Raw genomic sequence first — 57,671 nt, forward strand, 5'->3', positions numbered from 1 at the left:
CCTGATGGTGTGGGCACGCCAGCTGTTCATGCTCGACATCGTCTTTGTCTGCATCGTGGTGATCGGCCTGATCGGCGTGCTGATGGACCGTAGCATCGGCTGGGCCGACCGCCGCCTGGTGCATTGGCCGCACCCGGCCACCGCGCAGCTGAGCCGCAGCGCACCGCTGCACGGCGCGCAACGCCTGCTGCCAGCGTTGCTGCCGGTGAGCCTGCTGCTGTTGTGGCAAGCGGCCTGCAGCCTGAACTGGGTGGGCGACAGCATCCTGGCTTCACCCCTGGCGGTGCTGCACACCACCTATGCCGGGGTCGCCGATGGCTCGTTGCTGATTGCCATGGGCCTGAGCCTGCAGCGCATGCTCGGCGGGCTGCTGCTGGGCGGCTCGCTGGGCTTTCTCGGTGGCCTGCTGCTGGGGCTTTCAGCCCGCGCCGAACGCCTGATCGGGCCCAGCCTGGCGGCCCTGCGGCAGATCGCGATCTTCGCCTGGGTGCCGCTGATCACCGCCTGGTTCGGCCTTGGCGAGCCGGCCAAATGGGTGTTCGTCGCCCTCGCCGCGTTCTTTGCGCTGTTCATCGCCACCCAGCGCAGCGTCGCCCATCTGTCCCCGCAACTGGCCGAAGCCGCCCAGGTGCTGCGCCTGAGCTTCGCCCAGCGCCTGCGCCGGCTGGTGCTGCCGGGCGCCGCGCCGGGCATTTTCGCCGGCCTGCGCCTGGCGCTGATCTATGCCTGGCTGGGCACTATCGGCGCGGAATACTTCATGCCGTCCAACGGCGGCATCGGCAGCCTGATGATCGGCGCGCAGCAGCTGATGCGCATGGACGTGATCATGAGCGGCATGTTGCTGGTCGGCCTCACGGGCGCCCTGCTCAACGTTATCGGACAACGCATCGAGGCGCGTGCGACGCGCTGGAGACACGCATGACAAACGCCAACACCCCCCTGGTCAGCTTTCAGCAGGTCGGCAAGTTCTTCGAAGTCGATGGCGGCGAGCTGGAGGCCATCCGCGACTTCAACCTGGACATCGCCGAAGGCGAATTCGTCGCCATCGTCGGTTCCAGCGGCTGCGGCAAGTCCACCCTGCTGCGCCTGCTGATCGGCCTGGACCGCGAGTTTCGCGGGCAGATCCGCATCGACGGCAAGGCCGTGGATGGCATCGGCGGCGAGCGCGGCATCGTCTTTCAGGAGCATCGCCTGTTCCCTTGGCTGACGGTGGAAGAAAACATCGCCCTGGGCCTGGTCAACGAGCCGCTGGACGCCGAGCAGCGCGCCCGCCGGGTCGCCGACTTCGTCGCCCTGGTCGGCCTCACCGCCTTCACCCGCGCCTACCCGCACCAGCTTTCCGGTGGGATGGCCCAGCGCGTGGCCATCGCCCGCGGCCTGGTCGCCAGCCCGCGCATCCTGCTGCTCGACGAGCCGTTCGGAGCACTCGATGCGTTGACCCGCCAGCAGATGCAGGAAGAGCTGCTGGCAATCCGCAAGCGCGCGCGCATCACCACCCTGCTGGTGACCCACGACGTCGAAGAGGCGATCTTCCTCGCCGACCGGGTGGTGGTCATGGAGCCGCGGCCCGGGCGCATCAAGCGGGTGGTCGAAGTCGCCCTGGCGCACCCGCGCGACCGCGTCAGCCTGGGCTTTCACCAGCTGCGCGAGGAACTGCTGCACGAGCTGACCAGCGAAGGCCATTACATCGCCCCGCCACCGGTGCAGATCCGCGATCTGCCGCCGGCCTTCATCGCGGTGTGAAAGGCCCCCTCAAAGAACAATACGCCAAGGACCGACCGCCATGCCTCAACGCCCCAACTTCCTGATCATCCTCGCCGACGACCTGGGCTTCTCCGACATCGGCGCCTTTGGCGGCGAGATAGCCACGCCCCACCTCGACGCCCTGGCGCTGGCCGGGCTGCGCCTGACCGATTTCCACACCGCGCCGACCTGTTCGCCGACCCGCTCGATGCTGCTCACCGGCACCGACCATCACATCGCCGGCATCGGCACCATGGCCGAGGCCCTGACCCCGGAGCTGATCGGCCAGCCGGGCTACGAGGGCTATCTCAACGAACGGGTGGCGGCCTTGCCCGAGCTGTTGCAGGAGGCCGGCTACCAGACCTTGATGAGCGGCAAATGGCACCTGGGCCTGACCGCCGAGCGTGCGCCACACGCGCGCGGCTTCGAGCGCTCGTTCTCCTTGCTGCCGGGCGCGGCCAACCACTATGGCTTCGAGCCGACCTATGACGAACACACGCCGGGCCTGCTCAAGTCGACCCCGGCGCTCTATATAGAAGACGACCAGTTCGTCGAACGACTGCCCGAGGGTTTCTATTCCTCGGATGCCTTCGGCGACAAGCTGCTGGAGTACCTCGAGGCCCGCGACCGGGAGCGGCCGTTCTTCGCCTACCTGCCGTTTTCCGCCCCGCACTGGCCGCTGCAGGCCCCGGCCGATCTGGTGGCCAAGTACCGCGGTCGCTACGACGCCGGCCCCAGCGCCCTGCGCCAGGAGCGCCTGGCGCGGCTGCGCGAGCTGGGCCTGATCGACGAAGCCACCGAGGCTCACCCGCTGCTGGAGCTGGAAACCCAATGGCATGCCTTGAGCGACGAGCAGCGGGCGACCTCGGCGCGGGCCATGGAAGTGTATGCGGCGATGGTCGAGCGCATGGACTGGAACATCGGCCGGGTGGTCGACTACCTGCGCCAGCAGGGTGAGCTGGACAACACTCTGGTGCTGTTTCTCTCCGACAACGGCGCCGAGGGCGCCCTGCTCGAAGCCTTTCCCAAGTTCGGGCCCGAGCTGCTGACCTACCTCAACCAGCACTACGACAACCGCCTGGACAACATCGGCCGCGCCAACTCCTACGTCTGGTACGGCCCCAGCTGGGCCCAGGCGGCGACCGCGCCGTCGCGGCTGTTCAAGGCGTTCACCACCGAGGGCGGCATCCGCGTGCCAGCGTTCATCCATTACCCGGCGCTGGCACGGCAGGGCGGGGTCGGCCATGGCTTCGGCACGGTGATGGACGTCACCCCGACCCTGCTCGACCTGGCCGGCGTGGCCCACCCCGGCACGCACTGGCGTGGCCGCGACATCGCGCCGCTGCGCGGCAAGTCCTGGCTGGGCTACCTGAGCGGCGAGACCGCGACGGTGCACGATGAGCACACCGTCACCGGCTGGGAGCTGTTCGGCCGCCGGGCGATTCGCCAGGGCGACTGGAAGGCTGTGTGGATCCCCGGGCCCGCCGGCCCAGCCACCTGGCAGCTGTACGACCTGAGCCGCGACCCGGGCGAGATCCACGACCTGGCCAGCGCCGAACCGGCGCGCCTGGCCAGCCTGATCGAGGCCTGGCAACGCTACGTGGAAGAAACCGGGGTGATCCTCAGCGCCTCGCCGTTCAAGGTGCAGTAACGGCGGGCGGCCTTGCCCGCGCCTGCCGCGGACAAGGCCTGGCGGTCAGCGGCTGGCCTGGTTGCTGGCAGCTTCCTTGTCCTGCAGCGCGGCGTCGAGGAAGCGCGAGTCAGCCCATTTGCTGACGTCGAAGCCCTTGCGAATCAGCCGCGCCTGCAACGCCAGGTCGGTGCTGGTCTGCAGCTTGCCGATGAAGTCGGCGTCCAGCTGCGGGGCGAAAATCTTCGTGTAGGGCTGGCCGGCAGCATCGCTGGCCAACAGCGCCGCCGGGTAGCTGGACAGGCGCGCGACCAGATCGACATAGGCCTGCTTGTGCGCCTCGTCCCGCAGCCAGGTCACGGCTGGCTGCTGGGCCTTGATCAGCCGGGCGACGATGTCCGGGTGCTGGTCGACGAAGGCGCCGTTGCCCAGCAGCACCGACTGGATACCGCCGGCGCCGAGGGTCTGGGTATTGAGTGGCAACTCGGCCAGGCCCTTGCTTTGCAGGCCGATCAGGCCGGCGCCGGCCCAGGTCGCGTCGATCTGCTTGGCCGCCAGGGCGGCGTTGCCGGCGTTGAAGTCCAGGTTGACCACCTTGTAATCACTCTCCTTGAGGCCACGGCTGGCCACTGCGGCGTCGAACGACAGCTGTGTGGCAGTGCCACGGAACAGGCCAACGCGCTTGCCCTTGAGGCTCTCCAGCGAATCGATCCCCGAGCCCGGCACCACCGCCAGGTACTCTTTCACGTCCCGGGCAGTGGCGCTGAGCAGGCGGGTGTCCAGGCCATTGGCCTTGCCGACGATGGCCGGCAGGTCTCCCAGGTAGGCAAAGTCGACTTGGCCGTTGGCCAGCGCCTCGTTGATCGCAGGTCCAGCGCCCTTGAAGAAATTCCAGCGCACCTGGATGCCGTCGGCGGCGAATTCCTTTTCCAGGCTCTGGCGGTCGCGCAGCACGTCGACGATGCCGGCGCCGCTGGGGGTGGTGCCGGCGCTGATGTCGGGGACGGCGATGCGAATCTCGTGAACGTTGTCGGCCAGCGCGGCGGCGCTCGCACCGAGCAGGGCGAGGGTCAGGCTGGCAAGGCGAAACAAGCGCGGCAGAGGGTGTTTCATATCAGGCTTCCTGCAAAGGTGGGGGCAGACGATGCACACACCCTAGTGGGCCTTTTTCAAAACCATAAATACTTAAGATTCATTTAGTCATTCCCGAATCGCATAACGCGGCACTACTTCTCTGCCAACTGGGCAAATGCCCGGGCAATCTCTTCGCGGCTCTGCGGCCGCACCAGCCGCGCCACTTCCGTGCCGTCGCGAAAAAACACCAGCGTGGGCCAGAGTTTTACCCGGAACGAGCGCCCCAGGGGCCGCCCGCTGCCGTCCTCGACCTTGAGGTGACGCACGCCGGGGTAATCGGCGAAGGCGGCGGCCAGCAGCGGCTGCGCGGCGCGGCAATGGCCGCACCAGTCGGTGCCGAATTCGAGCAGGGTGGCGCCTGGCAGTGCATCGACCTCGGCACGGTCGGGGGCTTGGGGCTGGTAGGTCTGCAGCATGGTGGGGTTCTCCTTCTGGACAAACAACGCTTCGCCCAAGACTAGCGCGCGCCTGCTGCGAGGTCCTGGTCATTTTCTGTACAGCGGCATCCCCCCTTATCCATAAAATATATTTTTACCGTTACAAATGCCCGCTAACATGTCCGCCGCACAACAATAACGATTATCAGCAGGGGCGCTGGCAATGAGCGGTCTGGTTTACCGTCGAGATATCGACGGCTTGCGCGCGATGGCAATCCTGCCGGTGGTGCTGTTTCACTTCGGCTTCAGCGGCTTTTCCGGCGGTTTCGTCGGGGTCGATGTGTTTTTCGTCATCTCCGGCTTCCTCATAACGTCGATCATCTGGCGCGAGCGTCAGGCCGGCCGGTTCAGTTTCATCGACTTCTGGACCCGCCGCGCACGGCGCATCCTGCCGACCCTGGTGGCCATGACCTTGGCCGTGCTGGTGGCCGGCTGGTGGCTACTGACCCCCGAGGACTACAGCGAACTGGGGCGCTCGGTGCGCTACCAGGCCATCTTCGGTTCCAACTTCTATTTCATGCGCGGCCACGGCTACTTCGCGCCGGCTTCGGCGGTGCAGCCGTTGCTGCATACCTGGTCGCTGGCCGTCGAAGAGCAGTTCTACCTGGTGTTTCCGCTGCTGCTGGCGCTGCTCTCGGGGCGCCTGCGGCGCTGGCGCGAGACGCTGGTGGGTCTGGCGCTGCTGTCCTTCGCCCTGAGCCTGTGGGCCATGCACCACAAGCATGGCCAGGCGGCGTTCTACATGCTGCCCATGCGTGCCTGGGAGTTGTTGCTCGGCGCGCTGCTGGCACTGGCGCCAGCGCCACGACGCACCTGGCCGGGCTGGGTCCGCGAGGCGGCCAGTGCCGCCGGCTTGCTGGCCATCCTTGGCGCCGTGTTCGGCTACAGCGCGCAGACGCCCTTTCCCGGGCCGGCCGCCCTGCTGCCTACCCTCGGTGCGGTGGCGCTGATCTGGGCCAACGGCGGCCAGCCGACCTGGGTCGGCCGGCTGCTCGGCAGCCGCCTGCTGGTGGGCATCGGGCTGATCTCCTACGCCTGGTACCTGTGGCACTGGCCGCTGTTGGTGTTCGCCGAGTACCTCGCCCTCGACCCGCTGACCCTGGCGCAACGCAGCGCCCTGGTGCTGGTCAGCGCCCTGCTCGGCTACGCCTCGTGGCGGTGGCTCGAAGGGCCGTTTCGCCAACGCCGCTGGCTGGCCGGGCAACGCCCGCTGCTCGGCGGCGCGCTGGCCTCGCTGGTGCTGCTGGCGCTGGTCGGGCAACTGCTGCGCAGCAGCGACGGCGTACCGGGCCGGCTCTCCGAGCAGGCGCTGCGCTACGCCCGGGCGGGCACCTGGCAGGCCGGGCAGCCCCGCTGCCTGTTTGACCGCCACCTCCTCAGCGTCGACTCGCTGTGCCACTTCGGCCCGGCGCAACCGCCCCTGGCCATGGTCTGGGGCGACAGCCACGCGGCCGCACTGACCCCGGCGTGGCGCGAGCAGGCGCAGCGGGCCAATCTGCCGCTGGCCCTGGCCGGGCACTCGGCCTGCCCGCCGATCGAGGGGCTGCACCGCGAAGCGGTGTGCGAGGCGTTCAATGCCACGGCGCAGCAGTTGTTGGCGCAACCGCAGCTGCACGACGTGATTCTCGCTGCCCATTGGACGATGTATGTAGAGGGCGAAGAGGACGGCCGCACCGGCCTGATGATCCACGCTCCCGGCAGCCTGCAGCCGGATGTTGCCTATGCGCGCCAGCAACTGGCCGATGGCCTGCGCGCTACGGTCGAGCGCCTGCGCGCGGCCGGCAAGCGCGTGTGGCTGGTCAAGGAGGCACCGGAGCACCCGGTGGAGATTGCCCCGCGGCTGACCCGACTGGCGATGCTCGGGCTGCCGACCGCCAGGGTCGGGCGGCCTCAGCAGGAGCGCGACCAGCGCCAGGCCTTCGTCGACCGCCTGTTCGAGCAACTGAGTGCGCAGGATGCGCAGGTGCGGGTGCTCGACCCGACGCCGCTGTTCTGCGCCGACGGCCGCACCTGCCTGGCCGAAGACCGGGGCGAGGCGCTATACCGCGACACCAACCACCTGTCCGACCAGGGCGGCCTGCAGGCCGTGCCGCTGTTCGACCCGGTCATCGCCGAACTGGGCCCGTGAAACTTGACCTTGCCCTTGGGGCAAGGTCTAAGGTACCGGGACTTTTTCCTCATCAAGGTAGATGACCATGAGCAGATTTGCCCAGACCGCCGCGTTCCTGTCCATCCTCGGCAGCAGCCCCGTATGGGCGGACTCGAGCGACACCCAGCAGATGCAGAAAGACTACATGGCGCCCATGGCCGGCATGGGCGACGCCATGCATCAGGGGGTGATGAGCAAGGACCCCGATGTAGCGTTCGCCCAAGGCATGCTGCCACACCACCAGGGGGCGGTGGACATGGCCAAGGTGGAACTGAAATACGGCAAGGACCCCGAAATGCGCAAACTGGCCGAAACCATCATTGCCGCCCAGGAGGCCGAGATCAAACAACTCAAGGCCTGGCTGCAGGCGCACCCGCAGAAGTAAATCCCCCCTTGGCCGGCTCGCTCGATCGCTTGCGGTTGAAGCAGATCCTCCGCCCCACCGGCCTCTCGGGGGCTGTGCCCCCCTCCATGTTCGCTGGCCATTCCCGTAGAAAAATGCCCACACCGCGTGTCGGCATTTAGCATTTTGCCATCATTGCCGATACAGTTTTCCGGGCCAACGCGGTATCGTTATCACGATGCATGATCGATACCCTTCAGGGAGCTCCTCTCGATCCGGGAAACAACGCAACAAAGGTCTCAAGCGGTGGTCCATGGAAGGCGCGATTCGAACACGAAGGCCTGCCTGGGTTCCTGCCAAAGTGACGGTTTGCGACAGTCGGTAGAAGTTTATTGCGCACACTTTCCGGTCATCGGAAAAGCACCGATGACGGGCATATGTATTGCTTGAATGGATGTGGGAAGGTCGAATAGACTCGGCCGTGATCAGAGTTCAAAAGATCCGAGCAACAACCGGACATGCGGTTTGTCCCTGGGAAACAACCTTCTGGAGATGAGTTCTCCATGCGGTAGCCATGCCTGTTTCAGGCTGGCTGTGTCCACCCACCGGTCGCATTACTTTTCCGGCTCAGTCGTTGTCTCGCCCCAGCACCAAACAAGCAAACAGCCCGTGCACTTTTTCAGTGCGGGCGTGTCTGCTGCTCCACCGTTTGTCGCGTCACTCAACCTTAGCGTTAGTGCGTTATCCATGGATGGGCAGGTGGTTGTTCTCGTACATAGGGCCATCGTTACCACTTTCAGCTAGAGCGAGTGCAATCTTGAATACACCCCCTGCCAAAATGACGCACAGCTTTATCTACCTGCAGTACCTGCGGGGCGTCGCCGCCATGATGGTGGTGTATTTTCATTCCGTGGTGCAGTTGCGCAATTTCGGCATCGACAAACCCCTGCTGCCGATGATCGGCGAGTCCGGCGTCGACCTGTTTTTCGTCCTCAGCGGCTTCCTGATGTGGATCACCACTTCGGGCAAGGAAGTCAGCCCCGGCTCGTTCATGCTCAAGCGCCTGATGCGTATCGTGCCGCTGTACTGGATGCTCACCCTGACCGCCGGCGCCGCTGCCCTGCTGGCGCCTTCGCTGCTCAAACACACCCTGTTCGAGGTCACGCACTTCGTCTCCTCGCTGATGTTCTTTCCTGCCCCCAACCCCAGCTACCTCGATCCGAGCGAAGCCGGCCTGCTGCTGACGCCGATCCTGGTCCCCGGCTGGACCCTGAACTACGAAATGTTCTTCTACGTGGTCTTCGCCTGCGCGCTGCTGTTCCCGCAGCGCCTGCGCCTGCCGCTGGTGGCCGGCACCTTCGTCGTTTTGGCGATAGCCCGCGTGACCCTGTCGAGCGACGCCATGGCCCTGCAGTTCTATGGCAACCCGATCGTTTTCGAATTCGTCATGGGCATGGGTGTTGCCATGCTGGTCAAACGCCGCACGCTGATCGACGCGCGCTGGGCAGGCATCATGACTTTGGTTGCGCTGGCGGTGATGCTGCTGGCCAACCTCGCCGATCTGGTGGTCAGCCGCGCCATTGCCTTCGGCATTCCGGCGGCCTTCGTCGTCTACGGTCTGTGCTGCCTGGAAATTCGCGGCGCACTACGGAATTTTAAGTACCTGCGCATTGTCGGAGACGCATCGTACAGCCTGTACCTGACTCACGTGTTCACCCTGGTGGTGTGCCGCCTGATCTTTCAGCACGTCTACAAGGCTGATTCGCTGGCCACCGAGCTGGCCTTCGTCGCCCTCTGCCTGGCGTTGAGCGTCACGGGCGGGGTGATCACCTATTACGTATACGAGAAGCCCACCTCCGGCCTTCTGAATAAAATCAAGACAAGGGCCGCCGTGCCCGCGGATGTTCACTCTTGACCGCAGCGCCTGCGCGCCCTTGTTACGGTCACCTATGGATGAGAAAAATGAAAAGATCGGACGTATTGACAGCTACCATCTTCGGTTCCCTGTCATTCAATCTTTTGGCGGCACCGCCACAACCGGCCAGCATGGACGTGTTCGGGTTTGACTTCACCCCACAGCTCAAGCTCAGCGACACCTACGACGACAACTTCCGGACCCTGCCCAACAGCAGCAAGGAATCGTCGTGGATCACCTCGGTGGACCCCAAGTTCACCCTGGAAGCCAACACCCGCAACGCCGGCTATCAACTCGAATACGAAGGCAACCAGCAGACCTACTGGGATCAGCGCGACGCCGACCACACCGACCACCGGCTGGACTTCAACAGCGTGCTGCAGCTCAACGTGCGCAACCGCCTGAAGTACAACCTGGGCTACAAGAAGCTGGAACAGACGGTCGACTCCACCGTCCGTACGCAGAACGACAAGTACACCATCAAGGAAGCTGGCCTGGGCTACATCTACGGCCTGGACAACGGTCTCAACCAGATCGATGTCGGCGCCAACTACCAGGAACTGCGTTTCCAGAACGCCGATGGCATCAACGATGACCAGGAACGCAACACCACGGCCTTGCGTGCGACCTTTTACCACGCCCTGACCGAGAAGACCCGGGCGCTGGTTGAAGTGCGCCGCAGCAAGTTCGATTACCTGACCAGCGACAACCCGCGTAACAACACCGACACGGTCGCTCTGGTCGGCGCCAAATGGGACGCCACGGCCAACACCAGCGGTAGTTTCCGCATCGGTGAGGAGCACAAGAATTTCGACTACGGCTCGGAAAACGATGACAAATCGCTTACCTGGGAAGTTGGTGCATCGTGGAAACCCCTGAGCTATTCCACGGTCTCATTGAAGTCGCGCAAGGCTTTCGATGAAGGTGACGACAGTGCTTACGCCATTCACCTGACCAGCACGGTGCTGGACTGGGACCACGAGTGGTCATCGCGCATCAGGACCAACCTCAACCTGCGTCACGAGGATCGTGACTATCAGGGCGGCGAGTCGCGTGAAGACAAACTCAACGGCTTCGGTGGTGGTGTGACCTGGCAAGTACGTCGCTGGATTGCGGCCGACGTCAGCTACAAGCACTACAACAACGATTCGACCCTGAGCGACGAAACCTATACCCGTAACATCTATCTCCTGGGCCTTACCTTCAGCCTTTAAGGACGACTTGTCAGCGCTATTAGGACGCCTTTGCCATGACTGTGAAAAATGTAGTTTTCGCTTTGCTGTTTATGTTGTCGGGAAGCGTTTTCGCGGCCACCGTGGACGATGGCTACCGACTAGGGTCGGGTGACATCCTTAGCATCAACGTATATGGAGAAGAGGGTCTGACCTTCAAGGAAATTCCCGTCAATGACGCCGGCGTGCTGTCGTTTCCGATGATCGGTAACGTTCAGGCCAAAGGCCACACCACGGCGGAAGTCTCTGACGAGATGGTCAGAAAGCTCAAGAACGGCTACCTGAATGACCCCCAAGTGTCGGTCAGCGTGGTCACCTATCGGCCGTTCTTCATCAATGGTGAAGTGAAAAAACCCGGTGGTTACCCTTATCAGCCAGGCCTGCGCATCAGCGGCGCGATCTCCCTGGGTGAAGGCCTGACCGACCGCGGTTCCGACAGCCGTATTACGGTCATTCGAGCCAACGACGCGACGCACACGCCGCAGAAAGCCAAGCTCGATGACCAGGTTTCGCCAGGTGACACCATCAACGTCCAGCAGGGGTTCTTCTGATATGAGCAACTTGAGAGTCAAGAGCCAAAGCCAGCACCCTGTGCAATGGCGTGAAGCCCCGATGGTGACCACCCAGGCCGACCCGGACCACATCGAACCGGGCAAGGTCTGGAACTCGATCTGGACCCGTCGCTACCCGATCCTGGCACTGGTGGTGGCTTCGGTCATCGTCGCCGGCGTGGTCTCGACCAAGATTACCCCGCGCTATGCCGCTCAGTCGGTGCTGGAAATCCAGCCGGACGATCCGAAGCTGCTGCAAAAAGAGCGCGTGAGCGACAACACCACCATCACCGTCAGCGACTACGTCAGCACCCAGATGGCGCTGATCCAGAGCCGCGTGCTGGCTGAGCGTGTGGTGCGCGAACTGGGCCTGGACAAGAACCCGGAATTCGACCCGCGCCAGCAGATCTCGCTGGTGACCAAGGCACGCAACTGGCTGGGCCACCTGGTGCCGGCACTGGCGCCGGATGACACCCAGGCGCTGACCGACACCCAGGCATTCAATGCCGCCACCTACAAGTTCATGGACCAGACAAAGATCGCGGCCGTTGGCAAGAGCCAGCTGGTCGGCATCACCGTCGCCATGACCAACCCGGAACTGGCTGCAGCCGCTGCCAACGCCCTGGCCACCGACTACATCGCGCGCCAGCAGGAAACCCGCGTTGGCGGCTCCAAGGAAACCACCGCGTGGATGGACGGCCGTCTGGTCGAACTGCGCGCGGCGCTCAAGGAGTCCGAAGACAAGCTGCAGAAATACCGTGACGCCCAGGGCCTGGTCGATGTCGGCGGCGCCACGGGTGGCGTGTCGACCATCACCTCCAACGAACTGGCAGCCACCAGCGACCGCATGATCGACGCCACTCGCCAGCGCGCCGAGGCCGAGAGCCAGTGGCGGCAGATTCAGGGCATGAAGGGCGCAGGCCTGGAACGCCTGGCCAGCGAGCCGGCAGTCATGCAGGACCCGGTGGTGCAGCAGTTCCGCGCAGAAGTCGCCAAGGCCCAGGCCAAGGTCGACGAGATGAGCAAGCGTTACGGCGACAAGTACCCTGCCATGATCAGCGCCCGTTCCGACCTCAATGCCGCTCAGGCGAGCCTGCGCTCGCAAGTGCAGCAGGTGGTGGGCGGCATCGAGCGCAACTATCAACTGGCCGTGGCCAACGAAGGCTCGCTGCGTGCTTCGGTGAACAACAGCAAGAACCAGATCCAGGATATTTCCCGCAAGGAATTCCAGCTGCGCGATCTGCAACGTGACGTCGACAGCAACCGTCAGCTGTACGATTCGTTCCAGGCGCACATGCGCGAAACCGCCGCCACGGGCGACGTCCAGGCGCAGAACATCAAGGTGGTCGACCCGGCCATCGCGCCGCTGCTGCCAAGCTCGCCGAACAAGCCGCTGATCATCTTCATCGCCGGCCTGGTGGCACTGCTGGTGGGCGTGGGTTATGCCTTGATTCGTGACGCGATCAAGAACACCTTCCGTTCCAGCGACGACATCCGCAAGCAGATCAACCTGCCAATCTGGGGTGTGGTACCGATGCTGCGCAAACGTCGCAACCAGACGATCGGCCAGCAATACGAGCTCAACGAAGACGGTCCGTTCTGCGAAGCGATTCGTACCCTGCGTACCAACGTGATGCTCAACGACAACCAGTCCTCGAACAAGGTCGTGGTCATGACTTCGTCGATTCCTGGCGAAGGCAAGAGTGCGATCGCGGTGAACCTGGCGTTCGCCCTGGGCAAACTAGAGCGCGTCCTGCTGATCGAGGCCGACCTGCGTCGCCCTACCCTGGCACGCAACCTTGGCCTGACCGGCACCTCGCTGGGCCTGGCCGACCTGATCGCCGGCCACGCCAAGCCTGAAGAATGCATTCAGTCGTTTGGCCGCATCGACATGCTGACCGTCGGCACCCTGCCGGAAAACCCGCTCGAACTGCTGGCTTCGCCACGTTTCGGGCAGTTCCTGGAATGGGTCAAGGGCAGCTACGATCGCATCCTGATCGACACCCCGGCCAGCCAGGCCGTCAGTGACGCCGCTCTGATCTGCACCTTGGCCGACAGCGTCATCTACGTGATCAAGTCGCAGAGCACTTCGGTGGCCCTGGCCCAGAAAGGCATCAACCAGCTGGTACAAAGCGGCGCGCCGATGCGCGGCGTCGTGCTCAACCAGGTAGACCTGCTGCAGCAGCCCAACCAGAACCATCTGGGTGCCTACGAGCACTACGGCGCGCTGCAGATCCAGTGATCCGCCTCCGGCGCAGGCTTGCCTGGCAAGTCTGCGCCGGCCATGTGAATCCCCTGCAGTGACCCTGCCCCGCGACCTCTCACCGAGGCGCGGGGTTTGGCGTCTGGGTTTCACGCCTTTGGCCAAGCGGCCATTCCCTTTGTTGCGATTCAGCCCGATGGCTGTTTAGCTGTGCGCCACCGCTCAAACTCGCGCAATGTGCACGAATGATGCGGCCAGCCGCTGCCCAGCCGCTACAGTGGTACTGGGGCTGATCGTAAAACCTTATCTATTGCGCACGGCGTTCCGGAACTGCACGGCCATTATTTGATCGTAGTGTTCGCCAGCAATGTTCTACGCGAGGCAGGAACCGTTTTCTGGCGGTTTCCCGCGCCTGTTTTCCATTCATCGGTAGACCGCAGGTGGTGGTCATGACCACGCCCTCGATCGGGCCAACTCAGCCACAGGTACGTGAAAAATGAGAATCGCATACGACTACCAGACGTTCACCCAGCAGACTTATGGTGGTATCTCCCGATACTACGTCCGCCTGGCCGAACAGCTCACGGCCGATCAGCAACAAGTGCGGATCTTTGCCCCCTTCCACCGCAACCGGCATGTCGACGAGTTGCCCAAGGGGCTGTTGCAGGGCACCCAGCTGGACAAGTTTCCGCCGCGCACAGCGCGCCTGTTCTCGATGTACAACCGCATGATCTCCATGGGTTCGATCAATCGCTGGGCGCCGGATGTGGTTCACGAGACCTATTACGCGGCCAAGCCGTCGGGTCCGGAAAAGCTGCCGCGTCTGGTGACCATCCACGACATGATTCACGAGCGTTACCCCGAATCGTTCAACCGCATGGACCAGTCGTCCAAGCTCAAGCGCGCGAGCCTCGACCGCGCCGACCACGTTATCTGCATCTCGCAGAACACCAAACGTGACCTGATGGAACTGTTCGGTACCCCGGAAGAAAAGATTTCGGTGATCTACCACGGCTTCGATCAGATGAAACAGGACCCCAACAAGCCAGCCCGTAACGAAAGCGTGCGACCCTTCCTGCTGTATGTGGGTCACCGCGGGGGATACAAGAACTTCTCCGGGCTGGTCAAGGCTGTCGCCGCTTCGCCGCGCATGCGCAACGATTTCGACATCGTGGCGTTTGGCGGTGGCGATTTTTCCAGGGAAGAACTGCAGATGTTCAGCGATGCAGGGTTCAAGGAAGGACAGATCCGCCAGGTCGGCGGCAGCGATGCGACGCTCGGAAAGCTGTACGACGAGGCCAAGGCCTTTGTCTACCCGTCGATCTACGAGGGTTTCGGCCTGCCACCGCTGGAAGCGATGGCCCATCACTGCCCGGTCATGAGCAGTTCCAGCAGCTCGATGCCAGAAGTGATTGGCAATGCTGCGGCGTTTTTCGACCCGACCGACGTCGACAATATCCGTGAAGTACTGGAAACGGAACTGTACAGCGAAATACGGCTGCAAGACTTGGTGAACAAGGGCGTCGAACGCCTGAAACACTTCTCCTGGGACAAGTGCGCCAAGGAAACTCTGGTGGCCTATCACAAGGCTGCCGGCTGATTCGGCGCGATTGGCCCGATGATTCTGCTTTAACTCCGACTCTTCAAAGGTAATTGATATGGAACAGAAACGCGCGCTCATTACGGGCATCACCGGCCAGGACGGTTCTTATCTGGCGGAGCTGCTGTTGGAAAAGGGCTATGAAGTCCACGGTATCAAACGCCGCGCCTCGTCGTTCAACACCCAGCGTGTCGACCATATCTACCAGGACCCGCACGTCACTTCGCCCAATCTGTTCCTGCACTACGGCGACCTCAGCGACTCCTCGAACCTCACCCGTCTGGTCAAGGAAGTGCAGCCGCACGAGGTCTACAACCTGGGCGCGCAGTCGCACGTGGCCGTAAGCTTCGAATCGCCGGAATACACCGCCGACGTCGACGGCATGGGTACCCTGCGTCTGCTCGAGGCCATCCGCCTGCTGGGTCTGGAAAAGACCACGCGCTTTTACCAGGCTTCGACCTCCGAGCTGTACGGGCTGGTCCAGGAAATTCCACAGCGCGAAAGCACGCCGTTCTACCCGCGTTCGCCCTACGCCGTGGCCAAGCTGTACGCCTACTGGATCACCGTCAACTACCGTGAAGCCTATGGCATGTATGCCTGCAACGGCGTGCTGTTCAACCACGAATCGCCCCGTCGCGGCGAGACCTTCGTGACCCGCAAGATCACCCGCGGCCTGGCCAACATCGCCCAGGGCCTGGAACCTTGCCTGTACATGGGCAACATCGATTCGCTGCGCGACTGGGGCCACGCCAAGGACTACGTGCGCATGCAGTGGATGATGCTGCAACAGGACGTCGCCCAGGACTACGTGATCGCCACCGGCGTGCAGTACTCGGTACGCCAGTTCATCACCTGGGCTGCCGCCGAGCTGGGCGTGCACCTGCGTTTCGAAGGCACCGGCGTTGAAGAGCAGGCCATCGTCGAGCGCATCGAAGGTGACAAGGCGCCGGCGCTGAAAGTCGGTGACACCATCGTACGCATCGACCCGCGCTACTTCCGCCCCGCCGAAGTGGAAACCCTGCTGGGTGACCCGTCCAAAGCCAAGGCCAACCTGGGCTGGGTGCCGGAAATCACCGTACAGGAAATGTGCGCGGAAATGATTCGCGAGGACTTCAAGATCGCCCAGCGCCACGCCCTGCTGCGTAGCCATGGTCTCGATCTGCCCGTCTCCCTGGAGAACTGATAATGGCGCAGACCCAACGCATTTTTGTCGCTGGGCATCGCGGTATGGTCGGGTCGGCGCTCGTGCGCCTGCTCGGCCGTCGAGACGATGTGGAGCTGATCGTACGCAGCCGCCAGGAACTGGATTTGACCAACCAGTCGGCCGTGCAGGCATTCTTCGCCCAGGAGCGCATCGACCAGGTGTACCTGGCATCGGCCAAGGTGGGTGGTATCCACGCCAACAACACCTTTCCTGCCGAGTTCATCTACGAAAACCTGATGATCGAGGCCAACATCATTCACAGCGCGCACCTGCACGACGTGAACAAGTTGCTGTTCCTCGGCTCTTCCTGCATCTACCCGCGGCAGGCGCCGCAGCCGATGCAGGAACAGGCCCTGTTGACCGGCGTGCTCGAGCCGACCAATGAGCCCTATGCAATCGCCAAGATTGCCGGGATCAAACTCTGCGAAAGCTACAATCGTCAGTATGGCCGCGACTACCGCAGTGTGATGCCGACAAACCTCTATGGCCCGTGCGACAATTACCACCCGGAAAACAGCCATGTGATCCCGGCTTTGTTGCGCCGTCTGCACGAAGCCACCGAGCAAAACCTGCCGGAAGTTGTCATATGGGGCAGCGGCACTCCCAAGCGCGAATTCCTGCATGTCGATGACATGGCGCATGCCAGTGTCCATGTCATGGAGCTGGACACGTCCATCTACAAGGAATTCACCCAACCGATGCTGTCGCACATCAACGTCGGCAGCGGCGTGGATTGCAGTATTGCCGAACTGGCGCAAACCCTGGCCAAGGTCATCGGCTACCAGGGCAAGCTGACGTACGACACCAGCAAACCGGACGGCGCGCCGCGCAAGTTGATGGATGTTTCGCGCCTGCAAGAGCTGGGCTGGAAGGCCCGGATCGAGCTGGAAGAAGGGCTAAAAGACGCCTATGGCTGGTTTATCGAAAACCAGAGCCAGGCACGCGGATGAAGTAGTGACCGGACATTAAGGTACCGCAACGTGATCAAAACCCTGTTGGCCCATCGAAATCTGTTATTGGTGGTGATGCTGCTCAACTCGCAGTGCATCTTTCTCACCGACGACAAGATTGCCGGGATACCGCTTCTTCGCGAAGCGTTCCTGGCGGGTATTGTCCTATCAGCCATTTTGCTGCTGATGATGTGGAAACAAGCTCGTCAATCGAAAACGGCCGCATGGATCATGGTCTTCGGCATCGGCTTGCCGGTGCTGTCGGCCATCCTCGCCAACCTGAACTACGGCCAGCCCATTCTGTACGGGCTGTTGGAGGAGCGTCGCAGCTTCACGTACCTGTTGTTCTTCCCGGCGTACTTCCTGATGGTCAAGACCAAGCCGACGCAGGAACAGATCGAGCGCTTCATGCTGGTCTCGGGCCTGGCCTGTGTATTCGTCGGCTTCATGTATTACTTCAAGATCATCCCGCAGACCACCGGCGTCGGCTACGCCGTCGACGAAAAGACCATGAGCCCGGATGACAACCTGCTGCGGCCGGACCGTTATCGAATCGGTGCCAACTATGTGCAGATCTGCGCCTTCATGCTGATGTACAGCATCAAGCGCCGTCTGACCCTGGTCAAGGTGGGCCTGCTGGGCTTGTTCGCGCTGTACCTGTGGCTGGTCCTGCAGACCCGTACCACCATGATCATCTGGGCCCTGGCCGCCTGCTGGATCTTCCGCAGCCGTCCACGGCCGCTGTTCCAGATGGCCGGCCTGATGGTTGTCGCGCTATTGGCGGTGTACGTGATCATGCCGTCGGCCATCACCGACCAGATCGACAAGTTCAACGCATTGCTGGGTGAGGCCACTGACGGTACCGGGCCACGTGACACGACGATCGCCCTGACCTTGCGCGATGTCGCGCGCAACAACTTTGTCGGCATGGGCGCCTTGTCGTTGCAATGGAACGGTGGATTCTCGGCACTTTATAACGACTGGTTCTACCTGTCCGACGTCGGGATTGTCGGTGTGTACTACCGTTATGGTTTCTTCACACCGCTCATCGCCCTGACGTACTACCTTGGCTTCCTCGCGATCATGCGTAACTGCAAGGTCAAGAGTGACATGCTGGCAGCGTTCCAGCTGGATTTCTGGTTCGCCCTGTTCAACATGGTGCTCGCCAGTTCGATCATGTATGGGGGTGATATTTCAGGCCTGGCGGCCGCCGCGTTCCTTTATGCGGCAAAGGCCCGAGCTACCTCCGAATCCAGAATAGAGTACCCACGCCATGACCCGATTCCATATAGTTACTATAAACCGCAATAACCTTGTGGGGCTGATCAAGACCCACGTCAGCGTGCAGGCGCAGACCTATCGCAACTTCCGCTGGATTGTCGTCGACGGCAATTCCACGGACGGCGCGGTGGAATGGCTGGGCGGGCTCGACAACGACTACACCGATTGGAAGTCCGAGCGTGATCGCAGCCTCTACGACGCGATGAACAAGGGCCTGGTCAAGGCGGTGACCGAGCCGGGCTACACCTTGTTCCTCAACAGCGGCGACACCTTCCACGACGCCTCGGTACTGGAGAAAGTCGCCCAGGCGATCGCCGCCAACCCGACCCAGCCCAAGTATGTGTACGGCGACTATTGCCTGGAGAACAGCAAGGGGCAACTGCGCGAGGTCAAGGCCAAGTCGTTCGATCGCCTCAAGCTGGGGATGATCAGCAGCCACCAGGCGATGTACTTCGAGAACCAGCGCCTGAGCGAGATCCGCTTTCGCGAAGACTTCCCGCTGTCGGCCGACTACTGCATGATCGTCGAATTCGTCGCGACCCTGAATCCGGAAACGGCCGTGCTGAAGATCCCGGGGATACTCTGCGATTTCGACACCACCGGCGTCTCCCAGGTGCATCGCTTCGATGCCTTGAAGGAAGACCTGCTGATCCGCAAGCGCTACATGAACCTCTCCAGCCTGCACGCCGGCGTGCTCTACCTGCTGCACTACGTGCATACCCACACCAAGCTGCTGCGCGGGCAGATGGGTAGCTGAAGCCGCTTCGACAAGCCTTGGCGTCGGGCAAAAAAAACCCTCGAGTCTTGCGACTCGAGGGTTTTTTTACGACTTGAATCAGCCTGGCACCAGCGCCTTATTGCGGGCAGCTGTTGCTCTTGGTAATCCACTTCGACAGGGTTGGCCACTGCGGACGTGATACACCGTTGATAGGCTCGATCGCCAGTGGATCGTTACCCCACCACGGACCGGCTGCCCAGTAGGCCAGTGGTACGCAGTTGTCGTGCAGGTACGACAGCAGGTTGTCCATCGCGGTCAGCCAGCGCGGGTCGTTATCCGGTACACCGAACTCGCCCAGTTGGCCGCGCAGCTTGTTGCGCTTGAGCCATTCAACGAAAGGCTTGGCACGGTTGACACCGATCATCGGGTCGAAAGTACCGGTGATAGGGTTGGCGTAGGCACCGCTGCTGCCGTCATCCAGGTACAAGTGAGCCGAGTACACCAGGTTCTTGTTCGGGTCCTTGAGCAGCAGCAGGTCGCCGTTCAGGTCCGGGTACATGGTGGTGTTGGACCAGGAACGACCGTCTACATAGATCGGGTGAACCTTGTCGTACATGCGCACACCGTTGATACCGGCCTGGGCGTTGGCCTTCCAGTATTTATCGGCATCGCCGTAAGGTTCGTTCATCAGGTCATAGCCGTGGGTACCCGGGTTGGCACCCCAACGCTGAGCAACGCGCTTCATCAGGTTCTGATAGGCGGAAGTCGGCGCGGCGCTGGTGCCGATGATGTTGCCCCAGTAGCGACCATAGTTGTGGATGTCGATGATGACGCCCATGTTGCGTTCAGCGGCCTGGGCCAGGAAGGTATCGATCCTCTTGGCATAGGTGGTGTTGAACGGACCCAGTGCCACCGGCTGCAGACGCTCCCACAGAATCGAGAAACGAATGACGCGAATACCGCCTTTCTGCCACTTGTTCAAGTAAGAGGCCGTCGGGAATACATAGTTGGTATTCTCTACGCCTGGCAACACCGAACCACCCCAACCTGCGGCGGCCACGTTCAGATGTACAAGAGGTGCGCCACCGCCGTCGGACAGCGGTTGGTCGGCATTGGCGGATGGCAATGAGAGCCAGGCGAATGCCAAGGTAAATGCCCAGATGAAACGTTTCATCAGTCTATCTCCAATTTGCTTCGGCGTACTCTCCACGCACAGAGCGTTAAATAAACATAGCACCTGTTACTTCCTGCAAAACAGATCATTTCCTGCTCATGTGACGGTTAAGCTATTTCCAATTAGAAGAAGTGCGACAGGGTTCTCATACCGTCGAACGTCAAGGTAGCGACCAGAAATCTCCGCATGCCAAGGTAAAAGCAGGAAGCGTGCCCGAATGTCTCCGGACATCTCGAAGAGATCGGATGACCAGGCATTAAGCATTGATTTATAGGGGTTTTTACCGTTCGGCGGGTGGCATATTTCGCCCGTTTTGCGGGCTGGTTAACACAATTTCAGGGCCGCTGGCCGGCCCCGCCACCCTGCGTCAACACGCAGGCGCCAATTTTTCGTGCAGAACTGACGGCAATTGTCAGGTCGTGCGTCAAGGAATGGCAGGCTCTTTCCTTATCGCGGTTAATTGCAAACCACGCAGGCAGGCAACTTGATATCCAATGTATTAAATCGGATACAAAGTTGTGCTGCCATAATTAATCTATTAATAAAACATCCGCTTACAGCGTAGACCTGCGCTGCTCGGCATACTGCAGAAACTTTTCCATGTCGGTGCTGCACAGCGTGCGGGCCACCGCCTTGACCTCGTCCACCGGCCAATCCCACCAGGCGCAGGCCAGCAGCCGCTCGCGCACCGCTTCGTCGAAGCGCCAGCGAATGAAACGGCACGGGTTGCCGCCAACGACCGCATAAGGTGGCACGTCCTTGGTGACCACGGCGCCGGCTGCCACCACGGCACCATGGCCGATGGTCACGCCGGAGAGAATGGTCACCCCGGTGCAGATCCAGCAGTCGCTGCCGATCACCACGTCGCCCTTGGTCGGGCGCATGCCTTCGATGTCGCGGATCTCTTCGAGCATTTCCGGAAACGGATAGCAGCTGATCCAGTCCATGCGGTGCCCGCCACCCAGGAGGATGCGTACATCGCCGGCCATGGAGGTGTAGGAGCCGACCTTGAGGGTGGTGGTGTCGTCGCCGAACTCGATGACGTCGGGCACGCCATAGCTGCCGACGCCGATACTGAAATGGGGGTAACGCAGACGAATCTTTTCGGTACCGCGCTCCAGCTTCTCGAACTGACGAAGGTGCTTGCGCAGTTTTCTATCTCGAAATTTTTGCCAAAGCTTCACGAACGCGATTCCAGTGAGAGCACAAGCTTGTGACAGCGGTGAGCCTGTTGAAGGATTCGCGACACATGATGCGACACTTAGGAAGTATTTGAAATACAAACGTATGCGGCGAAGGGGACAAGTGCAGGCAGGGAAGGAGGGGCGGGCTTCATGCCCTGCGTGGCCCTGCGTCCCGATGCAGGTGCAGCGAGATCAGCGGACGAAGAAACCGGTCAGGGCTTCCAGTTCGTCATCGCTCAGCAGGCCGGCGGGGTAGCGTTGCACCATGGCCATCCGGGCGTCTTCCTGGCGATGACGCACCGAGCCATTGGTTTTCAACCAGGCGACGAGCGCCTGCAGGGTTTCCCCGTTGATGGAATGAGATCCCGATTCAGCGACTGCACTCATAATGATTCTCCCCAGACTCATGAGCGGCCTAACGTACTGCTTTTGTATTACAAAACATCTGTTTGGTAACACCCAGCCCCTCTACTGATACAAGACCTGTGCCATCCACCGCATATTTTCAAGCCTGAAACACAAGGCCCGTCGACTCGACGGGCCTTGTGTTGACGCGATGGCGGCGGCCGGGAGCGGGCGCGCCGCCCGCCGCTGTCAGCGGCTAGCAGCCGCGGGCTGCTGCTGGGTCAGGCAATGGATGTTGCCGCCGCCGAGCAACAGTTCGCGACCAGGGACCATGACCACCTCATGTTCGGGGAAAATGCGCTGAAGAATGGCCTCAGCTTCGGCATCCAGCGGGTCATCGAAGCTGGGCGCGATGATGCCGCCATTGACGATAAGGAAGTTGACGTAGGAGCCAGCCAGGCGGACGGACGGGTGCCGCTCCTGGGTGCCCTCCACCAGATCGACGCCATCGCACTCTTCCTGGGTCGCGTAGAGCGGGCCGGGAATCGGCATTTTGTGCACCACCAGGGTGCGGCCTTTGGCGTCCGGTGTGTTTTGCAATACATTCAGGGCCGCATGGCAGCGCTCATAGTTGGGGTCTTGAGGATCATCCGTCCAGGCCAGTAACACTTCACCGGGGCGTACGTAACAGCAGAAGTTGTCGACGTGGCCGTCGGTTTCGTCGTTGTACAGGCCATGGGGTAGCCAGATGATGGTGTCGACCGCCAGCTGCTCGCCAAGCACCTGCTCGATTTCCTTGCGGAACAGGTGCGGGTTGCGGTTGCGGTTGAGGAGGCACTCTTCGGTGGTGATCAACGTGCCTTCGCCGTCGACGTGAATGGAGCCGCCTTCCAGAATGAAATCCTCGGGGGCGTAGCGCGGGCAGCGTTCGATCTCGAGGATCTTGCCGCCCACCTGCTCGTCGCGGTTCCACGGCGCGTAGAGGCCGCCATCGAAACCACCCCAGGCATTGAAGCCCCAATTAACCCCACGCACTTCGCCGCTGTCGTTGATCACGAAGGTCGGCCCGGTGTCGCGCACCCAGGCGTCGTCGCTGCTCAGCTCGACCACGCGGATGTTCGGCAGGTCCAGGCGCGCCCGGGCGTTGTCGTACTGCGCGGCAGAGACACCCACGGTGACCGGCTCGAAGCGGGCAATGGCCTTGGCCAACGCGATATGGGCGGCCTGCACCGGCTTGCCGCCCAGGCGCCAGTTGTCCGGGCGCTCCGGCCAGACCATCCAGACCTGCGTCTGCGGGGCCCACTCGGCTGGCATATGAAAGCCGTCGGCGCGGGGAGTGCTGTTGAGGGTTGTCATGTCAGACCTCGGGAATGGATTTCAGGTGATTTTATAACCGATTAATATCTGGATTGTAAGAGGCGCCGCCCGGCGCCCCATATCCACAACAGGACTAAAACCAGAGGAACAAAGCGAAAGCCGCATCGCCAACCAATAGCTTTAATCCAGATACCGATAAATATCGGTAATTATAGATCCTCCCCCAGCACCCGAGCCACCGCATCCACGAAGAAATCGACACTCTCGCGGGTGGTCACCATCGGCGGCTTGATCTTGAGGATGTTCAGGTAATCCCCGGTCGGCTGCATGAAGATACCCAGTTCGCGCAGCCGGTCGCACAGCAAGGCAGTCTCCTCGGTGGCCGGCTCCAGGCTGCTGCGGTCACGCACCAGTTCCAGCCCCAGGTAGAACCCCGAGCCATGCACCGCGCCCACCAGCGGGTAGTGCTCGACCAGCGCCTCAAGGCGCGCCTTGAAGTAGCCGCCCACTTCCCGAGCCCGCTGCCAAAGCTGCTCCTCGTCCATGACATCCAGCACGGCCATGCCGATCTGGCAGCTGACCGGGCTGGCCCCGGCCGAGGAAAAGAAGTAGCCCTCGGCCTCCAGCGCCTCGGCCACCTCGCGCCGGGTGATCACTGCCCCCAAGGGGTGCCCGTTGCCCATGCCCTTGGCCATGGTGATGATGTCCGGCACCACGCCCTGCTCCTCGAACCCCCAGAAATACTCGCCCAGGCGTCCGTAGCCAACCTGTACTTCATCGGCGATGCACAGCCCACCGGCGGCGCGTACCCGGGCGTAGACCTCGCGCAGGTAGCCGGCCGGCAGGGCAATACCGCCGGCGTTGCCGTACACCGGCTCGCAGATGAAACCGGCCACCTGGCGTTGCTGCTGCGCCAGGCGCGCCAGCAGCGCGTCGACCTCTTCTATATAAGGCGCCACGCTCTGCGCGCCGCGATGCACACCACGGTAGCTGTTCGGCGCCAGCAGCGGATGCACCCAGTCAGGTCGTGTCTCCAGCGCCTGGGGGTTGTCGGCGATGGAGGTGGAGATGGCATCGGTGGCCACCGACCAGCCATGGTAGGCCTCCAGCACGCTGAGCACGTCGCGCCCACCGCGCCAGGCCCAGGCCAGGCGGATGGCCAGGTCGTTGGCCTCGGTGCCGCTGTTGACCAGAAACACCCGGTCCATGCCGGCTGGCGCCGGGGCGAGCAGGCGCTCTGAGAATTCGGCGATGGCCGAGTAATGGAAGCGCGAATTGGTGTTGAGCAGCGACCACTGGCGCGCGGCAACCTCGGCCATGCGTGGGTGACCGTGGCCCAGCACCGCAACATTGTTGAGCATGTCCAGGTAGGAGCGGCCCTGCAGGTCGATCAGCTGGTTGCGCCAGCCGCGCTCGATCTGCGGCGGGTCCTGATAGTAGTGCTTCTGCGAGCGCGCGAAGCTGGCATCACGCCGCGCCAGCAACTGCCCGGCGTCGGGCAGGGCCGGCGCCTGGCAGACAAAACCCAGCAGTTCGCCCGGCGCCTCGCACAGCGCCAGCCAGGCGGGCGCGCGCAAGGCGGTGACGAACAACGGCGGGACAACCTCGGCCAGACGCGTCAGCTGCACTTGCAGCGCCGGGGTGCTGTGGCCCAGCGGTTCACCTGCGGCAACACCAACGCCATCGGCCAGCTCGCAGTCGGCGCCCCGGACAATCAGTTGCAACCCCGCGCCCTGCAAGCGCAGGAGACCCTCATTGCGCCGCAGCGTACCGGCGAAGGGTGCCTGCAGCAGGGTGCCGTGGGGCAGCTTGAGCTCGACATGCAAGGCGCAGCTGGCCGGCGCCTGCGCGCTGTCGGGCACGCTGCGCGACAGGCGGTATTCACCATATAAAGAAGTGGCCAGGCCGTTGCCGGACGCCGCAGCTGCGGCCAGCAGGTGCTGGTCGATACCCGGCTGCTGCCAGTTACCGTTGTGCCACAGCGGGCTGAGTACCCCCAGGGCGACAGGCGTCACCGGCCGGCCTTGCAGGCTGGGCAGCAACGGCACCAATGGCGGATGGGCCAGTGCTGGCAACTCCTGGCCAGTGGCGAGCAGGATGGCCGCCTCCATCAATTCGCCGGGCACGCTGATGGCGACCTCGAATATCTGCCATTCGTGCTCGACGTTGTCCAGAACGTAGCCATTGTCGGGCGCCACCTGCAGCTGCTGGGCACTGCTGAGCACCAGCACCGCCGCCCGCGCGACGATCAGCGGCCACAGCGCGCGCAGTTCGGCGCCGGTCAGCGGGTTGCTGGCGTGGTAGGCCTGCACCGTCGGCAGGATGGCGAACGGCTCGCCTTCGGCATGGTGCAGCAAGGCCGCGCAGGTGACGGCCAGGTCGGCGATGCGCCAGCTGCGCACCAGGTCGCCGAAGTCGATGATGCCCTGCAGCTGCCAGTGCCGCCGGGCATCGCGCTGCCATACGGTGTTGTCGTCGGTGATGTCCAGGTGAATGGCCTGCAAGGGCAGCGCCGCGGCCAGCTGTGCGATGCGCTCGCAGGCGCGCTCGCCCACCGCCAGCACCTCGGCTTGGCGAGCCGAGCCGCGCAGCGCCGAGGCCAGCCCGGCGATCAGCGCCTGGGCATGGCGCGGGTCCCATTGCAGGGTGCGCTGCAGGCCGGGGTGGTCGAAGTCGGCCAGGGCCAGATCGACTCGCGCGCAGGTGCGCCCCAACTCGGCGAAGGTTTCGCGGCCCAGGTGAGGGCGTCGGGTCAGGGGCTGCCCTTCTATATAGGTCAACAGGCGGGCAAACAGCCGCTGGCCATCGATGACCACCTCGAGCAAGGCGGCGCCGTCGAGGGCTGGGACCACCTGTGGCACCGGCACCTGGCGCGCCTGCAAATGACTGAGTGCCGCCTGCTGGGCATGCAACTGGGCGGCGCCATATTGCGCATGGCAGAGTTTGAGCACATAGTGGCCATTCGCCGCAACCACCTTGAAGTTGATGTCCTGCTGACTGCCCAATGCCTCGATCTGCGCGACTGCCACCTGCAGCCCGAAAGAGCGCTGGAGCAACGCGGCCGCCTGCTCGAAAGTGACCCGTGGCCCCGCCAGGCTGGAGCGATTCAGTAAATCGGAAACCGACATGTCGACCTCGGAAAATGAATGAAGTTGCGTCGTATCTCGCCATTTACGTCGATATTAGGCAAGTACTGACACACTTTTGTGACCCTGTTGATGTAGTTTGCCAATAGGCGGCTATTGATGACGAATCGTGCTTGCACACCTGCGTTGAAACTCACAAGCTATGCGCCGAATGCAGACTGTCTGTTATGGAAGAAGGCAAAATCCTATGCGAATTCTTATCACCGGCGGCGCCGGTTTCATTGGGTCGGCGCTGGTTCGCCACTTGATCGCCAATACCGATCACGAGGTGCTCAATCTCGACAAATTGACCTATGCCGGCAACCTCGAATCCCTTGCCAGCATCGCCACCAATACACGCTATGAATTCGTGCAGGCCGACATCGTCGACCAGGCCGCCATGAGCGCGGTACTGGCACGCTTCCAGCCCCAGGCAATCATGCACCTGGCGGCCGAGTCGCACGTCGACCGCTCCATCGATGGCCCGTCGGACTTCATCCAGACCAACATCGTCGGCACCTACAGCCTGCTGGAAGCCACCCGCGCCTACTGGCAGGCCCTGCCGGCCGACGAGCGTGCGGCGTTCCGCTTCCATCATATCTCCACCGACGAAGTGTACGGCGACCTGCATGGCGTCGACGACCTGTTCACCGAGACCACCCCGTACGCGCCCAGCTCGCCGTATTCGGCCAGCAAGGCGGCCTCCGACCACCTGGTCCGGGCCTGGCAGCGTACCTATGGCTTGCCGGTGCTGATCACCAACTGCTCGAACAACTACGGGCCGTTCCACTTCCCCGAGAAGCTGATTCCGCTGGTGATCCTCAACGCCCTGGCGGGCAAGCCGCTGCCGGTGTATGGCAATGGCCTGCAGGTGCGCGACTGGCTGTTCGTCGAAGACCACGCCCGCGCCCTGTTCAAGGTGGTCAGCGAAGGCGTGGTCGGCGAGACCTACAACATTGGCGGCCACAACGAGCAGAAGAACATCGACGTGGTGCGCGGCATCTGCGCCCTGCTCGAAGAACTGGCGCCACAGCGCCCTGCCGGTGTAGCGAACTATGCCGACCTGATCACCTTCGTCAGCGACCGCCCTGGCCACGACCAGCGTTACGCCATCGACGCCAGCAAGATCGAACGCGAGCTAGGCTGGGTGCCTCAGGAAACCTTCCAGACCGGCCTGCGCAAGACCGTACAGTGGTACCTCGACAACCTCGAGTGGTGCCGCCGCGTGCAGGACGGCAGCTACCAGGGCGAACGCCTCGGCTCCACTCAACCTAAGGACCTGATCGCATGACGAAGGGTATTGTTCTGGCTGGCGGTTCGGGCACTCGCCTGCACCCGATCACGCTGGGTGTTTCCAAGCAGTTGTTGCCTATCTACGACAAGCCGATGATCTACTACCCGATCTCGGTGCTGATGCTCGCGGGCATCCGCGACATCCTGCTGATCTCGACGCCGGCCGACCTGCCGCAATATCGCCAGCTGATGGGCGATGGCAGTCAGTTCGGCATCAATATCAGCTACGCCGAGCAACCATCGCCGGATGGCCTGGCGCAAGCCTTCCTGATTGGTGAAGAGTTCATCGGCGACGACGCCGTGTGCCTGGTATTGGGCGACAACATCTTCCACGGCCAGCACTTCAGCGAACAGCTGATCCGCGCCGCCAGCCGTCCTTCCGGGGCCACGGTATTCGGTTACTGGGTCAAGGATCCGGAGCGCTTCGGCGTGATCGACTTCGATGCCGAGGGCCGTGCCCTGTCCATCGAAGAGAAGCCGGCCAAGCCGCGCTCCAGCTATGCAGTCACCGGTCTGTACTTCTACGATAACGACGTGGTGCAGATCGCCAAGTCGATCAAGCCTTCGCCGCGCGGCGAGCTGGAAATCACCGACGTCAACAACGCTTACCTCAAGCGTGGCGACCTGCAGGTGGAACGTTTCGGCCGTGGCTTCGCCTGGCTCGACACCGGCACCCACGACAGCCTGCTGGAAGCTTCGCAGTACGTGCAGACCATCGAGCACCGCCAGGGCCTGAAAGTCGCCTGCCTCGAGGAAATCGCCTACCAGCACGGCTGGATCAGCCATGACGAGCTGCTGGTGCGCGCCAAGTACTTCGGCAAGACCGGCTATGGCCAATACCTCTACATGCTGGCAGGGGAAGAAAAATGAAAGTGATCGCCACTGACGTGCCCGACGTGCTCATGCTCGAGCCGCGAGTGTTCGGCGACGACCGCGGCTTTTTCTACGAAAGCTTCAACGCCAAGGCCTTTGCCGAGGCTACCGGCGTCGACCTGTCGTTCGTCCAGGACAACCACTCTCGCTCGCAACAGGGCGTACTGCGCGGCCTGCACTACCAGATCGAAAACCCGCAGGGCAAACTGGTGCGGGTGATCGCGGGCGAAGTGCTGGACGTCGCCGTCGATATTCGTAAAAGTTCGCCCACCTTCGGCAAGCACGTCACCGTGCGACTGTCGGCGGCGAACAATCGTCAGGTGTGGATTCCGCCAGGGTTCGCCCACGGTTTCGTGGTGCTCAGCGAAACCGCCGAATTCCTCTACAAGACCACCGACTACTACAACCCGGCGGCCGAGCGCTGCATCCGCTGGAACGATCCGACGCTGGCCATCGACTGGCAGTACAGCGGCGAACCACAATTATCTGGCAAGGACGCTGTGGGTAAAACCCTAGCAGAGGCCGATTTGTTCCCATGACCGCACGCGCGCTCGAAATCCTTATCATTGGCCGTAACGGACAAGTCGGCCGCGAGTTGCAGATCAGCCTGGCGAGCATGGGCAACCTGCATGTGCCGGGCCGGGAACAGTTCGACCTGACCCGGCCCGAGCAGATGCGCGAGTACATCCAGGCGCTGCGCCCGGACCTCATCGTCAATGCTGCCGCCCACACCGGTGTGGACCTGGCAGAAAAGGAAGAAGAACTGGCCTTTGCCCTCAACGCCACGGCGCCAGCGCTGATGGCCGAAGAGGCGGTGCGCCTTGGCGTGCCCTTCGTGCACTACTCCACCGATTATGTGTTCGATGGCAGCAACCCCGGCCCCTACATCGAGAAGGATGTCGCCCACCCGGTCAATGCCTACGGGCGCAGCAAGCTGGCCGGCGAGCTGGCGATTCGCGCCCTCGGTGGCCAGCACCTGATCCTGCGCACCAGCTGGGTGTATTCGACCCATGGCCGCAATTTCCTGCTGACCATGCAGCGCCTGCTGCAGGAGAAGTCGGAGCTGCGCATCGTCGCCGACGAGATCGGCGCGCCAACCTGGGCTGGCACCATCGCCGAGGCCACCGCCACGCTGATGCAGCACTGGCGTGACGGCCATCCAGGGCCCTGGGGCACCTACCACCTGAGCGGCCTCGGTGAAACCTCCTGGTTCGGCTTCGCCGAGGAAATCGGCCGGCGCCTGCAGGCCGAAGGCAAGGCCTGCGCTGCGCTGGTACCGATCGCCTCGGCGGACTACCCGACGCCGGCCGAGCGCCCGCTCAATTCTCGCCTGGATTGCAGCCGTCTGCAGGCGCGCTGGGACATTCAGCTGCCGCAATGGCAAGCTGCCCTGACCCAGTGCCTGGCCAACCAGCGCCAGGCCTGAACTGCGTACAGGGGCCTGCGCCGGCCGTCCGCGGCGCACGCCCCTGGCCCACTCTGCCGAGCTGCCCATGCTGAACTCAAGCCTTCCCCGGCGCCCGCGCTGGCGCAACCTGGCCCTGCTCGCCCTGTGCCTGGCGCCGCTGCTGTGGCCGCTGCAGCACCTGGCCGAGCGCTACTACCGCAGCGAACTGGTCGGCCAGAACCGCCAGACCCTCGACCTCTACGTCGCCAACCTGCTGGGCACGCTGCACCGCTTCGAGACCCTGCCGCAGATTCTCGGTGACCTGCCGGCCCTGCGCGCCGCGCTCGCAGCCCCCGCCGACCCGCAAGTGCAGGGCAGCGCCAACCGCCTGCTCAACGAGATCGCCCGCCAGACCGGTGCCGAAGTCATGTACCTGATGGACGACAGCGGCAAGACCCTGGCGGCCTCCAACTGGGACAAGCCCGACAGTTTCGTCGGCCGCAACTTCGCCTTCCGCCCCTATTACAGCGACGCCATCGCCGGACGCCTGGGCCGCTTCTTCGGCCTGGGCACCACCTCGGCCAAACGCGGCTACTTTTTCGCCGCCGGGGTACGCGAGGGCGAGCGCATCAAGGGCGTGCTGGTGGTGAAGGTCGACCTCGACCACACCGAGACGCTGTGGGGCAAGACGCCTGAACAGTTGCTGCTGACCGACCACAACGGCGTGGTGATCCTGACGTCGCGCCCGGAATGGCGCTTTCGCGCGACCCGCTCGCTGACCGCCGAGGATCACCAGGCGATTGCCGCCGTGCAGCCCTACCCGACCCAGGACCCGCAGCCGCTGAACCTCAACGCCAACGCCTGGCTCACCCAGACCCGCACCATCGAGGAAACCGGCTGGCAGGTCAGCATTCTCGCCCCGCGCGCACTGATCGACCGCCCCGTGCGCACCGTCGTGGCCGTGGGTGGCGCCACCTTGTTGGTGGTGATGCTGCTGGTCGGATTGATGATGCAGAGCCGGCGCAATTACCTGGACCGCATCGCCTTCGAGGCGCGCGCCCGGCACGACCTGGAAAACCGCGTGGTGGAACGCACCAGCGACCTGGAGGGCCTGAACAAGCGGCTCAAGAGCGAGGTGCTCGAGCGCGAGCAGGCGCAGCAGGAGCTGGTACAGGCCCAGGACGAACTGGTGCAGGCGGGCAAGCTGTCGGCGCTGGGCACCATGTCGGCGAGCATCAGCCACGAACTCAACCAGCCGCTGGCGGCGATCCGCAGCTACGCCGACAACGCCGGCATCCTGCTCGACCACGGGCGCCTGGACGATGCGCGCGGCAACCTCAAGCTGATCAGCGAGCTGACCGAGCGCATGGCCTCGATCATCGCCCACCTGCGCGCCTTCGCCCGCCGCGACCGCCATGCCCTGGAAAGCGTGGCCCTGCAGCCGGCGCTGGACGATGCCCTGGCACTGCTGGGCAAGCGTCGCCGGGCCATGGCAGTGGAGTTGATCCGTGACCTGCCCGACGCGCCGCTGTGGGTCCAGGCCGGGGAAACGCGCCTGCGCCAGGTGCTCGGCAACCTGCTGGCCAATGCCCTCGACGCCCTGACCGAAAAAGCCAACCCGCGCTGCCTGTGGCTGAGTGCCGAACAGACCGCCGAAGGCGTCGAACTGTGCATTCGCGACAACGGCCCGGGCTTCACCTCGCAGGCCCTGGCGCGCGCGCGCGAGCCGTTTTTCACCACCAAGACCCGCACTCAGGGGCTTGGCCTGGGACTGGCGATCTGCGATACCCTGATGCGCGCGCTGGGCGGCGAAATGTTGCTGGCCAACCACCCGCGCGGCGGCGCCCTGCTGACCCTGCGCCTGCGTGCCGGCACCCCGGGCGTCAACCTGCAACCGCCAGAGGATCCCACTGCATGACCATGGCTCCCATCGACAGCAGCGTGCAAGTGCTGCTGATCGACGACGACCCCCACCTGCGCCAGGCCCTGTGTCAGACCCTGGACCTGGCCGGCCTGCGCCTGCTGTCGCTGGGCGACGCCCAGGGCGTGGCGCAGCGCATCGACCGCGACTGGCCCGGGGTGGTAGTCAGCGACATCCGCATGCAAGGCATCGACGGCCTGCAACTGCTCGAGCAGCTGCAGGCGCGCGACAGCGAGCTGCCGGTGCTGTTGATCACCGGCCACGGCGATGTGCCGCTGGCGGTGCAGGCGATGCGCGCCGGCGCCTACGATTTCCTGGAAAAGCCCTTCGCCAGCGAAGCCCTGCTCGACAGCGTGCGCCGCGCGCTGGACCTGCGCCGGCTGGTGCTGGAAAACCGCAGCCTGCGCATGGCCTTGAGCGACCGCCAGCAGTTGAATGGCCGTCTGCTCGGTCATTCGCCGCCCATCGTGCGCCTGCGCGAGCAGATCGGCGCGCTGGCGGCGACCCGCGCCGACGTGCTGATACTCGGTGAGACCGGCGCCGGCAAGGAGGTGGTGGCCCGCGCCCTGCACGACCTGTCCAGCCGCCGCAACGGGCCCTTCGTGGCGATCAACGCCGGGGCGCTGGCCGAATCGGTGGTGGAGAGCGAACTGTTCGGCCACGAGCCGGGCGCCTTCACCGGTGCGCAGAAACGCCGCATCGGCAAGTTCGAGTTCGCCAACGGCGGCACCCTGTTTCTCGACGAGATCGAGAGCATGAGCCTGGACGTGCAGGTCAAGCTGCTGCGCCTGTTGCAGGAGCGTGTGGTGGAGCGCCTGGGCGGCAACCAGCAGATCGCCCTGGACATCCGCGTGGTCGCCGCGACCAAGGAAGACTTGCGCCAGGCGGCCGACCAGGGACGCTTTCGTGCCGACCTGTACTACCGCCTCAACGTCGCCTCGCTGCGCATCCCGCCGCTACGCGAGCGCGGCGAGGATGCCCTGCTGCTGTTCCAGCACTTCGTCGACGCCGCCGGCCAACGCCACGGCCTCAAGCCCCCGGCGCTGCAACCGGCGCAGCGGGCGCTGCTGCTGCGCCACGATTGGCCGGGCAACGTGCGCGAGCTGCAGAACGCCGGCGAGCGCTTTGCCCTGGGCCTGGAACTGGCCCTGGAACGCGACGCCGGAACCCGCGACGAGCCCTGGCTGGCGCCGAGCGGTGGCCTGAGCGAGCAGGTCGAGCACTTCGAGCGGTCGCTGATCGCCGCAGAAATGGCCCGCCCGCACGGCTCGCTGCGCAGCCTGGCCGAGGCCCTGGGCCTGCCGCGCAAGACCCTGCACGACAAATTGCGCAAGCATGGCCTGAGCTTTGGCGCTGGAGACGAGCATGACTGATCCTGTACAGCACCTGCAGGAGGTGTTGCATCATGATATTCCGCTGACCCGCGAAATGGGCCTGAGCGTGGCCAGCTGGCAGCACCAGGCGCTGCGCCTGAACCTGCCGCTGGCGCCCAACGTCAACCACAAGCACACCCTGTTCGGCGGCAGCCTGTATTGCGGCGCGGTGCTGGCCGGTTGGGGCTGGCTGTATCTGAGCCTGCGCGAAGCTGGGGTCGAGGACGGCCACATCGTGATCCAGGAAGGCCAGATCAGCTATCCGCTGCCGGTGAGCGGCGATGCCCTGGTGCTGTGCCAGGCGCCGGAGCCGGCGCTGTGGGAAAGGTTCCTGAAGCTGTACCTGCGCCGCGGACGGGCGCGGCTGGCGTTGCAGACAACCGTGGTCAATCAGGGCAGTGACGAGCCGGCGGTGGTGTTCGCCGGGCAGTATGTGGTGCACCGTTAGCTGAGGCCCTCAGCCTTTGGCCAAGGCCAGCAAGGTCCCCCGCCACTGCACTCCCACCGGCAATGCCAGAAAGAACGGATTGAGCAAGGACGCGCGCGGCGGATACACAAAAGGCTGCCCGTCCACCTGCAACACCTCGCCGCCGGCGCCTTCCAGCACCCCCTGCGCCGCGGCCGTGTCCCACTGCGAAGTGGGCGCCAGCCTTGGATAACAATCGGCCGCGCCCTCGGCCAGCAAGCAGAATTTCAGCGAGCTGCCGATATTGGCCAGTTCCAGCGCCCCCACCACCGCGCTCAAGCCGGCCAGCAGGCGCTCCTGCTCGGCGCTGGAGTGGCGCCGGCTGGCGACCACGGTAAAGGCCGCGCCGGCTGGCGGGGCCTGGCGCACATGAATCGGCTGCGGCGCCTGGCCCCGCTCCGAGCGCCAGGCGCCGAGCCCGGCGCCACCGGCATAGCAACGGCCATTGGTGGGCATGGACACCACGCCGAACACCACTTGGCCCTGCTCGATCAGGGCGATATTGACGGTGAACTCTTCACTGCCGGCGATGAACTCCTTGGTCCCGTCGAGCGGGTCCACGAGCCACCAGCGCTGCCAACCCTGGCGGGTCGCCAGGTCGATGGCGCAGTCTTCTTCGGACAGAATCGGGATGTCCGGCGCCAGGGCGCTCAAGCCAGCGACGATCACATGGTGCGCGGCCAGGTCGGCAGCCGTCACCGGCGACTCGTCGGCCTTGGCGTCGACCTGCACGTTGTTGCGCCAGAATGGCAGGATCGCATCACCGGCGCGGTGGGCCAGCTCGACCACCCCGGCCAGGAGGGGATGCGGATAGATCATCGCGCTGCTCATGACACACTCCTCATGACACAAACAGTCCGCGCTCGGTCAACAGATCGCGGGCCAGGTACAGCGCCGCCAGGGCGCGGCCTTCGGAAAACTGCGGGTGCTGGGCAAGGCTGGACAGCTCGCGCAGGCTGACCCGGTCGACCCGCATGGGCTCCGGTTCATCCCCCTCAAGACGCTCTTCGTAGAGGTCGGTGGCCAGCACCACCTGGATCTTCTGGCTCATGTAGCCCGGCGACAGCGACAACTCGGTGAGGTGCTCGAGCTGGCGCGCGCCAAACCCGGCCTCTTCCTTGAGCTCGCGGTTGGCGGCCGCCAGCACGTCTTCACCCGGCTCGATCAGGCCCTTGGGCAGGGACAGCTCGTAGGCGTCGGTGCCGCCGCAGTACTCTTCGATCAGCACCGCGTGCTCGGCGTCGAGCATCGCCACGATCATCACCGCACCATAGCCATTGCCGCGTCCGACCAGGCGTTCGTAGGTCCGCTCCACACCATTGGAAAAGCGCAGCTGCACCTCCTCGACCCGGAACAGACGGCTATTGGCAACGATCTCGCGGGCGAGAACGGTAGGTTTCTGGCGCATAAGCAGCTCCTTGGCGTGAACGGGTTACTATACCTTGGCTGGCGCCGTTGGATGCCATCGTCGTCCGTTCACCTTTTGAGAATCTTTAGTATGCCTCTTATACCCTGGAGCGATATCGACACCGTGCTGCTGGACATGGACGGTACCCTGCTCGACCTGCACTACGACAACCATTTCTGGATGGAACACCTGCCCCAGCGCTACGCCGAGGTGCACGGCACCAGCCTGGCCCTGGCGCAGATGGAGCTGCAGCCGATTTTCAAGAACAACGCCGGCACCCTCAACTGGTACTGCCTGGACTTCTGGAGCCGCGAACTGAACCTGTCGATTCGCGAGATCAAGCGTGAAACCGCCCACTTGATCGCCCTGCGTCCGGACGCCGACACCTTCCTGGCCGCCATCCAGCGCGCCGGCAAGCGGGTGATCATGATCACCAACGCGCACCGCGATTCGCTGTCGCTCAAGCTCGAACGCATCGAGCTGGCGCCCTACTTCGAGCGCATGATCAGTTCCCACGACTACGGCTACCCCAAGGAGCACCCGCAGTTCTGGGAGGCCCTGCGCGAGGACACCGGGTTCGAGCCGGCGCGCAGCCTGTTCATCGACGACACCCTGCCGATCCTGCGCAGCGCCCAGCGCTACGGCATCGGCCACCTGCTGGCGGTACACGAACCGGACAGCCGCAAGGGCCCCAAGGACACCGAAGAATTCGCCGCCGTGGTCGATTACCGCGACCTCATCCAGGGCCTTTAGCCCACCGCCGGTCAGGAAGCCGCCATGGACATCAAGCAACTGAAATTCCTCATCGCCCTGGACGAGACTCGCCACTTCGGCCAGGCGGCGGCGCGCTGCAACATCACCCAGCCGACCCTGTCGATGCGCCTGCGCAACCTGGAGGAGGAATTGCAGCTGCCGCTGGTCAACCGTGGCCAGCGCTTCGAGGGCTTCACTGCGCCCGGCGAGCGCGTGCTGGCCTGGGCGCGCACGGTGCTGGCGGCCTACGACGGCCTGCAGGCTGAAGCGGCGGCGTGCCGCGGTAACCTGGTCGGCACCCTGCGCCTGGGCGTGGTACCGCTGTCGAGCTTCGACCCGCTGCCGCTGCTGCGCAAGTTGCATGAACTGCACCCCAACCTGACGTTCGAGCTGAGCTCCTTGAGCTCCGAGCAGATTCTCGAGCAACTGGCGAGCAACCGTATCGACCTGGGCGTGTCCTTTCTCGACCGCCTCGACGCCGAGCGCTTCGACACCCTGGCCCTGGAGGACACGCGCATGGGCCTGCTGTTCGACCAGCGCTTCTTCGAATTCGGCGAGCAACCGCTGAGCTGGCCGGCGCTGGTCGAGCTGCCACTGGCGATGCTCACCGTGGGCATGCACTTTCGCCAGTCCATCGACCACAACTTTCACAGCCGCGGCCTGCATCCCAGACCACTGCTGCAAACCGATGCGGTGCACCAGTTGCTGCAGGCGGTGCATGGCGGCCTGTGCTGCGCCATCATGCCGTTGGACGGCAATCATGCAGCCATCACTGAGCACCTGCGCCTGCAACCCATCGAACAGGCCCATACCTTGGCGCCGCTGGGTCTGATCATGCGCCGACAGGCGCCACGATCGGCACTTGCCGAGGCGTGCTTTGCCCTGCAACAGCAGTGGCAGACGCCTTGATCGACGCCATCTATCAGCGTATCGGAACAAGCGATTAGACGTGGCTGGCGCGCCGGCCTAGGCTTAAGGCTCGAGTAACTGCCGGTATTGCGTGATGAACGCCAAGCTCATGCACCAGACCCCGGCAGGAGCAGTGCCCGCTCCAGCGCCCACCGCGCCTGCCGCCAGCCAGACGTATAGCTACAGCCATCTTGCCGACAACCTTACGGACAGCACCGCGCTGGCCGAAGAAGTGGCGTTGGCGATCGCCTACAACGGCATCAGCCAGGCGGTGATGCTGGTCAGCCCCACCGACCTTGAAGATTTCATCGTCGGCTTCAGCATCGCCAGCGGCATCATCGCCAGCGTCGACGAGATCTACGACATCAAGCTCAGCGGCTGCGGTTCGGCGCAACAGGCCGAGGTCGAGATCGCCAGCCGCGCCTTCTGGAACCTCAAGGATCAGCGCCGGCAGATGGCCGGCACCAGCGGTTGCGGCCTGTGCGGCGTCGAGGCGGTGGAGCAGGCATTGCCCGAGCTGGCCGCCCTGCAACCGGCGCCGCTGCCGCCGATTCGCTGGCTGCAGGGCTTGCGCCAGCGCATCGGCGACTTTCAGCCGCTGGGTCGGCACTGCGGTGCGGTGCACGCCGCGCTGTTCATGAACGACCAGGGCGAGCTGCTGCTGGGCCGCGAAGACATCGGCCGGCACAACGCCCTCGACAAACTGATCGGCGCGCTGATCCGCCAGGACATCGCCACCGCCGGCGGCCTGGCCGTGGTCACCAGCCGCTGCAGCCTGGAGCTGATCCAGAAGGTCCTGCGCGCTGGCATCCATACCCTGGTCAGCCTTTCGGCCCCCACCGGCCTGGCCCTGCAATGGGCGCGCCGGCACAACCTCAACCTCATTCATCTGCCGCAACACAGCGAGCCGCGGGTGTATAGCCCTGCGATGGAGAACCAAGCGTGAGCAACCATAATCAAGCCGACAAGACCCCGACGCCACGCTACAAGCCCTACAAAGGCGCCGCCGGTGGCTGGGGCGCGCTGATCAGCGTGACCCAGGCGTGGCTGACCAGCGACAACGCGCTGAAGAACATCCGCACCATGCTCAAGACCAACCAGAATGGCGGCTTCGACTGCCCGGGCTGCGCCTGGGGCGACTCGCCTGAAAGCGGCATGGTCAAATTCTGCGAAAACGGCGCCAAGGCGGTCAACTGGGAAGCCACCAAGCGCCGGGTTGATGCCGCTTTCTTCGCCAAGCACAGCGTCACCGCGCTGCTGGAGCAGAGCGACTACTGGCTGGAGTATCAGGGCCGCCTGACCGAACCGATGGTCTACGACGCCGTCAGCGACCGCTACCAGCCGATCAGCTGGGACAACGCCTTCAAGCTGATCGCCCGCCACCTGACCAGCCTGACCACTCCCGACCAGGCCGAGTTCTACACCTCGGGCCGCGCCAGCAACGAAGCAGCCTATCTGTACCAGCTGTTCGTGCGCGCCTACGGCACCAACAACTTTCCCGACTGCTCGAACATGTGCCACGAAGCCAGTGGCGTAGCGCTGTCGCAGAGCGTCGGCGTGGGCAAGGGCACCGTCACCTTCGACGACTTCGAGCACGCCGATGCCATCTTCGTCTGGGGCCAGAACCCTGGCACCAACCACCCGCGCATGCTTGAACCGCTGCGCGAGGCGGTGCAGCGCGGAGCCCAGGTGGTGTGCATCAACCCCTTGAAGGAACGCGGCCTGGAACGCTTCCAGCATCCGCAACACCCGATCGAGATGCTCACCAACGGCGACCGTCCGACCAATACCGCGTATTTCCGCCCAGCCTTGGGCGGCGACATGGCGATGATGCGCGGCATGGCCAAGTTCCTCCTGCAGTGGGAGCGCGAAGCCCAGGCCCAGCAGGCGCCGTCGGTGTTCGACCACGACTTCCTCAACGAGCACACCGGTGGCGTGCTCGACTACCTCGCTTCGATCGACGACACGCCTTGGGAACAGATCGTCGAGCAGTCCGGCCTGCCAATGGGCGAGATCGAACTGGCCGCGAAGATGTACCTCAAGGCCAACAACGTGATCATGTGCTGGGCCATGGGCATCACCCAGCACCGCCACTCGGTGGCAACCATTCAGGAAATCGCCAACCTGATGCTGCTGCGCGGCAATATCGGCCGCCCGGGCGCCGGCCTGTGCCCGGTGCGTGGCCACAGTAACGTGCAGGGCGACCGCACCATGGGCATCAACGAACGCCCGCCGGTGTTCCTGCTCGACGCGCTGGAAAAACGCTTCCAGTTCAAGGTGCCGCGCAGCAACGGCCACAACGTGGTCGAGGCCATTCACGCCATGCTCGACGGCCGCGCCAAGGTGTTCATCGGGCTGGGCGGCAACTTCGCCCAGGCCACTCCGGACAGCCCTCGTACCGCCGAGGCCCTGCGCAACTGCGCCCTGACCGTGCAGATCAGCACCAAGCTCAACCGAAGCCATCTGATGCACGGCAAGGACGCGCTGATTCTGCCGTGTCTGGGCCGCACCGACATCGACCTGCAGGCCGAGGGCCCCCAGGCCGTCACCGTGGAAGACTCCTTCAGCATGGTCCACGCCTCCAACGGCCAGCTGCAGCCGCTGTCGCGGGAAATGCGCTCGGAGCCGGCGATCATCGCGGGCATCGCCGCTGCCACCCTAGGCAACCACCCGGTGGACTGGAACTGGCTGATCGCCGATTACCGGCGCATCCGCGACCTGATCGCCGACACCCTGCCCGGCTTCAAGGACTTCAACCAGCGCCTGGAGCACCCGGGCGGCTTCTACCTGGGCAACAGCGCCGCCGAACGTCGCTGGAACACCGCCAGCGCGCGAGCCAACTTCAAGGCCAACCTGCTGCCGATGGACCTGGTCAACGAACGCGTGCGCGCCACCGGCCAGGTACCGGACCTGATCCTGCAGTCGATGCGTTCCCACGACCAGTACAACACCACCATCTACGGCCTGGACGATCGCTACCGCGGCGTGCGCGGTCAGCGTGAGGTGGTGTTCGTCAACGAGGCGGACATCATTCGCCTGGGCTTTCAGCCCGGGCAGAAGGCCGACCTGATCGCTATCTGGGATGACGGCCGTGAGCGCCGGGTCAACGGCTTCACCTTGCTGGCTTTCGACATCCCGGCCGGCCAGGCAGCAGCCTACTACCCGGAGGTCAACCCATTGGTGCCGCTGGAGAGCGTCGGTGCCGGCAGCCATACGCCGACCTCGAAGTTCGTGGCAATCCGGTTGGAGAGGTCAGCGCAGTCCAATCGGATTGCCTGACGGCAACCCGCCTTGCGACCCTTGGGGCCTGTGCGCTAGGCCAGCTGTTGCAACGCCTCGCGCAAGCCTTGAGGGATCACCACCGGTTGATTCGACGCCCGGTCCACAAACACGTGGACCAGGCGCCCGGCCGCGCAGGGCTCATCCTCCCCTACCTTGAACAGCGCCAGTTCGTACTGCACCGAACTGTTGCCCAGCTTGCCGACGCGCAGCCCGACCTCGATACGCGCGGGAAAGGCCACCGAGGCGAAGTAGTCGCACGCCGAACTGACGACAAAGCCCACCACAGCGCCGTCGTGGATATCCAGGCCGCCGTGCTCGATCAGATAAGTGTTAACGGCTGTGTCGAAGAAGCTGTAATAAGTGACGTTATTGACGTGCCCGTAGATGTCGTTGTCGTGCCAGCGCAAGGTGATCGGCTGAAAATGCCGGTATTGCTGGCGCTGCGGGGTCGATTCGGTCATGGCGGGCTCGGCTGGGGATGGAAAAACGCCATCCTCTCATCAGCTTTTGCAACACTCAAATTCGGACAACGCGCCTGGCAGGCGACATAGTGGACCTTCATGTCACTCATGGAGGTTGCCATGCCGCATTCGTTTCTTGTTACCGGGGCGTTCAGTGGTTCGGCGGACTATAACGCCACTGCGCCGGTGGATCCTCGCTACGTGCAATTCGAGACAGCCGAATACCGGGCATTGCCTGCATTGAGCGTGGTCAAGGCGGCCGCGTTGTACGCTCGCGGCGGCACGGGTGAAGGCCAGATAGTGGCGGTCATCGACTCGGGACTCAATCGCGACCTGCCGGAGTTCAAGGGCCGCTTGGCGGATCCGGGCTACGACCATGTCACCCAACAGCCAGGCGTTGCCGATAGACACGGCCATGGCACGCAAATGGCCGGCATCATCGCCGCCAACAAGGACGGCAAGGGCATGCACGGCATTGCCTACAATGCACGGTTGATCCCCATGCGTTTTGGTGACGACAACCAGCCGTTCTTTTTCGATGAGCAAATCGCCGAATCCTGGCAATACGCCTTCGAGCGTGGCGCTTCCGTGTTGAGTAATTCGTGGGCCAATTCCATACCGGCAACGCAGATTACCGAGAAGCGATACAACCAGGTGATGCCGGCTTCCCTGGCCGCAGCCCGCAAGCTGGTCGACGAAGGCGCCGTGCTGGTATTCCCCACCGGCAACGAACTGCGCCGCGAGCCACTGGCCGAAGCTGGGCTGCCGCTGGCTGTGCCTGAGCTGGAGGCGGGTTGGCTGGCTGTCGTAGCGGTCGACAGCAGCGGCCGGGCCATCAACACCAACGCCAACTATTGCGGCGTGGCAACGCGCTGGTGCATCGCCGCGCCCGGCGGCGACTCCGGGGCAGGCCACGGCTTGCTGACCACCTACAAGGATGGCGAATATGGCGAGACAGCAGGCACCTCACCCGCCGTAGCGCTGGTGGCCGGGGCGCTCGCCGCCCTGCAGAGCCGTTACCCGCAGATGACTCCACAGCAGGTCCGCCAGCTACTGCTCGACAGCGCCGATCGCAGCGGCGTGTATGCCAACAGTGAGGCGTACGGGCGTGGCCTGATGGACCTGGAGCGCGCCTCAAGGGCCAGGCCGACGCTCGTCGTCAAGTGAGTGGAGGGATCTAGTCAAGTCCTTGCCGAGGGTTTAACCTCCCCAGCGCGCTCAAAGTGCCATCGCACACTTGCAGCTGAGCGCTGGAGGAAAGGACCATGCTGGAACCCAAGGACGAAGGCGTCACCCACATTCAAAAGCCGCGCCCCGGCGAGTTCGACGTCGTGCTCAGCAGCCATCCCTCGCGTGCCGCACAGCCCCAGGCTGGCGGCGCCGGGCGTGGCCGACTGTTGATCTATGTCGCTGTGCTCGGCCTGGCGGCATGGCTGCTAGCGCCGCAACTGTTCACCTCGAAGCCCGCTGCCAGCACCCCCGCCCCGGTGGCCGCCGCCAGCGAGGCCGAGCCGGCGGAGCCGGCGCCCGCGCCGGTTGCGCAGCCGGTGGCGCAGCGCATCGATATTTCGCTGCCCGACCCGCAGCCGGCCGTGGCCGCGCCTGCGCCGAGCCCGGCGCCCAAGCCGTTGTTGACTACTCCGACCAACATGGTGTCGGCCCAGTACATGGCCGATTACAAGTCCGGCGCCAATCGCCCGGTCAACACTCGGCACAAGACCTGGCTGATCGCCAGCGCGACCATTCGCGAATGGGATGGCCGCAATGCCTACCGGGCGCAGTGGCGAATCAGCGACAACGTCATCGACAATGCCAGCGTCTGCGCCAACTTCTACCAGGGCTCGGTGGAGCGCCGCGAATGCCGGCGCGCGGCGCAGGTGTACTTCCGCGAGCAGTGCAAGGACTGGGGCCGCCGGGTCGAGAAGAACAACGACGAGGAGGCCAAGACGGCGCAGTCGCGTTATTGCTCGGCCACCAAGTCGTTCAGCCCCGACGAAGGCTGACCCAGCCACAAAAAAACCGCCCGAAGGCGGTTTTTTTGTGTCGCAGCTCAGCTTACAACTGAGGGCCGGCGGCCTTGATCGCGTCGCTCACCTCGAACTTCTTGAAGTTCTCGATGAACAGCGAGGCCAGGCCTTTGGCCGCCTCGTCGTAGGCTGCCTTGTCGGCCCAGGTATTGCGCGGGTTGAGCAGGCCGGTGTCGACGCCTGGAACCTGCTTGGGCACGTCCAGGTTGATGGTGGCCAGGTGCTCGGTTTCGGCACCGATCAACGCCCCGCTTTGGATCGCAGCGATCACGCCACGGGTGGTCGGGATGTTGAAGCGCTTGCCGACGCCATAGCCACCGCCGGTCCAGCCGGTGTTGACCAGGTACACCTTGGAGTCGAAACCACGGATACGCTTGATCAGCAGCTCGGCGTATTCCCCGGCCGGGCGCGGGAAGAACGGCGCGCCAAAGCAGGTGGAGAAGGTCGACTTGATGCCGCTGCCCGAGCCCATTTCGGTGGAGCCGACCAGCGCGGTGTAGCCGGACAGGAAGTGGTAGGCGGCCTGCTCTTCGCTGAGGATCGACACCGGTGGCAGCACGCCCGTCAGGTCGCAGGTCAGGAAAATCACCGCGTTCGGCTCGCCACCGAGGTTCAGCGGTGCGCGCTTCTCGATCAGCTCGCGCGGGTAGGCGGCGCGGCTGTTCTGGGTCAGGCTGTCATCGGTGTAGTCCGGCAGACGGGTTTCCGGGTGCAGCACGACGTTTTCCAGCACGGCGCCGAACTGGATGGCTTTCCAGATCACCGGCTCGTTCTTCTCGGTCAGGTCGATGCACTTGGCATAGCAACCGCCTTCGATGTTGAACACCACACCCACGCCCCAGCCGTGCTCGTCGTCACCGATCAGGTAACGGCTTTCATCAGCCGACAGGGTGGTCTTGCCGGTGCCCGACAGGCCGAAGAACAGGGTGACGTCGCCGTCTTCGCCCATGTTGGCGGCGCAGTGCATCGGCAGCACGTCGACCGCTGGCAGCAGGAAGTTCTGCACCGAAAACATGGCTTTCTTCATTTCACCGGCGTAACGCATGCCGGCGATCAGGACCTTTTTGGCCGCGAAGTTGATGATCACGGTGCCGTCGGAATTGGTGCCGTCACGCTCGGGTTCGCAGACGAACCACGGGGCGTTCATCACCTGCCATTCCTGCTTGGAGGACGGGTTGTACTGCGCCGGGTTGATGAACAGGCAGCGGCCGAACAGGTTGTGCCAGGCCGTTTCGGTGGTCATCTTGACCGGCAGGTAGTGGGCTTCGTCGGAGCCGACATGAACATGGGAAACGAAGCGTTCACGCTCACCCAGGTAGGCCGCCACACGGTCCCAAAGCGCGTCGAACTTGTCGGCCGGAAACTTGCGGTTGATCGGGCCCCAAGACACGGTGTCCTGAGTGGTAGCGTCTTCGACGATAAAGCGATCGACCGGCGAGCGGCCGGTGCGGTGGCCTGTCCTGACGACCAGCGAGCCATTGGCGGCGAGCTCGCCCTCACCACGACGGATGGCTTCTTCCACCAGTTGAGCGGTGCTGATGTCGGTGTACACGGCGTTATTGGCTTGCGTCATGAGGTTCCCCGTAGGCCTGTGGCCGAGTGCTCCAAACGTTTTGTAGTAGACCAGCAAAACCTACTACAGCGGTAAAAGTGGCCGGATTATGCCTAGGAATGGGCCTTTCGAGAAGGCCCCTCCTGCTGAAACGTCGTTAATCCGGCGCAGCTTGATTCACTTGGCAGTGCTAAAACCTTTCAGTGACGGGTATCTGACGGCGAATCTACGCCCGCGCCAGCGAAAAGCTGTGCCACGTCGGTGCTGTCGAACAGGTAACGCTGGTTGCAGAACTGGCAATCGATTTCCACGGTACCGCCGTGTTCCGCCAGCAATTGCTCGGCATCCTCATGGCCCAGGCTGATCAGCGCGCGCGCCGAACGCTCGCGCGAGCAGCTGCAACGAAATCGCAGCGGCTGCACGTCGAAGACCCGTAGCGGGTCTTCGTGGTACAGGCGATGCAGCACGGTTTCGTTGTCCAGGCCCAGTAACTCCTCGGTTTTCAGCGTATGCGCCAGCGCAGTGATGTGCTGCCAGCTGGCGTCGCGCTCTTCATCGTCTTTCTGCAGCTCGCGGGGCAGCTGCTGCAGGAGCAGGCCGCGAGCACGGGTGCCGTCGGCGCGCAACCAGAAGCGCGTGCCCAACTGCTCGGACAAGGCGAAATAATTGGAGAAACACTCCGACAGGTCAACCCCGTCCAGGGCGACGATGCCCTGGTAGCGCTGGCCGTTGGTCGGATCGATGGTCATCGCCAGCGTGCCCTCGGGCATCAGCTCAGGCAGCCCGGCGCCAGCGTCGATGCGCTCGGCGTCGAAACGTGCCAGGCCGCGGATCTCGCGCTCGCTGGAGCACTCGATCATCAGCAGCGGAACCGGGCCCTCGGAGCGCGCCTGAAGGATCAGCAGGCCGTCAAACTTGAGGGTGCCCACCAGCAAGGCTGCCGCCGCCATGAACTCGCCCAGCAGCTGCGCGACGGGTTCGGGGTACGCGTGTTTGGCCAGGACCTCGGCATAGCTGTGCTCGAGGGCGACCAGCTCGCCGCGCACGTCGCTCTCGTCGAACATGAAACGCTGGGTGAAATCGGTGTCTGGCAAATCGTGCATAGTGTGGGTATCTGATATAGATGACAAAAGGATGGCAAGCGCCTATAAAGCGCGTCTCTGCACCTCAAGTGGGGTGCAAAAGGTAAAGAACCAAGGGGTATCTTATGAACAAACCCGAACTGTTCCAAGCAAGGTGGAACGTCCGCGGCCTGGTAATTTGTAATTTAATCCCGATCGCGCTTTTGTGTTTCTGGTTATGGCCGGTCGGCAACGCTTTGTGCACAGCATTCGACGAATGGTTCTTTCACCTGCTCAACCAGCCGTTGGCGACCAATAGCGCCTGGCGTCACATCTGGGCGGTGGGCAGCGTACGACCGTTCGACCTGATCGTCGGCATCATCATGTTATGCCTGCTGCTGCGCGGCGACTGGGTGTTCAAGGCCAGCGAAGTGCGACCAGCCATCCTCGGCTTCGTTGCCATCCTGGTGCTGATGGTGATCATCCGTACCGTGTTCGAGAAGATCTGCGACCCGCTGGGCTTGCAGCACGACAGCATTTCCATCGTGCTGGGCGACAAGGCGGTGCACCTGAGCGACTACTTCCCGCATCTGGACAAGCGTCTGCAGATCAAGGACTCGTCCAACCAGAGCTTCCCGGGCGACCACGCTTCTGTGCTGTTGATCTGGGCGCTGTTCATGAGCATGTTCATGCGCACCGCTGGCCAGTGGCTCCTGGTGTGGGCCTTGACCTTCCTGTTCATGATGCCGCGCCTGGTGGCCGGTGCCCACTGGGGCCAGGACGATTACATCGGCGCGGTGTTCCTCTCGCTGCTGGGCCTGGGCTGGGGCTACTTTACCCCCTTCGCCGCCGTGGCCAGCAGCTGGCTGCTGCGTCTGACCGAGCCGCTGTTTCGCTTGGCACGGCATGTCCCTCTGGTCCGGCGCATGAGTGTCATCAGCGGCTGACGCACCCGCGCGGCGATCAGACGTCCCGGGCTCGGCCCTGGAAGTCGAACAGCTGGCGGCGCTGTTTCTTGGTCGGTTTGCCGTCGGTTTCGACGCCGAGCGCGCCGGCCTTGCGTTGTGCGGCGGCCTGCTCGCGGCGCGCCAGGCTCTGCTCGGTCTCGGCGTACAGCGTCTGCGCCTCAGGGGCGCCGCGGCGCACGATCGACAGGGCCTGAACCACCACGGTGCGCTCGTCGAAACCGGCGCGGATCTGCAATTCGTCCCCCACTCGTGGCTCCTTGCTCGGCTTGCAACGCTCGCCACGGCAGTGCACCTTGCCGCTTTCGATGGCCGCCTTGGCCAGGGCGCGAGTCTTGTAGAAGCGCGCCGCCCACAGCCACTTGTCGAGGCGAACCTTGTCGTCTTCCAATTCTTTTTGCGCCAACGTGCTGCTCCGCTAAAAAATTTAATGAAACTTTACTACCCTAGCCGCCGGATGCAACCACCGTCGGTTCCGGCTAGAGTGCCTGAAGAGCGCACCTGCGTAACCCGCTGCCCCATTTCCCATTTGACCGCCGGCTGATCCATTTGAAGACATTTGACCATTTGACCGTAATCGGCCTGCGCGAGTGGGTGGCGCTTCCCGAACTGGGCGTTGCCGGCCTGCGGGCCAAGATCGACACCGGCGCCAGCACTTCCAGCCTGCACGCCACGGACATCGAACTGTTCGAGCGCGACGGCCAGGAGTGGGTGCGGTTCACCGCCCACCTGGGCACCGTCGTGCAACTGCGCCATCGGCGCTGCGAAGCACCGCTGGTGGCCATGAAAACCATCAAGAGCTCCAACGGCCACTCGGAAATTCGCTACGTGATCAGCACGACTCTCGCGCTCGGTGATCTGAGCTGGAGAGTCCAGTTCACCCTTGCGTCACGCAAGGCCATGCGTTACCGCCTGCTGCTGGGCTCCAAGGCCTTGATCGACGGCCACCTGGTGGTCAACCCGGGTCTCAAATACGTTCAGGACAAGCCGGTGTTTCCGGTCACTACTTCCTCCTCCACAGGTGTTGCATGAGAATCGCTGTGCTGTCGCGTAACCCGCGTCTGTATTCCACCCGTCGTCTGGTAGAGGCTGGTACCGAGCGTGGCCATGAAATGGTGGTCATCGACACCCTGCGCGCCTACATGAACATCGCCAGCCACAAGCCGCAGATCCATTACCGCGGCAAGCCCCTGGGGCCGTTCGACGCCGTCATCCCGCGCATTGGCGCCTCGGTCACGTTCTATGGCTGTGCGGTGCTGCGCCAGTTCGAGATGATGGGCGTGTTCCCGCTCAACGAGTCGGTGGCGATCGCCCGCTCGCGCGACAAGCTGCGCTCGCTGCAACTGCTGTCACGGCGCGGCATCGGCCTGCCGGTCACCGGCTTCGCTCACTCGCCGGACGACATTCCCGATCTGATCCAGATGGTCAACGGCGCGCCGCTGGTGATCAAGGTGCTCGAGGGCACCCAGGGCATTGGCGTGGTGCTGTGCGAAACCACCAAGGCGGCGGAATCGGTGATCGAGGCGTTCATGGGCCTCAAGCAGGACATCATGGTCCAGGAGTACATCCAGGAGGCCGGCGGCGCCGACATCCGTTGCTTCGTGGTGGGCGACAAGGTCATCGCCTCGATGAAGCGTCAGGCCAAGCCCGGCGAGTTCCGCTCCAATCTGCACCGTGGCGGCAGCGCCAGCCTGATCAAGATCACCCCCGAGGAGCGCATGACCGCCATTCGCGCCGCCAAGGTGATGGGCTTGAGCGTGGCCGGGGTCGACATCCTGCGTTCCAACCATGGCCCGCTGGTGATGGAGGTCAACTCCTCGCCGGGGCTCGAGGGCATCGAGGTCACCACCGGCAAGGATGTCGCTGGCATGATCATCGAATACCTGGAGAAAAATGGCGGCCCGAACCTGGCGCGAACCAAGGGCAAAGGCTGATTCAGCGCGATCGCGGGGTGCCCTCAAACCGCATCGCGCGGCAGCATCAGCCCCAGCGGCAGGCGCACCCGCGCCTCCAGCCCACCCCCTGCGCGGTTGCGCAGCTCGACGTTGCCGCCGTGCATGGCGGCAATCCGCTTGACGATCGCCAGCCCCAAACCCGTGCCCTTGCCGGTGCGCGCCTTGTCGCCTCGAATGAACGGGTCGAAGATGCCAGCCAGCTCGGCGGGGTCGATACCATTGCCTCGGTCCAGCACACTGAGCACCACATAGGGTGCGTTGGCATCGCCGGACACGCAGGCTGCCACTTCGACGTCGCTGCCGGCGTGATACAGGGCATTGCCGATCAGGTTGTTGAGCAGGCGCTTGATCCCCACGCGGCGCAACGGGAACGGCGGGATCGGCGCCAGATTGAGCCTGACGCGCTGCTCCGGCTGGTTGAACGGCAGGACGGTGTCGCGCACCAGCTCGCTGAGGTCGACGTCGGTGATGGCCTCATCCCGACCGTCGCGGATGAAGGCGAGAAACTGATCGAGGATGGCGTCCATGTCTTCGATATCGCGGACCATGTCGTCGGTCAGGTCGTTGTCGCTGGGCATCAGCTCCAATGACAGGCGCAGGCGAGTCAGCGGCGTTCGCAGGTCGTGGGAAACACCGGCCAGCATCAGCTCGCGCTCGCGCCCGGCCTGCTCGACGTCCTCGGCCATCTGGTTGAACGCCTTGTATACCTCGGCCATCTCGCTGGGGGTGTCGCTGATGGGCAGCCGCACGCTGCGCCCCTGGCCCAGTTGCCGGGCGGCGAACACCAGGCGCTTGAGCGGCTGGTTGAGCTGGCGCACGAAGATCCAGGCCGACGCAGTGGACAACAGGCCGATGGCCAGGAACCAGCCAAGCACGCTCCAGATCTTCTGCCCGCGCAACGGGTGCGGGTACAACGGCACCTTCAGCCAGCCCGGGCCCAGGCTGGGCGCCTGTACCCACAACGCCGGCGGGGCGTGGACGCGCAGGCGCACCTCGGTGTCCTCGCCCAGCTCGGCCTGCATCTGTCGCTGGTAGATCTCGCTGTAGGGCCAATGTTGCTCCCCTTCCGGCACGCCGACGCCAATGACGCGGATCAGCCCGGCGGCGTCGGCGATCCTGCCGCGGTTCTCTTCATCGGCGGCCCAATAGGCGCGCAGGGTCAACGCCACCCCGTGGCTGTACTGGCGGTCGACCAGCACGTCCTCGTTCATCAGCAGGTACACCAGGGTCAGTGCCTTGGAGAACAGCACGACGATGAGCACCAGCCACAGGGTGCGGGAGAAGAAACTTTGCGGGAACCAGACAGGGGTTTTCATAAAGGACAGCCACAGGGTCTGCGGGAGCGAGGTTTTCCCGCTATCTTGCCCGCAAATTTGCCCACAATCTCGCCCGCAATCATGGCGCAACGAGCGCTGCGGGCGGGACGTTGCCGGGCCGCCTGACACGCCCCGGCAAGGTCATGCTTACTTGCCCGCATTACCATCCGGCACGAACACATAGCCCACGCCCCAGACCGTCTGGATATAGCGGGGTTTGGAAGGGTCGGGTTCGATCATGCGCCGCAGGCGGGAAATCTGTACGTCGATGGAGCGCTCCAGGGCGTCCCACTCACGACCACGGGCCAGGTTCATCAGCTTGTCGCGGGTCAGCGGTTCGCGGGCATGCATCACCAGCGCCTTGAGCACGGCGAATTCGCCAGTGGTGAGCATGTGCACCTTGTCGCCACGCTTGAGCTCGCGGGTCGCCAGCGACAGCTCGTAGTCGCCGAAATTGACCAGCTCGTCTTCGGAGCCCGGCGCGCCGGGTACCGTCGGCGACTGGCGGCGCAGCACTGCTTTAACCCGGGCCAGCAGCTCGTTGGGGTTGAAGGGCTTGGCCAGGTAGTCGTCGGCGCCCAGCTCGAGGCCTTCGATGCGGGCCATTTCATCGCCCTTGGCGGTGAGCATGATGATCGGTATGCGGTTGTTGGCAGCACGCAGGCGCGCGCAGGCCGACATGCCGTCCTCGCCAGGCAGCATCACGTCCAGCACGACCAGGTTGAAGACTTCACGCGCCAGCAGGCGATCCATCTGCTCGGCGTTGGGGACCGCACGGGCGCGGTAACCCTTGGTGGTAAAGAATCGCTCCAGCAGGTTGGCGATGCCCGGATCGTCGTCGACGATGAGGATCTTGTCGCCTTCGGCGGTTAGTGCAGTGCTTGTGCTGCTCATGGCTGGCTCCTTTAAGCTCGGCGCGTATTATGGCCTAGCCATCGACCGCCGTATTGAGTGCATTGTTAGCAGATTTTTCCTGGAACGCCATGAAAGCAATTATTCAAGGCCCAGGCCCAATCCCCCCTCGCGCGGCTCGCCGGGTATAATGCGCCGCCCTTGCGTCAGGCAACTTCCAGGGGTCGCCGGTCAGCCACGGCCGCCGGCCCTGCATTCACTTTTGCTCAGGTGGTTTTATGGAAAGCATCAACAGCCGCATCGCCGAAGAACTCGGCGTCCGCCCACAACAGGTCGAAGCGGCCGTCGCGCTATTGGATGAAGGCTCGACCGTGCCGTTCATCGCCCGTTACCGCAAGGAAGTCACCGGCAGCCTTGACGACACCCAGCTGCGTCACCTGGAAGAGCGCCTGCGCTACCTGCGCGAACTGGACGAGCGCCGCCTGAGCATCCTCGCCAGCATCGAGGAGCAGGGCAAGCTGACCCCTGAACTGGCCCGCGAAATCAAACTAGCCGACACCAAGACGCGCCTCGAAGACCTTTACCTGCCGTACAAGCAGAAGCGCCGCACCAAGGGCCAGATCGCCCTCGAAGCCGGCCTCGGCGAACTCGCCGACGGCCTGTTCGCCGACCCTGGCCTGAACCCCGAAGCCGAAGCGGCGCGCTTCGTCGACGCCGAAAAAGGCGTGGCCGATGCCAAGGCGGCCCTCGAGGGCGCCAAGTACATCCTCATGGAACGCTTCGCCGAAGATGCTGGCCTGCTGAGCAAGCTGCGCGGCTTCCTGCATCAGGAAAGCGTGCTGACCGCACGGGTGGTGCCGGGCAAGGAAGAGGAAGGGGCGAAGTTTCGCGATTACTTCGAGCACGACGAGCCGCTCAAGAGCATGCCGTCGCACCGCGCCCTGGCGATTTTCCGCGGGCGCAACGAGGGCATTCTCAGCTCCACGCTGAAGGTCGGCGAAGAGCTGCCGGGCACCCTGCACCCGTGCGAGATGATGATCGGCGAGCATTTCGGTGTGAAAAACCAGAACCGTCCCGCCGACAAGTGGCTGGGCGAGGTGGTGCGCTGGACCTGGAAAGTCAAGCTCTACACCCATTTGGAGACGGACCTGCTGAGCGAACTGCGCGATGGCGCCGAAACCGAAGCCATCAACGTTTTCGCCCACAACCTGCACGACCTGCTGCTGGCCGCGCCGGCCGGCCCCCGCGCGACCCTGGGCCTGGACCCGGGCCTGCGCACCGGCTGCAAGGTCGCCGTGGTGGACAGCACCGGCAAGCTGCTGGACTACGCCACGGTCTACCCCCACGTGCCGAAGAACCAGTGGGACCAGACCATCGCCGTGCTGGCCGCGCTGTGCGCCAAGCACGCGGTCGATCTGATCGCCATCGGCAACGGCACCGCCAGCCGCGAGACCGACAAGCTGGCCGCCGAGCTGATCAAGAAATACCCGGGCCTGAAAATGACCAAGGTCATGGTCTCCGAGGCGGGTGCCTCGGTGTACTCGGCTTCGGAGTTGGCGGCCAAGGAATTCCCGGACCTCGACGTGTCGATCCGCGGCGCCGTGTCGATCGCTCGCCGCCTGCAGGACCCGCTGGCCGAGCTGGTGAAGATCGACCCCAAATCCATCGGCGTCGGCCAGTACCAGCATGACGTTTCCCAGCTCAAGCTGGCGCGCGGCCTCGACGCAGTGGTGGAAGACTGCGTGAACGCCGTGGGCGTCGACGTCAACACCGCCTCGGTGGCCCTGCTGGCGCGCATCTCCGGGCTCAACAGCACGCTGGCGCAGAACATCGTCGCGCACCGTGACGAACACGGCGCCTTCAAGACCCGCGCCGCCCTGAAGAAAGTGCCACGCCTGGGTGAAAAGACCTTCGAGCAGGCTGCCGGCTTCCTGCGCGTGATGAACGGCGACAACCCGCTGGACGCCTCCGCCGTGCACCCGGAAGCCTACCCGCTGGTGCAGTCGATCGCCCGCCAGACTGACCGTGATATCCGCTCGCTGATCGGCGACAGCAGCTTCCTCAAGCGCCTGGACCCGAAGAAATTCACCGACGAAACCTTCGGCCTGCCGACCGTCACCGACATTCTCCAGGAGCTCGACAAGCCGGGCCGCGACCCGCGTCCGGAGTTCAAGACCGCCGAGTTCCAGGAAGGCGTCGAAGACCTCAAGGACCTGCAGCCGGGGATGATCCTCGAAGGCGTGGTGACCAACGTGACCAACTTCGGAGCATTTGTCGACATCGGCGTGCATCAGGACGGCCTGGTGCATATCTCCGCGTTGTCGGAGAAGTTCATCAAGGACCCGCGCGAAGCGGTCAAGGCTGGCGATGTGGTCAAGGTCAAGGTCATGGAAGTGGACATCCCGCGCAAGCGCGTCGGCCTGTCCATGCGCATGGGCGACACCCCCGGCGAGAAGGTCGACGGTGCCCGCGGCTCGCGCCCCGGCTCGGCCCAGCGTCCGCCAGCGGCGGCGTCCAAACCCAGGGAAACTCCGGCGCCGGCCAACAACGCCATGGCCTCGCTGTTCGCCAACGCCAAGCAACTGAAGAAGCGCTGATGGACTTCACCGAAGAGCAGGTGATGAGCGCCTACAGTCGCACCCTGGGCTGCCGGGTGCTGCGCCTGGACGAAGCCGGAGTGGCCGAGGTCAGCCTGACGCTCGAACCGCATCTGCGCAACCGCCTGGGCAAGATGCACGGCGGCGCCATCTTCAGCCTGGTGGACACCGCCATGGGCCTGGCCTGCTCGGCCAGCCATGGCTTCGACCAGCAAAGCGTGACGGTGGAGTGCAAGATCAACTACATGCGGGCCATCAGCGAGGGCGACGCGCTGTGCGTCGCCACGGTGCTGCATGCCGGCCGGCGCACGCTGGTGGTCGAAGCCGACGTGCGCCAGGACGGCAAGCTGATTGCCAAGGCGCAAGGGACCTTCGCCGTACTCTAGTGACCGCCAAGTGTTTCTAAGGTAATTTCGGCATTGTGTATGCGGTGCCGGAATCTCCAGCGCGCAGCGTGGCCCAAGGTTGTAGCTACGGGCTGCTTTGATCGTGACCAGGCGACCACGCCGGTTCCTTTTGTCTTCACCCTTGCAGACCGTCATTTCCACCCCCATATCGGGGCGACTGACGCGTGAAGGAATCCAACTTGAGCGAACTTCTCAACCGCCGCCTGGCTTTGCTCGGCGAGCCTGCCAACCTCTCCCTGCTTGCCCAGTGCCTGCATGGTATAGAGCGTGAATGCCTGCGCGTCACCGAGGCAGGGCGGCTGGCGCAAACCCCGCACCCCGAGGCCCTGGGGTCGGCGCTGACCCACGAACTGATCACCACCGACTATTCCGAGTCCCTGCTGGAGTTCATCACTCCGGCGTTGACCGACCCGGCCGCGACCCTGGCCCAGCTGGAAACCATCCACCGCTTCGCCTACAGCAAACTGGGCAGCGAATATCTGTGGAGCCCCTCGATGCCGTGCCCGCTGCCGGCCGAGGAAGACATCCCGATCGCCTACTATGGCACCTCGAACATCGGCCGCCTCAAGTACGTCTATCGCCAGGGCCTGGCGCTGCGCTACGGCCGTACCATGCAGTGCATCGCCGGCATCCACTACAACTTCTCGCTGCCGGAACGGGTCTGGCCCCTGCTCAAGGCCGCCGAGGGCAGCCAGCAGGACGACCGCGACTATCAATCGTCGGCCTACATCGCGTTGATCCGCAATTTCCGTCGTTACAGCTGGCTGCTGATGTACCTGTTCGGCGCCTCGCCGGCGCTGGACGCAGGCTTCCTGCGTGGCCAGGCGCACCAGCTCGAGCAGCTGGACCCCGACACCCTGTACCTGCCCTACGCTACCAGCCTGCGCATGAGCGACCTGGGCTACCAGAGCAATGCCCAGGCCGGCCTGACACCCTGCTACGACGGCCTGGCCAGCTACACCGACAGCCTGCGCAAGGCGGTAGCCACGCCGTATGCGCCCTATGTCGAAGTGGGCACGCACAAGGATGGCGAGTGGGTGCAACTGAACACCAACATCCTGCAGATCGAAAACGAGTACTACTCCAACATCCGCCCCAAGCGCGTGACCTATACCGGCGAGCGGCCGATCCAGGCGCTGATGGCCCGTGGCGTGCAGTACGTGGAAGTGCGCTGCCTGGACATCAACCCGTTCATGCCGGTGGGTATCGACCTGACCGAGTCGCGCTTCATCGATGCCTTCCTGCTGTTCTGCGCGCTGGAAGACAGCCCGCAGCTGCCACCTGGCGAATGCGGCGGCAGTGCCGTCAACTTCCTCAGCGTGGTCAAGGAAGGCCGGCGCCCGGGCCTGACCCTGAACCGCGACGGCCAGCCGGTGGAGCTCAAGGCCTGGGCCACCGAACTGCTCGAGCGTATCGCTCCGCTGGCCGACCTGCTCGATCGCAGCCAGGACGGCGAAAGCCACGCCCAGGCCCTGGCCGCCCAGCGCGCCAAGGTCGCCGACCCGTCGCTGACGCCCTCGGCCCAGGTGCTGGCGAGCATGGCCCAGCACAAGGAAAGCTTCGCCCAGTTCTCCCTGCGCCAGAGCAAGCTGCACGCCGAGCATTTCCGCGGGCAGGCCCTGAGCGTCGAGGAGCAGAGCCACTTCGAACAGCTGGCGCGCACCTCCATCGCCGCGCAGTCGGAACTGGAGCAGAACGAGGTAGGCGACTTCGACGTGTTCGTCGGCTCGTATCAGGCAAGCATTCTGGCGATCAGCAACTGATCGCCAGGGTCGCAACACGCTGATCTGTGAGGGGGCAAAGCCCCCGAGCGGCCATCAGGCCGGGTTTGATCCTGCTGAAGATCACCCGGCCGGGAGGATCAGATCGCCTTTTCGAAAATCTTCGAATTGCGCTGAAAGTTGTACAGCGAGGCGCGGGCTGCCGGCAGCCGCTCCACGCCGCTGGGAATGAACCCGCGTTCGCGGAACCAGTGCGCGGTACGCGTCGTCAGCACGAACAAGGTATTGAGCCCCTGCGCCCGCGCCCGCTCCTCGATGCGCTCGAGCAGCTCATCGCCGCGCCCGCCATGGCGGTACTCCGGGTTGACCGCCAGGCAGGCCAGCTCGCCGGCCTGCGAGTCGGCGATCGGGTACAGCGCCGCACAGGCGATGATCATGCCTTCGCGCTCGACCACGCTGAACTGGGTGATCTCGCGCTCCAGCACCTCGCGCGAGCGGCGCACCAGGATGCCCTGCTCTTCCAGCGGGCTGATCAGGTCGAGCAGGCCGCCGACGTCTTCGATGTTGGCTTCACGCAGCTGCTCGAACTGCTCCTGGGCCACCAGCGTGCCGCCACCGTTGCGGGTAAACAGCTCGGTCAGCAGCGCGCCGTTTTCGGCATAGCTGACGATGTGACTGCGCGGCACGCCATCACGGCAGGCCTGGGCAGCGGCATCCAGCAACTCGCCCTGGTAGTCGCTGCCCAAGCGTGCCAGATGGGCTGGCACCTGCTGCGGCCGCAATTCGCGCACCAGGTGACCATTGGCGTCGAGCAGCCCGGGTTCGGCACCGAACAGCAGCAGCTTGTCGGCCCCCAGGTCAATGGCCGCACGCGTGGCGACGTCCTCGCAGGCCAGGTTGAAAATTTCCCCGGTCGGCGAATAGCCAAGTGGCGACAGCAGCACGATGGAGCGCTCGTCGAGCAGGCGATTGATACCCTTGCGGTCGACGCGACGCACCTCGCCGGTGTGATGGTAATCCACGCCTTCGAGCACACCGATCGGCCGCGCCGTGACCAGGTTGCCGCTGGTGACTCGCAGGCGCGAGCCCTGCATGGGCGAGGACGCCATGTCCATCGACAGGCGCGCTTCGATGGCAATGCGCAGGTGGCCAACGGCGTCGATGACGCATTCCAGGGTCGCCGCATCGGTGATGCGCAGGCCATGGTGGTAGTGCGGCTGCAGGCCGCGGGCGGCCAGACGGCTTTCGATCTGCGGGCGCGAGCCGTGCACCAGTACCAGGCGCACGCCCAGGCTGTGCAGCAGCACCAGGTCGTGGACGATGTTGCCGAAGTTGGGGTGCTCGACCCCCTCGCCGGGCAGCATCACCACAAAGGTGCAATCACGGTGGGCATTGATGTAGGGAGACGCGTGGCGAAGCCAATTGACGTATTCGGGCATGAACGCAAAGCCTTGAATGGAGAACCTGTAGAAGATGGACGCAAACATGAAAACGCACCGTTGGCGTTATCGTCGTAACAGGTCTGGCAACACGCGCACGCTCCTCGTCATCACAGAAAAACAAACAGATGGTCAGGCACTGACCGGTGTCAGGCAGTAATGTTCGATCAGTTGCCTTAACAGACGCACTGTAGGCTGCAAACGTGACATTTCAAGATATTCCCCAGGCTGGTGGGCGCAGGCGATATCGCCGGGGCCCAGCACCAGGGTTTCGCAGCCGAGCTTCTGAAAATACGGCGCTTCGGTGCCAAAGGCCACCGCTTCGGCGCGATGCCCGGTGAGGCGTTCGGCGACCCGCACCAGCTCGGCGTCGGCGGCCTGCTCGAAGGGCGGCACCTCGCTGAACAGCGGCGCGTAGTCGATCTGCACCTGATGACGCTCGGCCAACGGCTGCAACTTCTCGCGGATCGCCGCGCGCAGCACCTGTGGGTCCATGCCCGGCAGCGGGCGCAGGTCGAACTCCATCGAGCACTGGCCGCAGATGCGGTTGGGGTTGTCGCCGCCATGGATACAGCCGAAGTTCAAGGTCGGCTGCGGCACGCTGAACTGCGGGTTGTTGTACTCGCGCTGCCACTGGCTGCGCAGCCCCATCAGTTCGCCGATGGCACTGTGCATGGCCTCCAGCGCGCTGTGGCCCAGGCTTGGATCGGAGGAATGGCCGCTGCGCCCGAGGATATCGATGCGCTCCATCATCACCCCCTTGTGCAGGCGGATCGGCTTGAGCCGGGTCGGCTCGCCGATCACCGCAGCGCGCCCAAGGGGCCGGCCGGCAGCCGCCAGGGCCTTGGCCCCGGACATCGAGCTTTCTTCGTCGCAGGTGGCCAGAATCAGCAGCGGCTGGCGGAACGGCTGGCCGACCAGCTCGCGCACGGCCTCGATCACCAGGGCGAAAAAGCCTTTCATGTCGCAACTGCCCAGGCCCACCCAGCGGCCGTCGATCTCCGTCAGCTTGAGCGGGTCGCTGTGCCACAGCTTGTCGTCGAACGGCACCGTGTCGCTGTGCCCGGCCAGCACCAGGCCACCTGGGCCGCTGCCATAGGTGGCGAGCAGGTTGAACTTGCCGGGCTTGACCGTCTGGATGTCACAGGCGAAACCCAGTTCGCTCAGCCAGCCGGCGAGCAGCTCGATGACTGCAGCGTTGGATTGGTCCAGGTCGGCTTGGGTGCAGCTGACCGAAGGCGCGGCGATCAGAGCGGCGAACTGGTCTTTGAGGCTCGGCAACGGCATGGCGGTTTTCCTCGGGCTTGGCCCATCATAGAGCCAATGAGCGGCGCGAAGAAACCGTCTGCCGCTGCGATGCGGCCAGTGTTGTACACTGCACGGCCTCAGCAGATACCTGCACCCCTATTTGTGATCCC

At 64.0% G+C, this 57,671-nt stretch carries 50 protein-coding genes (1 of these 50 cut by a window edge); 33 read left to right on the forward strand and 17 right to left on the reverse strand.

The annotated features are described in order from the left end of the window. The 3 genes in view from SFA35_RS24385 to SFA35_RS24395 are tightly spaced (at most 40 nt apart) and all read left to right on the forward strand, a layout consistent with a single transcriptional unit that may run on beyond the window. Positions 1-922, forward strand: the 3' portion of a protein-coding gene (locus SFA35_RS24385) for an ABC transporter permease (RefSeq protein ID WP_320573572.1). Its footprint begins 677 nt before the window's first position; 922 of the gene's 1,599 nt are visible here — the last part of the coding sequence; the start codon falls outside the window, past its left edge; the stop codon is at positions 920-922. After that, positions 919-1,743 (forward strand): ABC transporter ATP-binding protein, encoded by an 825-nt coding sequence (locus SFA35_RS24390; protein WP_320573574.1) that lies wholly within the window; start codon positions 919-921, stop codon positions 1,741-1,743. Before SFA35_RS24385 ends, SFA35_RS24390 begins: the two co-directional genes overlap by 4 nt. A 40-nt stretch (positions 1,744-1,783) precedes the next feature. Beyond that, positions 1,784-3,394 (forward strand): arylsulfatase, encoded by a 1,611-nt coding sequence (locus SFA35_RS24395; RefSeq protein WP_320573576.1) that lies wholly within the window; start codon positions 1,784-1,786, stop codon positions 3,392-3,394. A 45-nt stretch (positions 3,395-3,439) separates the two neighbouring features. On the opposite strand, the gene SFA35_RS24400 is transcribed toward SFA35_RS24395, so the two are convergent. Both SFA35_RS24400 and SFA35_RS24405 read right to left on the reverse strand, forming a co-directional pair. After that, entirely contained in the window at positions 3,440-4,486 is a 1,047-nt protein-coding gene (locus tag SFA35_RS24400; protein WP_320573578.1) for an ABC transporter substrate-binding protein, read from the reverse strand. 113 nt (positions 4,487-4,599) lie between these two features. Further along, a complete protein-coding gene (locus SFA35_RS24405) occupies positions 4,600-4,923 on the reverse strand; it encodes a thioredoxin family protein (protein ID WP_320573580.1) in 324 nt (107 codons plus the stop codon). Positions 4,924-5,107: 184 nt separating this feature from the next. Here SFA35_RS24405 and SFA35_RS24410 point away from each other — a divergent pair, with 184 nt between their 5' ends. From SFA35_RS24410 to SFA35_RS24460, 11 genes are all read left to right on the forward strand, one after another. Then, complete coding sequence (locus tag SFA35_RS24410; protein WP_320573582.1) at positions 5,108-7,072, forward strand: acyltransferase family protein; 1,965 nt, start codon at positions 5,108-5,110, stop codon at positions 7,070-7,072. A gap of 67 nt (positions 7,073-7,139) precedes the next feature. After that, complete coding sequence (locus SFA35_RS24415) at positions 7,140-7,478, forward strand: DUF305 domain-containing protein (protein ID WP_320573585.1); 339 nt, start codon at positions 7,140-7,142, stop codon at positions 7,476-7,478. A 775-nt stretch (positions 7,479-8,253) separates the two neighbouring features. Then, entirely contained in the window at positions 8,254-9,351 is a 1,098-nt protein-coding gene (locus tag SFA35_RS24420; RefSeq protein ID WP_320573587.1) for an acyltransferase, read from the forward strand. A gap of 47 nt (positions 9,352-9,398) precedes the next feature. After that, positions 9,399-10,565: an outer membrane beta-barrel protein gene (locus tag SFA35_RS24425; protein WP_320573589.1), complete on the forward strand. Its 1,167-nt coding sequence runs from the start codon at positions 9,399-9,401 to the stop codon at positions 10,563-10,565. 35 nt (positions 10,566-10,600) lie between these two features. Beyond that, positions 10,601-11,134 (forward strand): polysaccharide biosynthesis/export family protein, encoded by a 534-nt coding sequence (locus SFA35_RS24430; RefSeq protein ID WP_320573591.1) that lies wholly within the window; start codon positions 10,601-10,603, stop codon positions 11,132-11,134. A gap of 1 nt (position 11,135) precedes the next feature. Further along, complete coding sequence (locus SFA35_RS24435) at positions 11,136-13,376, forward strand: polysaccharide biosynthesis tyrosine autokinase (RefSeq protein ID WP_320573593.1); 2,241 nt, start codon at positions 11,136-11,138, stop codon at positions 13,374-13,376. Positions 13,377-13,833: 457 nt separating this feature from the next. After that, complete coding sequence (locus tag SFA35_RS24440; RefSeq protein ID WP_320573595.1) at positions 13,834-14,937, forward strand: glycosyltransferase family 1 protein; 1,104 nt, start codon at positions 13,834-13,836, stop codon at positions 14,935-14,937. A gap of 58 nt (positions 14,938-14,995) precedes the next feature. Then, positions 14,996-16,120: a GDP-mannose 4,6-dehydratase gene (gene gmd, locus SFA35_RS24445; RefSeq protein ID WP_320573597.1), complete on the forward strand. Its 1,125-nt coding sequence runs from the start codon at positions 14,996-14,998 to the stop codon at positions 16,118-16,120. 2 nt (positions 16,121-16,122) lie between these two features. Next, complete coding sequence (fcl, locus tag SFA35_RS24450) at positions 16,123-17,091, forward strand: GDP-L-fucose synthase (RefSeq protein WP_320573600.1); 969 nt, start codon at positions 16,123-16,125, stop codon at positions 17,089-17,091. A gap of 30 nt (positions 17,092-17,121) precedes the next feature. Further along, the gene (locus SFA35_RS24455) at positions 17,122-18,402 is read left to right on the forward strand and encodes a hypothetical protein (RefSeq protein ID WP_320573602.1); all 1,281 of its coding nucleotides are present in this window, start codon (positions 17,122-17,124) and stop codon (positions 18,400-18,402) included. Positions 18,403-18,406: 4 nt separating this feature from the next. Continuing rightward, positions 18,407-19,129, forward strand: coding sequence for a glycosyltransferase (locus tag SFA35_RS24460; protein WP_320573604.1), 723 nt, complete (start codon positions 18,407-18,409; stop codon positions 19,127-19,129). Positions 19,130-19,226: 97 nt separating this feature from the next. Here SFA35_RS24460 and SFA35_RS24465 read toward each other — a convergent pair whose 3' ends face one another. The 5 genes from SFA35_RS24465 to SFA35_RS24485 all read right to left on the reverse strand — a co-directional run bounded on the left by SFA35_RS24465 (position 19,227) and on the right by SFA35_RS24485 (position 26,238). Beyond that, entirely contained in the window at positions 19,227-20,264 is a 1,038-nt protein-coding gene (locus tag SFA35_RS24465) for a glycoside hydrolase family 5 protein (RefSeq protein WP_320573606.1), read from the reverse strand. A 554-nt stretch (positions 20,265-20,818) separates the two neighbouring features. Continuing rightward, positions 20,819-21,448, reverse strand: coding sequence for a CatB-related O-acetyltransferase (locus SFA35_RS24470; protein ID WP_320573608.1), 630 nt, complete (start codon positions 21,446-21,448; stop codon positions 20,819-20,821). A gap of 192 nt (positions 21,449-21,640) precedes the next feature. Continuing rightward, positions 21,641-21,835, reverse strand: a complete 195-nt coding sequence (locus SFA35_RS24475) for a hypothetical protein (RefSeq protein WP_320573610.1) — start codon at positions 21,833-21,835, stop codon at positions 21,641-21,643. A gap of 207 nt (positions 21,836-22,042) precedes the next feature. Further along, complete coding sequence (gene aguA, locus SFA35_RS24480; protein WP_320573612.1) at positions 22,043-23,149, reverse strand: agmatine deiminase; 1,107 nt, start codon at positions 23,147-23,149, stop codon at positions 22,043-22,045. A 170-nt stretch (positions 23,150-23,319) separates the two neighbouring features. Then, positions 23,320-26,238, reverse strand: coding sequence for an aminotransferase (locus SFA35_RS24485; protein WP_320573614.1), 2,919 nt, complete (start codon positions 26,236-26,238; stop codon positions 23,320-23,322). Positions 26,239-26,443: 205 nt separating this feature from the next. Between SFA35_RS24485 and rfbB the strand changes: the two genes are divergently transcribed. The 7 genes from rfbB (at position 26,444) to SFA35_RS24520 (ending at position 33,530) form a co-directional block, all read left to right on the forward strand. Beyond that, positions 26,444-27,526 carry a dTDP-glucose 4,6-dehydratase gene (gene rfbB, locus SFA35_RS24490; protein WP_320573617.1) on the forward strand — a complete coding sequence of 361 codons (1,083 nt, stop codon included), beginning with the start codon at positions 26,444-26,446 and terminating at the stop codon, positions 27,524-27,526. Beyond that, positions 27,523-28,398, forward strand: coding sequence for a glucose-1-phosphate thymidylyltransferase RfbA (gene rfbA, locus SFA35_RS24495; protein ID WP_320573619.1), 876 nt, complete (start codon positions 27,523-27,525; stop codon positions 28,396-28,398). Before rfbB ends, rfbA begins: the two co-directional genes overlap by 4 nt. Next, entirely contained in the window at positions 28,395-28,940 is a 546-nt protein-coding gene (rfbC, locus tag SFA35_RS24500) for a dTDP-4-dehydrorhamnose 3,5-epimerase (protein WP_320573621.1), read from the forward strand. The genes rfbA and rfbC overlap by 4 nt, the downstream gene beginning before the upstream one ends. Further along, positions 28,937-29,827: a dTDP-4-dehydrorhamnose reductase gene (gene rfbD, locus SFA35_RS24505; protein ID WP_320573622.1), complete on the forward strand. Its 891-nt coding sequence runs from the start codon at positions 28,937-28,939 to the stop codon at positions 29,825-29,827. Before rfbC ends, rfbD begins: the two co-directional genes overlap by 4 nt. Before the next feature lie 67 nt (positions 29,828-29,894). Then, complete coding sequence (locus tag SFA35_RS24510; RefSeq protein WP_320573625.1) at positions 29,895-31,706, forward strand: sensor histidine kinase; 1,812 nt, start codon at positions 29,895-29,897, stop codon at positions 31,704-31,706. Then, positions 31,703-33,082 carry a sigma-54 dependent transcriptional regulator gene (locus tag SFA35_RS24515; protein WP_320573627.1) on the forward strand — a complete coding sequence of 460 codons (1,380 nt, stop codon included), beginning with the start codon at positions 31,703-31,705 and terminating at the stop codon, positions 33,080-33,082. The genes SFA35_RS24510 and SFA35_RS24515 overlap by 4 nt, the downstream gene beginning before the upstream one ends. Further along, positions 33,075-33,530 (forward strand): thioesterase domain-containing protein, encoded by a 456-nt coding sequence (locus SFA35_RS24520; protein WP_320573629.1) that lies wholly within the window; start codon positions 33,075-33,077, stop codon positions 33,528-33,530. Before SFA35_RS24515 ends, SFA35_RS24520 begins: the two co-directional genes overlap by 8 nt. A 9-nt stretch (positions 33,531-33,539) precedes the next feature. Here the strand turns inward: SFA35_RS24520 and cysQ are convergent, their stop codons facing one another. After that, positions 33,540-34,367 carry a 3'(2'),5'-bisphosphate nucleotidase CysQ gene (gene cysQ / locus SFA35_RS24525; RefSeq protein WP_320579208.1) on the reverse strand — a complete coding sequence of 276 codons (828 nt, stop codon included), beginning with the start codon at positions 34,365-34,367 and terminating at the stop codon, positions 33,540-33,542. Positions 34,368-34,389: 22 nt separating this feature from the next. After that, on the reverse strand, positions 34,390-34,956 hold the full coding sequence (nudE, locus tag SFA35_RS24530; protein ID WP_320573631.1) for an ADP compounds hydrolase NudE: 567 nt from the start codon (positions 34,954-34,956) through the stop codon (positions 34,390-34,392). Positions 34,957-35,046: 90 nt separating this feature from the next. Between nudE and yrfG the strand changes: the two genes are divergently transcribed. The 4 genes from yrfG (at position 35,047) to SFA35_RS24550 (ending at position 39,897) form a co-directional block, all read left to right on the forward strand. Beyond that, positions 35,047-35,709, forward strand: a complete 663-nt coding sequence (yrfG, locus tag SFA35_RS24535; protein ID WP_320573633.1) for a GMP/IMP nucleotidase — start codon at positions 35,047-35,049, stop codon at positions 35,707-35,709. 24 nt (positions 35,710-35,733) lie between these two features. Next, positions 35,734-36,618 carry a LysR family transcriptional regulator gene (locus SFA35_RS24540; protein WP_320573635.1) on the forward strand — a complete coding sequence of 295 codons (885 nt, stop codon included), beginning with the start codon at positions 35,734-35,736 and terminating at the stop codon, positions 36,616-36,618. Positions 36,619-36,727: 109 nt separating this feature from the next. After that, positions 36,728-37,564, forward strand: coding sequence for a formate dehydrogenase accessory sulfurtransferase FdhD (gene fdhD, locus SFA35_RS24545; protein WP_320579210.1), 837 nt, complete (start codon positions 36,728-36,730; stop codon positions 37,562-37,564). Next, positions 37,561-39,897 carry an FdhF/YdeP family oxidoreductase gene (locus SFA35_RS24550; RefSeq protein WP_320573638.1) on the forward strand — a complete coding sequence of 779 codons (2,337 nt, stop codon included), beginning with the start codon at positions 37,561-37,563 and terminating at the stop codon, positions 39,895-39,897. Before fdhD ends, SFA35_RS24550 begins: the two co-directional genes overlap by 4 nt. A gap of 35 nt (positions 39,898-39,932) precedes the next feature. On the opposite strand, the gene SFA35_RS24555 is transcribed toward SFA35_RS24550, so the two are convergent. Next, a complete protein-coding gene (locus SFA35_RS24555; RefSeq protein ID WP_320573640.1) occupies positions 39,933-40,361 on the reverse strand; it encodes a thioesterase family protein in 429 nt (142 codons plus the stop codon). A 120-nt stretch (positions 40,362-40,481) separates the two neighbouring features. Between SFA35_RS24555 and SFA35_RS24560 the strand changes: the two genes are divergently transcribed. Together SFA35_RS24560 and SFA35_RS24565 are read left to right on the forward strand one after the other, a co-directional pair. Further along, the gene (locus tag SFA35_RS24560; RefSeq protein WP_320573643.1) at positions 40,482-41,528 is read left to right on the forward strand and encodes a S8 family peptidase; all 1,047 of its coding nucleotides are present in this window, start codon (positions 40,482-40,484) and stop codon (positions 41,526-41,528) included. Positions 41,529-41,626: 98 nt separating this feature from the next. Continuing rightward, complete coding sequence (locus tag SFA35_RS24565; protein ID WP_320573644.1) at positions 41,627-42,364, forward strand: hypothetical protein; 738 nt, start codon at positions 41,627-41,629, stop codon at positions 42,362-42,364. 52 nt (positions 42,365-42,416) lie between these two features. Here the strand turns inward: SFA35_RS24565 and SFA35_RS24570 are convergent, their stop codons facing one another. After that, a complete protein-coding gene (locus SFA35_RS24570; protein ID WP_320573645.1) occupies positions 42,417-43,961 on the reverse strand; it encodes a phosphoenolpyruvate carboxykinase in 1,545 nt (514 codons plus the stop codon). Positions 43,962-44,140: 179 nt separating this feature from the next. Then, positions 44,141-45,043 carry an Hsp33 family molecular chaperone HslO gene (gene hslO, locus SFA35_RS24575; RefSeq protein WP_320573647.1) on the reverse strand — a complete coding sequence of 301 codons (903 nt, stop codon included), beginning with the start codon at positions 45,041-45,043 and terminating at the stop codon, positions 44,141-44,143. Between the two features lie 104 nt (positions 45,044-45,147). Between hslO and SFA35_RS24580 the strand changes: the two genes are divergently transcribed. Continuing rightward, on the forward strand, positions 45,148-45,948 hold the full coding sequence (locus SFA35_RS24580) for a phosphatase PAP2 family protein (RefSeq protein WP_320573648.1): 801 nt from the start codon (positions 45,148-45,150) through the stop codon (positions 45,946-45,948). Between the two features lie 16 nt (positions 45,949-45,964). Here SFA35_RS24580 and SFA35_RS24585 read toward each other — a convergent pair whose 3' ends face one another. Beyond that, the gene (locus SFA35_RS24585; RefSeq protein WP_320573649.1) at positions 45,965-46,372 is read right to left on the reverse strand and encodes an RNA-binding S4 domain-containing protein; all 408 of its coding nucleotides are present in this window, start codon (positions 46,370-46,372) and stop codon (positions 45,965-45,967) included. A gap of 143 nt (positions 46,373-46,515) precedes the next feature. Between SFA35_RS24585 and SFA35_RS24590 the strand changes: the two genes are divergently transcribed. Both SFA35_RS24590 and rimK read left to right on the forward strand, forming a co-directional pair. Next, positions 46,516-46,998, forward strand: coding sequence for an ATP-dependent zinc protease (locus SFA35_RS24590; protein ID WP_320573650.1), 483 nt, complete (start codon positions 46,516-46,518; stop codon positions 46,996-46,998). Next, positions 46,995-47,900 carry a 30S ribosomal protein S6--L-glutamate ligase gene (gene rimK, locus SFA35_RS24595; protein ID WP_320573651.1) on the forward strand — a complete coding sequence of 302 codons (906 nt, stop codon included), beginning with the start codon at positions 46,995-46,997 and terminating at the stop codon, positions 47,898-47,900. The genes SFA35_RS24590 and rimK overlap by 4 nt, the downstream gene beginning before the upstream one ends. Positions 47,901-47,923: 23 nt before the next feature. Here the strand turns inward: rimK and SFA35_RS24600 are convergent, their stop codons facing one another. Both SFA35_RS24600 and ompR read right to left on the reverse strand, forming a co-directional pair. After that, positions 47,924-49,237 (reverse strand): ATP-binding protein, encoded by a 1,314-nt coding sequence (locus SFA35_RS24600; protein ID WP_320573653.1) that lies wholly within the window; start codon positions 49,235-49,237, stop codon positions 47,924-47,926. A gap of 147 nt (positions 49,238-49,384) precedes the next feature. Continuing rightward, positions 49,385-50,131, reverse strand: coding sequence for a two-component system response regulator OmpR (gene ompR / locus SFA35_RS24605; RefSeq protein ID WP_320573655.1), 747 nt, complete (start codon positions 50,129-50,131; stop codon positions 49,385-49,387). A 236-nt stretch (positions 50,132-50,367) separates the two neighbouring features. Here ompR and SFA35_RS24610 point away from each other — a divergent pair, with 236 nt between their 5' ends. The 3 genes from SFA35_RS24610 to gshA all read left to right on the forward strand — a co-directional run bounded on the left by SFA35_RS24610 (position 50,368) and on the right by gshA (position 54,856). Next, positions 50,368-52,686 carry a Tex family protein gene (locus SFA35_RS24610; RefSeq protein WP_320573657.1) on the forward strand — a complete coding sequence of 773 codons (2,319 nt, stop codon included), beginning with the start codon at positions 50,368-50,370 and terminating at the stop codon, positions 52,684-52,686. Continuing rightward, positions 52,686-53,072: a PaaI family thioesterase gene (locus tag SFA35_RS24615; RefSeq protein ID WP_320573660.1), complete on the forward strand. Its 387-nt coding sequence runs from the start codon at positions 52,686-52,688 to the stop codon at positions 53,070-53,072. Before SFA35_RS24610 ends, SFA35_RS24615 begins: the two co-directional genes overlap by 1 nt. Positions 53,073-53,272: 200 nt before the next feature. Continuing rightward, on the forward strand, positions 53,273-54,856 hold the full coding sequence (gshA, locus tag SFA35_RS24620; protein WP_320573662.1) for a glutamate--cysteine ligase: 1,584 nt from the start codon (positions 53,273-53,275) through the stop codon (positions 54,854-54,856). Positions 54,857-54,954: 98 nt separating this feature from the next. On the opposite strand, the gene argA is transcribed toward gshA, so the two are convergent. Next, positions 54,955-56,253, reverse strand: coding sequence for an amino-acid N-acetyltransferase (gene argA, locus SFA35_RS24625; protein WP_320579212.1), 1,299 nt, complete (start codon positions 56,251-56,253; stop codon positions 54,955-54,957). 132 nt (positions 56,254-56,385) lie between these two features. Further along, complete coding sequence (gene argE / locus SFA35_RS24630; RefSeq protein WP_320573664.1) at positions 56,386-57,540, reverse strand: acetylornithine deacetylase; 1,155 nt, start codon at positions 57,538-57,540, stop codon at positions 56,386-56,388. Positions 57,541-57,671 lie beyond the last annotated feature (131 nt).

The sequence above is a fragment of the Pseudomonas sp. HR96 genome (assembly GCF_034059295.1).
Classification (GTDB): Bacteria; Pseudomonadota; Gammaproteobacteria; order Pseudomonadales; family Pseudomonadaceae; genus Aquipseudomonas.

Excerpts from the sequence above, each read along its gene's own strand:
- SFA35_RS24440 (WP_320573595.1), top strand. The coding sequence starts at position 13,834 with ATGAGAATCGCATACGACTACCAGACGTTCACCCAGCAGACTTATGGT.
- rfbC (WP_320573621.1), top strand. The coding sequence starts at position 28,395 with ATGAAAGTGATCGCCACTGACGTGCCCGACGTGCTCATGCTCGAGCCG.
- SFA35_RS24520 (WP_320573629.1), top strand. The coding sequence starts at position 33,075 with ATGACTGATCCTGTACAGCACCTGCAGGAGGTGTTGCATCATGATATT.
- SFA35_RS24405 (WP_320573580.1), bottom strand. The coding sequence starts at position 4,923 with ATGCTGCAGACCTACCAGCCCCAAGCCCCCGACCGTGCCGAGGTCGAT.
- cysQ (WP_320579208.1), bottom strand. The coding sequence starts at position 34,367 with ATGATCTATCCGCATCCCCTCCTGGCCGGGGTGGTCGAGCTGGCCCAC.
- SFA35_RS24425 (WP_320573589.1), top strand. The coding sequence starts at position 9,399 with ATGAAAAGATCGGACGTATTGACAGCTACCATCTTCGGTTCCCTGTCA.
- SFA35_RS24430 (WP_320573591.1), top strand. The coding sequence starts at position 10,601 with ATGACTGTGAAAAATGTAGTTTTCGCTTTGCTGTTTATGTTGTCGGGA.
- aguA (WP_320573612.1), bottom strand. The coding sequence starts at position 23,149 with ATGACAACCCTCAACAGCACTCCCCGCGCCGACGGCTTTCATATGCCA.
- SFA35_RS24565 (WP_320573644.1), top strand. The coding sequence starts at position 41,627 with ATGCTGGAACCCAAGGACGAAGGCGTCACCCACATTCAAAAGCCGCGC.
- SFA35_RS24410 (WP_320573582.1), top strand. The coding sequence starts at position 5,108 with ATGAGCGGTCTGGTTTACCGTCGAGATATCGACGGCTTGCGCGCGATG.
- SFA35_RS24415 (WP_320573585.1), top strand. The coding sequence starts at position 7,140 with ATGAGCAGATTTGCCCAGACCGCCGCGTTCCTGTCCATCCTCGGCAGC.
- fcl (WP_320573600.1), top strand. The coding sequence starts at position 16,123 with ATGGCGCAGACCCAACGCATTTTTGTCGCTGGGCATCGCGGTATGGTC.
- SFA35_RS24615 (WP_320573660.1), top strand. The coding sequence starts at position 52,686 with ATGGACTTCACCGAAGAGCAGGTGATGAGCGCCTACAGTCGCACCCTG.
- rfbD (WP_320573622.1), top strand. The coding sequence starts at position 28,937 with ATGACCGCACGCGCGCTCGAAATCCTTATCATTGGCCGTAACGGACAA.
- fdhD (WP_320579210.1), top strand. The coding sequence starts at position 36,728 with ATGCACCAGACCCCGGCAGGAGCAGTGCCCGCTCCAGCGCCCACCGCG.
- SFA35_RS24390 (WP_320573574.1), top strand. The coding sequence starts at position 919 with ATGACAAACGCCAACACCCCCCTGGTCAGCTTTCAGCAGGTCGGCAAG.
- SFA35_RS24610 (WP_320573657.1), top strand. The coding sequence starts at position 50,368 with ATGGAAAGCATCAACAGCCGCATCGCCGAAGAACTCGGCGTCCGCCCA.
- ompR (WP_320573655.1), bottom strand. The coding sequence starts at position 50,131 with ATGAGCAGCACAAGCACTGCACTAACCGCCGAAGGCGACAAGATCCTC.
- hslO (WP_320573647.1), bottom strand. The coding sequence starts at position 45,043 with ATGCACGATTTGCCAGACACCGATTTCACCCAGCGTTTCATGTTCGAC.
- SFA35_RS24600 (WP_320573653.1), bottom strand. The coding sequence starts at position 49,237 with ATGAAAACCCCTGTCTGGTTCCCGCAAAGTTTCTTCTCCCGCACCCTG.
- SFA35_RS24400 (WP_320573578.1), bottom strand. The coding sequence starts at position 4,486 with ATGAAACACCCTCTGCCGCGCTTGTTTCGCCTTGCCAGCCTGACCCTC.
- SFA35_RS24395 (WP_320573576.1), top strand. The coding sequence starts at position 1,784 with ATGCCTCAACGCCCCAACTTCCTGATCATCCTCGCCGACGACCTGGGC.
- SFA35_RS24560 (WP_320573643.1), top strand. The coding sequence starts at position 40,482 with ATGCCGCATTCGTTTCTTGTTACCGGGGCGTTCAGTGGTTCGGCGGAC.
- SFA35_RS24570 (WP_320573645.1), bottom strand. The coding sequence starts at position 43,961 with ATGACGCAAGCCAATAACGCCGTGTACACCGACATCAGCACCGCTCAA.
- rimK (WP_320573651.1), top strand. The coding sequence starts at position 46,995 with ATGAGAATCGCTGTGCTGTCGCGTAACCCGCGTCTGTATTCCACCCGT.
- rfbB (WP_320573617.1), top strand. The coding sequence starts at position 26,444 with ATGCGAATTCTTATCACCGGCGGCGCCGGTTTCATTGGGTCGGCGCTG.
- SFA35_RS24540 (WP_320573635.1), top strand. The coding sequence starts at position 35,734 with ATGGACATCAAGCAACTGAAATTCCTCATCGCCCTGGACGAGACTCGC.
- SFA35_RS24555 (WP_320573640.1), bottom strand. The coding sequence starts at position 40,361 with ATGACCGAATCGACCCCGCAGCGCCAGCAATACCGGCATTTTCAGCCG.
- SFA35_RS24580 (WP_320573648.1), top strand. The coding sequence starts at position 45,148 with ATGAACAAACCCGAACTGTTCCAAGCAAGGTGGAACGTCCGCGGCCTG.
- SFA35_RS24435 (WP_320573593.1), top strand. The coding sequence starts at position 11,136 with ATGAGCAACTTGAGAGTCAAGAGCCAAAGCCAGCACCCTGTGCAATGG.
- rfbA (WP_320573619.1), top strand. The coding sequence starts at position 27,523 with ATGACGAAGGGTATTGTTCTGGCTGGCGGTTCGGGCACTCGCCTGCAC.
- nudE (WP_320573631.1), bottom strand. The coding sequence starts at position 34,956 with ATGCGCCAGAAACCTACCGTTCTCGCCCGCGAGATCGTTGCCAATAGC.
- SFA35_RS24510 (WP_320573625.1), top strand. The coding sequence starts at position 29,895 with ATGCTGAACTCAAGCCTTCCCCGGCGCCCGCGCTGGCGCAACCTGGCC.
- argA (WP_320579212.1), bottom strand. The coding sequence starts at position 56,253 with ATGCCCGAATACGTCAATTGGCTTCGCCACGCGTCTCCCTACATCAAT.
- argE (WP_320573664.1), bottom strand. The coding sequence starts at position 57,540 with ATGCCGTTGCCGAGCCTCAAAGACCAGTTCGCCGCTCTGATCGCCGCG.
- gmd (WP_320573597.1), top strand. The coding sequence starts at position 14,996 with ATGGAACAGAAACGCGCGCTCATTACGGGCATCACCGGCCAGGACGGT.
- SFA35_RS24465 (WP_320573606.1), bottom strand. The coding sequence starts at position 20,264 with ATGAAACGTTTCATCTGGGCATTTACCTTGGCATTCGCCTGGCTCTCA.
- SFA35_RS24475 (WP_320573610.1), bottom strand. The coding sequence starts at position 21,835 with ATGAGTGCAGTCGCTGAATCGGGATCTCATTCCATCAACGGGGAAACC.
- SFA35_RS24485 (WP_320573614.1), bottom strand. The coding sequence starts at position 26,238 with ATGTCGGTTTCCGATTTACTGAATCGCTCCAGCCTGGCGGGGCCACGG.
- SFA35_RS24515 (WP_320573627.1), top strand. The coding sequence starts at position 31,703 with ATGACCATGGCTCCCATCGACAGCAGCGTGCAAGTGCTGCTGATCGAC.
- yrfG (WP_320573633.1), top strand. The coding sequence starts at position 35,047 with ATGCCTCTTATACCCTGGAGCGATATCGACACCGTGCTGCTGGACATG.